This is a genomic window from Helicobacter sp. MIT 05-5293, from assembly GCF_000765665.2.
GTDB lineage: Bacteria > Campylobacterota > Campylobacteria > Campylobacterales > Helicobacteraceae > Helicobacter_C.
In genome coordinates, this window is record NZ_JROZ02000001.1 from 691,791 (window position 1) to 749,461 (window position 57,671).

The window sequence follows — 57,671 nt, forward strand, 5'->3', positions numbered from 1 at the left end:
GACAAAATGTTGATTCTTTCAGCTTTTATTGCATTGATTGTTTTAGAGAGAGCTTCGCCTTGGGCGGTGTTTTTGATTCTAAGTCGAGAATTTTTTATTACAGGCTTACGCGTAATGGTTGCAGGAAGCGGCACAAGTGTAGCAGCAAGCAAGACAGGTAAATATAAAACAGGTATGCAGATTGCAGCCATTGCTTTTTTGCTTGCGGATTTTTTTCCCGGTGGGACGATTTTGCTTTGGCTTGCAGTGATACTGACATTGTATTCAGGGGCGGATTATACTTTTAAATATTATAAGAGCTTGAATCAATGATTCTTATCGCACTTCTCGTTTTGTCTTTTCTCGTTTTCTTTCATGAATTAGGGCATTATGTGGTCGCAAGAATGTGTGGAGTGCGTGTGGAAGTCTTTAGCATCGGTTTTGGTAAAAAACTCATCACTAAACGCATTGGACAAACGCAATACGCCCTTTCATTGATCCCCTTAGGTGGGTATGTCAAGCTCAAAGGGCAAGACGACACGCAACCCTTAGAATCTTTGAAGCCTTCTTTAGAATCCGATTCTTATCGTTCTAAGACGCCAATGCAGCGCATCGCAATTCTGTTGGCAGGTCCTGCATTTAATTTGATTTTAGCTTTTATGCTTTATGTGGCAGTAGGGATTGGAGGGAAGCCAAGCTTATTGCCGATAGTGGGAGAGGTCAAGCCCGGAATGCCTGCATTTGAAGCGGGTATTAAGCCCAATGATCGCATTGTCTCAATCAATGGAGCAAAGATTCGGACTTGGGAAGAGCTTGATTCAGCAATTGTCAATGCCAAAGATACATTGAAGATAGAGATTGAGAGAGACACACAGAATCTTGGAATGCAAAATCTTGAGGTTAGCTTGACGCCTATTATTTCTCAAGCGCAAAATGTTTTTGGTGAGCCTATTTATCGGAATCTGATTGGTATCACAAGTCAAAGAGCCGTAGGAATTGTGCATTATCAAGGATTGGAAAGTTTGTCATTTGGTCTTAATGAGACACTTAAGGCAAGCACATTAATCGCACAAGGGATTATCAAGCTTATCAGCGGAGCAGTGCCAAGCAGTGAAGTGGGCGGAGTAGTCAGCATCGTTTCTATCATTGGTAAGGCTTCACAAGAAGGTTGGGTAAGGTTTTTTATTTTCGTAGCGTTGATTTCTGTGAATCTAGGGATTCTCAATCTTTTACCCATACCTGCTTTGGACGGCGGACATATTTTGTTTAATTGCTATGAAATGATTGCTAAAAAGCCACCAAATGAGCAAATTGCGTATTATTTGACATTTGTAGGTTGGGGCATTTTATTGTTTTTGATGTTACTAGGATTATATAACGATATTGCGCGTATTGCTCAATAGATATAAGGAGAAAAAATGAGATTTGCACAGAATCTGGAGAGAATACTTCGACGAATCGAGCGGGCAAGGTTGGCTTACGATGCTCATCAAATCATCTCTCTCGTGGCAGTGAGTAAGTATCAAAAAGTTCAAGATATTTTAGATCTCTATGAGTGCGGACAGAGGGCGTTTGGTGAAAATAAAGTGCAGGATTTGCGTGATAAAAGTGTGCAATGTGCGCAAGTGCCTATTGAGTGGCATTTTATCGGCAAACTTCAAGAAAACAAAATTAATGCAATGCTATCTTGCGCCCCCGCATTGGTGCATAGCATAGATTCTCTCAAACTTGCCGAAGCGATCCAAAAGCGGCTAGGGGAGCAGACTTTAAGGGCTTTGCTGCAAGTGAATGCTTCAAGAGAAGAGAGCAAAAATGGTGTGAGTGTAGAATCTGCAAAAGAAGTGTATGAGCAGATTCTTAAATCTTGCCCTAATATCGCTTTAGAGGGCATTATGACGATTGGGGCAAATACAGAGGACAGAAAACTTGTCGAGCAAAGTTTCAAGGATACGCGTGATGTCTTTGAAAGCGTGCGTGCAATGGGTGCAAAAACGCTTTCTATGGGAATGAGCGGGGATTTTGAAATCGCAATCGCTTATGGAGCAAATCTCGTGCGCATTGGCACAAGCCTTTTTGAATGATAAATTTTACATTACAACATAAAGGAGGGAACAATGATAAAAAAAATTATCTTGGTATTATGTTTGACCACAGCGACACTTTATGGGAAAAATTCTTTGATTACGCATTTAATGCAAAATATGGAATATGCGATGAATCTTATGGAAAGGGGGTATTTATATAATAATATTCAATGGATTAATGATGGGCTTAAGGAGTTTAAAACGCTTAATATGGAACTCAAAAAAATTGATCCGCATACTTACTTGAGTGTATCGCAAAGACGAGATATTAATGTCGTTAGTGGTATTGTAAGCCGGAATCAAGATAATATTGAGGTGATGGAGTATTTTTTAAAGCAAAAAGATTTTATTAAGAGTGCTGATGCTTATGGGAGGATTCTCGCAGGTTGCGTGAGCTGCCATGCTATTTCACGAAATTGGTAAAGAAAATATAATTATTTAAGGAGTATGAATGTCATTATTTTTAACGATAAGAAATATAGGATTAGGAATTTGTTTGGGTTTAGCTTTTGTGGCGTGTGGAGATTCTAAAGATTCAGAATCTACGGCAATAGAAATAGAAAAATTAGAAAAACAAGCTCCTCAAGCGAGAGATTCTCATTATGTGCGTGAATTATTGGGTATAGAAAAAGAGACTTCCATATTTTATTTGCTCAAGGGCAAAGTAGGCGGTAAGGAGCAGATTGGCTATTTGTTAATCGAAGAGCATAAGCCCATTGCAGGGATAGAATCTGATACTGAAGAGATTGTGATTGATAGTGATGATGGGGAAGATTCACAGCCTTTGCCTTTGTATGTTTATATTGTTTTGCCTAATGTGTGGAATGAGGAGCTGGATCATTATGAATTTTTATCTATACCTATAGATTCGCAAAAACTTTTTATCACCAAAGATGAAAAAGGACGCTTAAAGATTAGCGGTGAGTGGAAAAGTGAGCTAGGTTCGGAGTTTAATAATAAGGATTGGGAGCAAAAAAGTCGTATGAAAGGGAAAACTTTCATTTTCACACAAGATGATACGATGCCTTTGCGTGAAGTGAGCTTTGTCAATGTGAAAGAAACGCAATCACTCGAAAATCCCACTCAAGAGGATTTACCTATCTCTTTTAACTCTTCTTATACAAGACCTATTATTTTAGCTTCTAAGAATCCTATGCTTGATTCTAAGGTTTTGGAAAAGCTCAATGAGCAATTTGCGGAGGGTGCGAAAGACACATCAGAATTAGCAAATAAACTTGCCCTTTTGACACAAAAAGACTTTAAAAAATTTCAAGCAGAAAAATATATTGTTGATACCGAATATGTGAACAGTTATGGCGTAGAATTTATAGATTCTCGTATTTTGTCTTTGCAGGTTTTTAATTATATCTATGGAGGCGGTGCGCATGGGGTGTATAGCACAGAAATGGAAAGTTATTCTTTGGAGACGGGAGAGCGATTGTCTAATGATATTGGGGATTTATTGCGTTTAGATGGGACAAATAAAGACGCATTATTACAGATTCTCACACAAAAGCTTGAAACGCCATTTTACAAAGAGTTACTCTTTGATGAAGTTCTACCGCTTAAGGCATTGCCGCATAACTTTTTTATCACTTCACAAGGGATACATTTTTTGTGGCGTTTGTATGAAATTGCCCCTTATGTCGCAGGAGAAATTGATGTTATGGTGGGGTTTGAAGAATTGAAACCCTTTGTTAATCCCAATTCACCTTATGCGTATTTGTTTGGATTATAGAATCTTATGGATTTAAAGATTCTCTTTAGCCCGAGTGAAGGGAAGATTTACCCCTTGTATCAAGAAAAAGACAACTCTTCACTTTTTGATTTGTCTTTTGTCTCTGATAAGGCATTAAAGGCGTATATGACAATGCTTCAGAATGCAAGTGAAGAGAAAATCTGTGCTGTTTTGGGAAGTAAGAAAATTGACTTAGAAGAACTCTCATTGCTTCAGAATCTTTACAACGCACCAAGGATAGAATCTATCCGACTTTATAATGGCGTGGCTTATAAGGCTTTGGGTTTTGAAGAACTAGATTCTAAAACAAAAGACTATTTGTATAAACATGTGTATATTTTTAGCAATCTTTTTGGTGTGCTTAGAGCTAAAGAGTGTGTTCCTTATTATAATGTGCATCAAGGAAAAGGTTTTGGGGATTTTGGATTAAAAAAGATTTATCAAGACACTAAGGTGTTGCTTGATAAGGAATTTTCGCAAGGCATGGTGCTAGATTTGCGTGCTGAAGCTTATATAAAAGCTTATCCGATATGTGAGAAATCCGCTTCAGATTATTATCAGATTGTTTTTTTGAAAAATGGTAAAAAAGTAAGCCATTATGCAAAATGGTATCGTGGCGTCTATTTACGCACACTTGCCATTCATCACATCAGTAATCTCGGGGAGCTTTTGGCTTTAGATATACCGCATTTAAGCTATCGTGGTGAAAAAATCACTCAAAATGCTACAATCTTAACTTATGATGTGCAAGAATAAAGTGATGATTCGTTTTTATAAAAAGAAATGAGATACAATCAATAAATTCTATTGAGAAAAGGTGCGATAATGATCAAAATTACAGAAAATAGTTTGCGTGATGGACATCAATCACTTTTAGCGACAAGAATGCGCACAAGTGATATGCTTGAGGCTGCAAAAATATTCGAAGAAATTGGGTTTCATAGTGTAGAGGTTTGGGGAGGCGCGACTTATGACACTTGTTTGCGTTATCTCAAAGAAGATCCTTTTGAACGCTTATCGGAATTGAAGAAGATTTTTGTGAAAACACCTTTGCAAATGCTTTTACGCGGACAGAATCTCATCGGTTATCGTCATTATGCTGATGATGTAGTGGAGACTTTTATTAGGCTTTCAAGTGAAGCAGGTATGGATATTTTCAGAATCTTTGATGCGTTTAATGATGCACGCAATCTCAAAAAATCTATAGAATCTGTAAAGAAGTATGGCAAACACGCGCAAGGAGCGATTTGTTATACAACTTCGCCCGTGCATACAACAAAAGTTTTTGTGAGTTATGCAAAAGAGCTTGTGAGTATGGGTTGTGATTCTATTGCGATTAAAGATATGGCAGGATTGATTACGCCTTTTGCAGCTTATGAATTGGTCAAAGCACTTAAAGAAGAGTTAGGTGTGTATTTGTGTTTGCACACACATTCTACTGCTGGTTTTGCCTTTGGTTCTCATCTTAAGGCAGTTGAGGCAGGTGTTGATGTGCTTGATTTGGCAAATTCGGCTTTAAGTGAAGGCACGAGCCACCCTTGCGCACAATCAATGGTCGCTACCTTGAAAGATACACAATGGGATACAGGTTTGGATTTGGCAAAAATGGAAGCAGCAGCCGAGATTTTGCGTAAAAATAGACGCAAATATAAGAAATTTGAATCTTCATATAATCAAATCGATACACGCGTGCTTGTCAGTCAGATTCCCGGTGGTATGATTTCTAATATGGCAAATCAACTAAGAGAGCAAAATGCACTTGATCGAATGGACGATGTGATGAAAGAGATTCCTCATGTGCGGGCAGATTTTGGATATGTGCCTTTGGTTACGCCTTCAAGTCAGATTGTGGGCACTCAAGCAGTGCTTAATGTGCTTATGGGTGAGCGATACAAAACTATCACGACAGAAACACGCAATGTGATGAGAGGGCTTTATGGTAAGACACCTGCACCAACAAGTGCAGAACTCAAAAAGAAGGTCTTAGCACAAGGAGAAAAGGTGATTGATGTTCGTCCTGCGGATTTGCTTGAGCCTGAAATGCCTCGTGCAAGAGAAGAGAGTAAAGCATTTGCACGAAGTGAGCAAGATGTCGTTTCGTATGCAATGTTTGGTGCAATTGCGCAAACTTTTTTAGAAGAACGCAATGCAAATGCGCTTAAACCCGAATCTTTGGAAGTCTTTGAGGATAAAAATGATGCAAAATTGCCCAAAGAGTTTGAAATCGTTGTCAATGGGGAACATTATCAAATCAAAGTTGAGGGAAGTGGAGAGAAAACAGACGATGTGCGTCCTTTCTTTATACGCATTGATGGGGAGTTAAAGGAGGTTTTTGTCGAGGCGACAGATCAGACATCAGAAAATAAGCCTATCAAAGAGCATAAAACAGGTTCTTTGCCTCAAGCAACAGCTCCCGGACACGCTACATCACCTATGCCGGGCACATTGACAAAAATCAAAGTCAAAGTAGGTGATAAAGTCAAACGAGGCAATACTCTTGCGATTGTCGAAGCAATGAAAATGGAGAATGAAGTGCTTGCACCAATGGACGGAGTGATTAAAGAAATTTATGCCACACAGGGAATGCAAATCGGCAGTGATGTCGCTATTATGCTTTTGGTCGGTCAGTGATTTATTTAGATAATGCTGCGACTAGTTTTCCTAAACCACAATGTGTGGTTGATGCGGTAAGCAATTTTTTAACACATATCGGTGCGACACCGGGTCGGAGTGCGCATAGTTTGTCAATCCAGTCAGGGCGTTTGCTTTATGAAACGCGCTTGGCTTTGGCAAATTTCATCAAACAAGAAGACGAGAGACGCATTATTTTTACTTCTAATGCTACAAGTGCTATTAATGCGGTGCTTTATGGACTTTTAAAACCTAATGACAAAGTGATTACCACAGCTTTAGAGCATAATAGCGTGATTCGCCCTTTGCATACATTAAGCCAACGCAGGAATATTCGTATCCATATTATAGAATCTTCTCCTTTTTGTGAGATTGATTTGGATTCTCTCGAACAAGAATTAAAAGATGCAAGGGTATTAGTCTGCACTTATGCTAATAATGTTACAGGTGCGGTGCTTCCCATAAAAACCTTGCGTGAGCTGACGCATCAATATGGCGTGTTGATGGTGCTTGATGCCTCACAAGCCATAGGGAGTTTAGAAGTTTTAGCAGCTCAAGCGGATATTATTTGTGCTTCTTGTCATAAGGGATTATATGCTCCTAGTAGTTTAGGATTTATCAGTTTGAATCCTGCGTTTGATGAAGAGATGCTTGATCATTTTATGCAAGGGGGTAGTGGCTCAAGAAGTGAAAATATCGAACACCCCATTGAATTGCCTGATAAATATGAATGTGGCACACCAAATATGTGTGCTATTGCCGGGCTTTATGCTGGGATTGAATGGCTTAATCAACAAGGTTTAGAGAAGATTCACACCTCTCAAATGGCACTTTGGAATCAGCTTTATCAGGGAATTTTCTCTCTTGAAAATATAAAGATATATGATGTTTGCGCATCTCATTTAGCCACACTCGCTTTTAATATTGAAGGATTCTCACCTTCAGAAGTGGGACTGCGACTTGATCAGGAATTTGGCATACTCACACGCGTAGGGTTACATTGCTCACCTTTAACCCATAAAAGTATCGGAAGTTTTGCATTAGGAGGGAGTGTGAGAATCAGTATAGGAGCATTTAATACTGCTGAAGAAATCGACAAAGCCATTGAGGCGATTGCTCATATTGCTCATTGTTTGCGGAGGTAATCTTGCAAGGCATAAGCCTCATCAATGTTGTTTTCACGCATTTGTTTGATAGCCTCTAAAGCGACTTGTGCTGCGGATAAAGTCGTAAAGTATGGAATAGCATTTTTGATAATCTGTGTCCGTATCAAAAGCGTGTCTTCTTTGTTGGAAGAATGATCACTTGTGTTGATAGCAAGATCAATTTGAGCATTTGTCATTAAGTCAATGATATTAGGTCGTCCTTCACTGACTTTCAAAATATGTTTTGCAGGGATTTGATGTTCATTTAAGATATGATATGTCCCTTCAGTCGCACATACAACAAAGCCAAGCTCGGTTAGTTTTTTACCCAATTCAATGCCCAATTTTTTGTCTTGATCTGCTAGAGAGAGAAAAATTTGCCCAACTTTCGGCAAGGCATTTTTACAAGCTAATTGACTTTTGCCAAAAGCAATCCCAAAGCTTTTGCCAATACCCATAACTTCACCGGTGCTTTTCATTTCTGGTCCTAATGATAAGTCTGCTCCGGGTAATTTATTGAAAGGAAAAACAGATTCTTTAATGCTGCAATAATGTGTATTTTTAGGCTCATAAATGATGTGTGATGTTTGATCAATCAAGAAGCTTTTGTGTTTGCGAATCATATTGTATTTATCATAAAAAGCTAACGCTTCTTCTAAGACACCTTGAGATTTGTCTGTTGAGAGTGTGGAATGATTAGATTCTTGGTTTGTTTTTTGCTCAATAGAATGATGCCACATAACCCTTGTAGCCACTTTTGCTAGAGGAATCCCTGTGGCTTTGCTTACAAAAGGCACGGTGCGTGAAGCGCGCGGATTGACTTCAATCAAATAAAGCTTGTTTTCAGAAATTGCATATTGCACATTCATAAGCCCTATGACACCAAGTTTTAGAGCAATTTTTGCCGTTGTGTCAATAATCTCATTGAGCATCTCTTGAGAGACATTCACTGCAGGAAGTGAGCTTGCACTATCCCCACTATGAATCCCAGCTTCTTCGATATGCTCCATAATCCCGCCGATATAGACATCTTTGCCATCACTCACGCAATCTACATCAAATTCTGTCGCCTGCTCTAAAAACTTATCAATGAGCACAGGCGCACTATCACTTACAGCGATGACTTCGTCCATATAGGCTTTAAGATCATTATCACCATATACGATTCTCATCGCACGTCCGCCTAAGACATAGCTTGGACGCACAAGCACCGGAAAACCGATTCTGTTGGCAATCGCAAAGGCCTGCTCTTTTTCAAAAGCAATACCATTTTGAGGCTGATTCAAACCTAATTCATTGACAAATTGAGCGAATTTTTCTCTATCTTCAGCAATATCAATGGCTTTCACGGAAGTGCCAATAATCTTACCATTGATTTTGTTTAAAGAATGTGCGAGTTTAAGTGGTGTTTGCCCCCCAAAATGCACGATAATACCATTTGGCTTTTCACGCTCAATTACGGAGCGCACATGTTCAAAGTCAATGGGTTCAAAATACAGCACATCACTTGTGTCATAATCAGTGCTAACGGTTTCGGGATTGCAGTTATACATAATACTTTGCACACCTAAATCCTTAAGTGCAAAACTCGCATGCACACAGCAATAATCAAACTCAATCCCTTGCCCGATACGATTAGGTCCTCCACCGATGATTAAAACCTTGTTTTGAGAATCTTGATTTTGTAAAGGCGTTGCCAAGGATTGATAATTGCCAATGGTTGAGTAAAGATAGCTCGTGAGACTAGGGAATTCTGCTGCACAAGTATCGACTTCGCGATATTCAAGTTTGATAGCATGATTCATACGCGCTTGATAGATTTCACTCTCGCTCATCTCGAGATTCTCATTACTTTTGAGTAGATAAGCAATCATCTTATCGCTAAAACCATAGCTTTTGATTCTGCGCATAAGGTCGGGGTTACTCAAAATTTCAGTTGTAATGTCTTTTTCTGCTGCGATGATTTCATAGATTTCATTTAAAAACCACCGATCAATCTTGCTTAACTCATGCACTTCATTAATACTCATTCCTTGTCTAAAGCCCTCTGCGACATAGAGTAGGCGGTTAGCATTTGGACGGCGGATTTCTTTTTTGATTAAATCCAAATCTTGTGAAATTTTATTGAATCCAAAGATTCCTATTTCAAGACTACACATTGCTTTTTGCAAAGATTCTTTAAATATCCCGCCAATCGCCATTACTTCACCGATAGACTTCATGCCTGTGGTGAGTGTAGAATCTGCCTTAGGGAATTTCTCAAAAGTAAAGCGTGGAATCTTGGTAACGATATAATCAATGCTAGGTTCAAAGCTTGCCGGTGTGCCGGTGATGTCATTTTTAATCTCATCAAGGCTAAAGCCCACAGCAAGCATTGTCGCGACTTTGGCAATCGGGTAACCCGTGGCTTTGCTCGCAAGTGCCGAACTTCGCGAAACGCGCGGGTTCATCTCAATCACGGTCATTCTGCCATTTTGGGGGTTAATCGCAAATTGCACATTGCTTCCGCCCGTATCTACGCCAATTTCGCGTAAGATTTTAAAGCTTGCATCGCGCATTCTTTGGTATTCTTTATCTGTAAGGGTGAGTGCAGGGGCAATCGTGATAGAATCTCCTGTATGCACACCCATTGGGTCGAGATTCTCAATGCTACAAACGATAATGCAATTATCGTGTTTGTCGCGGATTACCTCCATTTCGTATTCTTTCCAGCCGAGCAATGATTCTTCAATCAGAATCTCATTAATCGGACTGACTTCCAAGCCATTTTTTGCCACAGCCTTAAACTCATCAATATTATAAGCTACACCGCTACCACCTCCTGCTAGTGTGTAGCTCGCACGAATAATAAGAGGGAATCCGATTTCTTTTGCTGCTTTGAGGGCTTCATCTTCGGTGTAGGCGTAACGCGATTTGGGTAAATCCATACCGATTTTGAGCATCGCTTCTTTAAAAGCCTGCCTGTCTTCGCCTTTTTTGATTGCCTCCGGATTTGCGCCGAGAAATTTTACACCCTCAAGCATACCTTTTTCGTGCATTGCCATTGCGACATTGAGCGCGGTTTGTCCGCCCATTGTGGGCAAAATAGCATCGATTTTTTCTTTTTTAATGATGTTAGCAATGACTTCTTCAGTGATTGGCTCAATATAGGTGCGGTCAGCAAAATCCGGGTCTGTCATAATTGTAGCAGGATTGGAATTAATAAGGACAACTTTATAGCCTAAAGATTTGAGTGTTTTGACTGCCTGTGTGCCTGAATAGTCAAACTCGCAAGCTTGCCCGATGACAATAGGACCAGAGCCGATGAGGAGAATTGTATGAATGTCAGTGCGTTTGGGCATAGTGTGTCCTTATGTTGATTGAATTTTAGGTGGGATTGTATCTAAAATGTGCTTAAAGCTGGTTTGAAAATTTTGTTCCAAACAATGTTTCAAGTAGTTTCTAAAAACACATAGAATCTACACTTTGGTTAAAATTTTATGATGCTTTCAATCATTATTTTTTATACTCCAAACTTTAAAGGTTGCAATTAGGAGCAAAAAATAATGAGAGATTCTACCTCAAATACTGACAAGAACCCATCGCTTGAAAATACAGGCTTTGATATTATCATTGGTAATCCTCCCTACATTTCATCAGAAAATATGCCTAAAGTCATTAAGGATAATCGCCATTTGTTCCAAACAGCCCATAAAAAGACAGATATTTATGTGTTTTTCTATGAGCTTGCCTTTAAGATTCTAAAAAATAAGGGCGTGGTGGGCTATATCACTTCTAATAAATTCCTCTCTCAAGAGTATGGCTTGAAGCTAAGAGAGTTATTTTTGCAAAACAAACTTTGCAAACTGATTAACTTTAATATCAATGTCTTCAAAAGCGCAAATGTCGATACTTGCATAGCTCTTGCCTCTAAAGATTATGTGTCAAATAATTTGATTAAAAGCAAAAATATAGAGCATAAGTGGGATTATATGGGCTTTGAAGCAATAGACTTTAAGCCTATTAATCAAGAGAGTTTTAAATCCTTAGCGTTATGTAATTTTCGCCTCACACTCACGCAAGAAAAATATCGCCTTTTAGAATCTATCAAGGTGCAATCCTACAAACTAGAGCAAATCGCGTTTGTAAGCTATGGCGTGCGCCCTTGTGGCAATGCAAAGCACCCCTATTTAAAGAAAAAAGATTTGATACATCAATCCCCCATAGGGAATGCCAAGCCCTACATAGAGGCGAAATCCGACTTTATCAAACCCTATAAGATTCACACGCATCATTATCTTGACTACCAAAAAGATAGAATCTACAACGCAATGTTTGAAGAGCTTTTCACCCCTGCAAAACTCATGTGTGGGCGGACTTTAAGCAATACTGATTTCATTAATTTTGTCTATGATGATAAGGGAAGATTCTGTAATGATTCTATGTGCTGCATTGTCCTTTGGAAAGATTTAGTCAATGCCACGCACACCAGCCCTAAAAAGTTGATAAGTGATAGCAAAATCGCCTTATCTAAGCGGTATGATTTGAAGTTTTTGCAAGGTGTGCTAAACTCCAAACTCATTGCATTTTATGTCAAAGAGCTTTTGCATGATGGATTGCATTTCTATCCCGAACATCAAAAGTCGCTTCCAATCCCCAAAATCACAGAATCTAATCAAAGCATCGCAGATTCTATTATCGCTTTAGTCGATGAGATTTTAGCCAAAGAAATGAGCCAAGAATTGCAATCTCGCATTGATTCTTTGGTGTATGAGTTGTATCATTTAAGTGAAGAAGAGGTTAGGATTATAGAATCTGCAAAATAATGCCTTTCTTTGATCCCTAAATATTCTATTTTAGGGATTTGCTTACAGAATAGAAAATTTCTCAATCATAGTATTTTGTCATAATGTTGTCAAAAGGCTTTGGTATAACTTCATTATCGTATTGCAAAGGAGAGAGAATGGGTTATGACAAAAATACAAGAAAAAATGTCAAAAGATTAAAAAAAAGAGGACGATTCATAGAAACAGAAATAGAAGAGACTTTGCAAGATTTTTTGCCATTTAAGCCTATCATCAATGATGTAGAGCATAATAAAAAAGTTTTTGGATTAGCTTTATATGAGCTACTCCCTTATAAGGCGGATATATGCGTCATTGTGAAATTATTTAGGAAGCATTTCAGTAAAAAACTAGATGATAATGATGATGTGCGTGAGTATTTATCCCTTGTGTTGCCTTTGCTTAAACAACATTTTAGCAAGCTAAAGATTCCAAGTTTTTTAAACAAAAACTTTAAGCTTTTGCGGGAGTATTTTGGACTTAGTGAGCTTGAGACGCAGGCTTTAATGTTTTTTAGTGTTGTTGAAGATAATTCCTTACTTGATAAAAAATGCACATATAATGAAGTGTTGTCATTTTTATCGTCATTTTTTTGCACTAAAAGAAGCGAGATGAGACGCATTCTTTCACCTCAAGGCAAACTCCGCTCTTTTGGGTTTTTGGAATCAAATAGTCGGTTTCAATTTGAGCCTACAAGCTTTGCTGACGATATATTATCTGAACCTTTGAGTAAAAAGGAGATAGTCTCAAGGATTGCGAGAATCTGTCCTAAAAGCAAGCTTGAGTATGGGGATTTTGCCTATATGAAAAAGGATTTGGATATGCTTTTAAATTATTGTAAAAATAGCACAAATCCTAGTATTTTCCTCTATGGCAAACCGGGTGTTGGCAAAAATGAAATCACTGCCCTTTTAGCAAAAGAGTTAAATAAAGAGCTATGGGAGATTACAGATATTGATGAAAATGGAGAATCTAAAAGGGATAAAGAAGAGCGGTTTTTTATCGCACAAAAGCTTTTAGATGCCCAAAAGCATATGGTTTTACTTGATGAATGTGAGGATATTTTTTCAAGGTATAATGATTTTTTGGTTCGTGCTTCATTAAAGAAAAATTACATCAATAAGCTTTTAGAATCTGTGAAAATCCCTAGTATTTTTCTTAGCAATAGTGCTGATATTGACCCGGCATTTTTGCGGCGATTTGATATTGTGCTAGAAATAACAGCCCCGCCAAAAGATAAAAAGAAAGCCATTGTAGAAAAAAGCCTTAAGGCAAAAAGAATAAGCCTTGATTCACACATCATTACACAAATCTCTGAATCAAGCCTTTCTCAAGGTGTGTTACTCAATGCTTGTAAGGTAGCAAAGACTTTGGCACAGCATTCTACACACAGGGCAAAAGAGCGGAAAGCAACCATTACAGAGAGCTTTGTCCAAGTGCTTAATGAGCATCTAAAGCTTAGCGGGGCAAAGGCTATCACTCTCACAAAAGAGCAACCCTTGCCTTATGATATGAGTTTGATCAATGCAAGTATGGATATGAAAGTCTTGTGTGAGCAGATAAAAAATATATCAAAGAGTGAGAGCGGACATAAGCAAAGTGTGAGAATCTTAGCCTATGGTATGGCTGGGAGTGGAAAAAGTGAATTTGCCAAAGCCCTAGCAAAAGAGCTAGATAAACCAATTATCCTTAAAAGAGGGAGTGATTTGCTCTCTATGTATGTAGGTGGCACGGAGAAAAACATCGCAAAAGCCTTTATGGAGGCAAGTAAGCAAGAAGCGATATTGGTGTTTGATGAAGTGGATAGTTTTTTGCAAGATCGAAGCGGGGCTTATATGAGTTGGGAAGTAACGCAAGTAAATGAAATGCTCACACAAATGGAGAGTTTTAATGGTATTTTATCGCTACGACAAACTTTATGGATAATTTAGATAGTGCAAGCATTCGGAGATTTGATATGAAAATAGCGTTTAAGCCTCTTGATTTTGCTAGGCTTTGTAAAGCATTTAAGCTCTATGCGGAGCATTTGGGTATTGGCGATTATGCGGAGTTTTTAGAATCCACGCAGGGCAAAGGGGCATTAGCATCGCTAGATAATATTTGCTTTGGGGATTTTGCTCTTATCGCAAGAAGTGCGCGATTTGAATCTATGCAATTTTCACAAAACCTCTATGAAAAACTTAAGGCAGAATCTAAGCTTAAAGATTCCCTTAAGGGCGATAAACGCGTAGGGTTTTAGGGTGTTGCGTTTTTTTTTTTTTTGATACGATGTTGTGTTAATTTTATTTAAGGAGGAGCTATGGAAGAAGTGAAAGAAGAGAAATATAATGTTTTCTTCAAAAAAGCAAAGGATTTTAAGCAAAAAGCAGAGATTCACAAAAGACGCGGGAATAATGACTTTAATCCTTACCTTGAGATGCGGAGTGCAAGGAATGAAGTCAAGCTCCATAGTGCGCTGCTTTGTGGGTTTTTAAATCCGCATAATAATCACTATCAAGGCGATGTATTTTTAGAGAGCTTTTTAGAAGCCATTGATAAGTGTTCAGAATCTAAGGCATCAAAAGATGAGGGATTAAAAGAGTGGTTTGGCAATACGAGCCATGCAGATGTGTATAGCGAGTATAATCATATTGATATATACATCACTAATGGGCAAAGGCATATTATCGTGGAAAATAAGATTTGGGCTGGGGATCAAGAGAAACAAATCCAGCGATATATTGAGACAATCGCTCAAGATGACAATGGTGAGAATGTGTCGTATGAGGATATTGCAGTGCTGTATCTCGCCCCGCAGCCAAATAAAAACAATAAAAGAATGCCCTCACAAGATAGTCTTGGTGAATGGAAAATACAAGGAGACTACCTTGAAAGAGATGGAGACAAAGTGCGATTTCACGCAGTCTCATATAATAAAGAGATACTTAAATGGATAGACTTAGCCAAGCAAAAAGTGGGTTGCATTACAAACCTTAATACTGCACTTGCATTTTATAAAGATGTCGTGCAAATTATCACAAATACAAAGGAGAATACTACGATGAGTTTAGCAAAATTTTTGACAAAAGATACAAACAATATGAAATATCAGTTGGAAATAGTGTGGGATATTTTTGGCATGAAAGAGGAGATTTGCAAAGAATATTCCAAAGCAATTATGAAAAAATATAGTGATGAGATAGAGGCAAAGGGCTTTGAAATCATTGAGGGTGTAGAGGACGTTGATAGCCGTGGAGTTGTTTGGCTGTATCCCTATGTGATTAAGCCTAAAGATTGCGGGGAGTATTATTTTGTTTTTTGTATCGAATACACCAAAAAGAATGAGAATAATGGATATGGTGTGCGACTTACTGGGAATTATCCAAATTCCAGTAAATCCCCTGAAGAAAATAAGAAAATTCGAGAGAAAATTGAAGAATATCTAGGTATTAGTTTTAAACATCAGTGGTGGTATAGACCTAGTCGCGATAGTAATTCTATGCAAGGAGCAGAATCTGCCTTGGAAGCTTTTTTAAATGATAGCAAGATTAAAGAGTTTAATGATAAACTTAAAAATTATAAAGCAAAGTAATATCTTTAGTATATGTCAGGCTAGATAGTCTGACATAAAAGTATGGAGACACGATGGATAAACATCAATTAAGTAAGGTTTTAGAGATATTGCCCGATGATTTTGCTTTTAGGGCTGTGATTGATGAGGGTTGGGAAGCAAGTCAAGAAGATTTGCTAGGATCTCAATCCTTAGAGGGTAGCGAAGAAGAAAATGCAGCACTTATAAAGGAATTTATAGAGACTTCGTGGCTGGGAGATTGGGAGCATCACTATGATATAAAATCTAAACAATGGATAGATTATAAAGATTATTGGACAAATCGTATATTAGAGACATTAGAATCTAAAAGAATCTTTATGACTAGAGCAGAGTTCTTCTTTATTAAAAATGAGATAGGGAGAGTTTTTATTAATCCTGGTTTACAAATCTTTTATTTTTATAATGATTTACAAGATTTTTATAAAAATAATATAGATGAGTTTATAATTTATTATAAAAAGATATATAAAAAGGGACAGCGATGAATGACACAAAACGCGTGATGATTTTTAGCGGAGCAGGGCTTAGCGCAGAGAGTGGATTACGCACATTTCGCGATAGTGATGGCTTGTGGGAAGAATTTGATGTGATGCAAGTATGCAGTGTTAAAGGCTTTGCAAAGGATAGAAAAAAGGTGCTAGATTTCTTTGATAAAAGGCGCATTCAGTTAGGCGAAGTCTCTCCAAATGCCGCACACCGAATGATAGCAGACTTAAAAGAGCACTATCCAAAGGAAGTGATAGTCATCACGCAAAATGTAGATGATTTGCTAGAACGCGCTGGGTGCAAAGATGTCATTCATTTGCATGGATTTTTGCCTGAAGTGTATTGTGAATCTTGCAAGGAAGTATCAAATATTGGCTATAAGGCTATGCCAAAACTTACTTGTCAAAAGTGCGGGAAAAAATCTTTGCGTCATAATATTGTGATGTTTGGTGAATACGCACCTTATTATGCCACGCTCGATAATGAATTAGAAAAGCTTAAAGTTGCAAATGGGCTTTTTGTGTGTATTGGCACAAGCGGGGAGGTGTTAAATGTCGCTCAATTCACCCGATATGCGGGTAAATCTGTGCTAAATAATCTAGAATCTAGCTGGTTTGATGAATATTTTGATGTGTGTTTTATAGAATCTGCTGTCAATGCTGCTCCCAAAATCAGAAAGCTTGTAGAAGAGTTCATACAAGCTTAAGTTAAGATTCTAAAAGCTTGAGATAATCTCTTACATTTTTAAGGATAAACTCTTTTAATTCCTGTGGCTCAAGCACAACGACACTAGGAATCCACATCAGCACAAGCGGAGCGATTTCCCTAAAGTCGGTAATGTAAAGCGTAATATCTAAGCTTTTATCGCTATGCTCGATTAAATGTTGATTGGGGGAGATTTTCTTGCGTTTAAAGTATTTTGCTACTTTAGAATCTACCCATAATCGCACCATAAATGGTTTGCGATTTGGCACAAACCACGCATTAAGCGCATTATCTAGTCGCCCTAAAGCCTCTTCATCTATACTTTCTCCTTGTCTTATTGTATGCACATTGCTTATATTATTAAGATAAAATTTTTTAATACTGCTAGATTCTAATCCTAGCATATACCATTCACCGCTAAAATTGAGTATCTTTAGGGGTAGCACTTCTCGCTCTGTATAGCCAGAATCTTTTTTAAACTTAAAACCAATGATAATATGCTCTTTAATCGCCTTTTGAAGCAATAAGATAGAATCCAAACTAAGCGTAATCTCCTCTAAATGTGAGCGGGTGAAAAATATATCTGATGCTTGATGCGCGGGGGAAGATTCTAAAGAATTGAGGATTGAAAGCATTTGCGTTTTTATCTCCCCACTCATACTTTGTGCAAAGTTTTTTAAAAGCATCAAGGCAATGGGAGAGGCTTGGGGTTGTTGAGAAACCTTATTGTCATAAAAATAAATCTTATCTCTGTGGTATTGATACGCATCGCCCATCATCTCTACATCTCGGCGCAGTGTCCTTGTGCTGACATTAAACTCTTCTGCAAGTGCTTTAGCACAAATCACGCTATTATTGGCAGGGTCATAAAGCAAAGTCATTATTCTTTGCATTCGTGCGAGTTTTTGCTCGTATTCGTGTCGTGCCATATTCTCCCTTTGTGGAATTTATAATAATGTAAGACTTATCAAAGCAAAAATACGTGCTAGATGAAAATTTAGAATCTAGAAAATAATTGTTTTGTTGTTATGGACAAAGATTCTATCTTCCAATGCAAGGTGCAATGCGCGTGAAAGCACGATTTTTTCAATATCTCTCCCAGCTTTTTGCATATCTTGCCATGAGTAGCTGTGATTGATATGAATCACATCTTGAGTGATAATGGGTCCCTCATCGAGATTCTCATTGACAAAATGTGCCGTTGCACCTATGAGCTTTACACCGCGCTCATAGGCTTGTTTATAGGGATTTGCTCCAATAAATGCAGGGAGAAAGCTATGATGAATATTAATGATTTTATTTTCAAAATGTTTGACAAAGGAGCTTGTGAGAATCCGCATATATTTTGCAAGGACGAGATACGCGCTTTCAAAGTCTTTTAGCACTGCTAGAATCTCGTTCTCGTGAGTATTTCTGTCTTTGTTAGCTGTGGGAATATGAAAAAATGGAATATCAAATTTTTGAGCAAGAGGTTTAAGAATCTCATAATCACTGATAATGGCTTGAATATAGGCGTTTAGCTCTCCACTATCATGACGCAAAAGCAAATCACCTACGCAGTGATTTTCTTTTGTGCAAAGAATCACAATAGGCTTTTTTGCCATAGGCTGGATTTTTAAAGAGCTATTAGGGGGCAAGATTTGTTTTAGTCGCTTTGTGAGTATCTCTTTATCGACATCGCCTACTACTTTGGTGCGCATAAAAAAATGTTTGTTTTCTTTATCGACATATTCATCGTTGCGTTCGATATTTAATCCGAGATCATAAATAACCGATGAAATGTGATAAATCAAGCCTTTTTGGTCAGGTGAGCTGATTAAAATAATATAAGACATATTCATTGCATTATAGCTTTTAATGATGGCATAGTAAGAGAGAGAATCTTTGAGCTTGCAGAATCAAAGAATTTGTCCATATAATTTTCGAAACGATCTTTTTTGAGCCAAATTGGATTCTCGACTTTGCTTAATTCTAAAAGTTTTGAGATAGCTTCTGATTTGGAAGATATACCATCAATCAGCCCGAGATTGAGCGCATTATGAGCAGTGAAGATTTTACCTTCAGCAAAGTCTTCATAGTTTTTGCTGACTAATTGTTTTTTTCTCACACTTAAGACTTCTTGCCAAAACATTTTATACTGCTCTTGAATCAGTTGCTCAAGGTATTGATATTCTTCTTCTGTCCATTCTCTCGTGCTTGTGCCTACTTCTTTAAATCTCCCAGCCTTTAATCCTTGTTCTTTGATACCGATTTTATCCATTAGCGATTGGATATTATAACTGCTAAAAATCACCCCAATCGACCCAATAAGCGCACCTCTATTTGCATATATTTCATTCGCATACATTCCCGCATAATAACTCCCGCTTGCCATTGAACCTTGCACATAGGCAACGACAGGTATTTCTGCCGAAAGATTTTTTATCATATCAGCGACTTGTAAGCTTGCACTAACGCTTCCACCGGGAGAATCAATAATCAATAAAACACCTTTGATACTTTTATTTTTCTTGATTCTCGCGATTTGCGCTTCAAAACTCTCACTTTCAAAAATAGGTGTTGTGAGATAAAGCTTAGCAAGATTAGGGGGATTTATTATGTCTTCATCGTCACTAGGAGCGAAGAGTAAAACGAGAATCAAAATAAAGACTAAACTCTTGAAATATTTTGTAATAAAATCAAGAGGCGCAGTGATGATTTTCCCTAAAAGTTTCATTAATATCAATCCTTAATTTAAAATTATTTTTGCACTATGGCGATACATTCGATCTCTACAAGAGCATTTTTGGGGAGAGTTTTGACGGCAATTGTGCTTCTAGCAGGTTTATGAGGGTCAAAATATTGCGCATAAATACGATTAAGAGATTCAAAATCTTCCATATTTTGAAGAAACACAGTTGTTTTGATGACATTTTGCAACGAACTGCCAGCAGATTCTAAAATCGCCTTAAGATTCTCTAATACTTGAGTCGTTTGTGCCACAATATCACCATTTATAAAATCACCTTGTGGAGTGAGGGCTATTTGCCCTGAAGTATAAATGATGCCATTATGGATTTGTGCTTGGGAGTATGGTCCGATCGCTTGAGGGGCTGCTTGAGTGCAAATCGTTTGCATTACTATCCTTTTTGATAAAAATTAAGGTATAATTTTAACATTAAAGTCTAAATCATAGAGGGACATCGACAATGAAAAAGCAATGCCTATTGATGATTTTTATAGGAGTAATGACCTTACGGGCAGATAATATGATTACAGATTTTGAGACGATTGCTCGCATTGAGCTTAATCTTAAACCTAATCAAACTTTAATGATTGATCATAAAAGAGGCGTATTGCTAGGGATTATGGAAATTTCAGAATCAGGTAAAATCAAGCGTTTGCCTATACCACAGGAATTGATTGGGAAAAGTGAATCTGATGTGATGGGTGGTGGAAGTCAATCAAATTATGAAAAGAGCACGAGCAGTTTTGGTGGCTCTTCTACGACTATTTACCACAAAAAAGAACCACTTAAGGAAACATCTAAAAACACACCTAAAGCCCCAACCCAAGTCAGCCCTTCCGAAGAAAAAATAAAAATGAGTGGGAAACCACAAACGCCAAAAACCAATGAAAAAGGTGTTGAAGACACAAAGCAAGGTGTGAAAAAGCGAGAAGGTGAGCGTGAGTGGGACAAAAGTAAGATTATTTATGAGCAAAAAAATGAAACATTGGAAATTTTGCGTTAGATTTGTAAATTAAGGTATTATTTTTGCTTGAAAATGTCGATATAAATATAGTGAAGTTTGTTTTGATATTTTGAGATGAAGGAAGGTTTATGAGAGTTACATTTGGCACAAAATATAACCAAATGCATTACTATCAAGGAACGATGCAGAGTAAGCTGATGGATATGAACACTAAAATCGCATCAGGCTTGAAGATTCAATATGGTTATCAAGACAGCAGTGTATTTAATCAGAATCTTAAACTTGAATATGAAAAAATCAATCTTGATCAAGGGATTGATGTGAGTAATGACGCTTATACTTCCACATTAAATACCGATAAAGCTTTGGCAGATCTTTCGCTAACAGCAGAGCAGTTTAATACTAAATTACTTCAAGCAGCTAATGATATTCATTCGCCAACATCACGCGAAGCAATTGCACGGGATTTAGAAAAGCTCAAAGAACATATGATTAATATCGCTAATACTTCTATTGGTGGAGAGTTTCTTTTTGCGGGAAGTAATGTAAAGATTCGTCCTTTTGAGCCAGATGGCACTTATAAGGGCAATAATGAGACTTTAGAAGCACTTGTGAGCAATAATAACCTTATCCCTTATAATGTTACAGGTCAAGAACTCTTTTTTGGGCGAGATTCTGATCATCATAAAAGCATCACGACAAATATCCGTAAGTTTAATCAAACAAAGCTTAACAATGACATTATGGATAGAATCAGGAGAGGTGATATTCCCGAAGAAGTCTATATTAAGGCAACCGATACTTTGCGTGATTTATTAGGTGATGATGATAGTGATACTTCTAATAACGGCAAAGAATATTTTTATTTGCGCGGTGTGCGCCCTGATGGCACTTCTTTTAAGAGTAAATTTGAGTTTGATGTGGGTTATAAAAATGAAAAAAATGCTACAAAAGTGCAAGATTTGCTCGACAAAATCGGCAAAGAATTTGGTAATACAAGTAAAAACAAACTTGTCGATGTGAGTTTAAATTTTTGGGGTCAGATTGAGATTCGGAATCTTCAGCCCGGTAATGCTAATTTAGATTTCAATCTTATTTCTAGTGATACAGATGTTGAGAATATTGATGATTTACCTGCACTTGGAGCAAGAGTAACAAGCTTTCAAAAAAGCACTTTTATGGGAGAATTTTCACAAAGCAATCTTAAGGCAATCCAAGACCCCTATGACCATCGGAATCTTGTTTTCCCTTCTACGCTTTTGACAAAAGATAATTTTCCTGCGACTTTGCTTACAAAGATGAAAGATGTATTGGCAGAAGATGTCCAAACGCTTGTCATTGCAGGAACGCGTCCTAATAATGATGATGGCACGATTAATGAAGAGCCTATTGAAGCTTTAAGTATTGATGTTGATGATGATTTAGAAGTGCAAGATGTGCTTGCGATGATCAAGCAACATTTTGGAGGTCGTATTGAGGGTGAAATCATACGAGGTGAGCTTGTATTGAAAGATATGAATGTTACACACAAAGATCGTGATATGATGAATCCACCTTATAATGGAGAAAGTGGTTTTAGCCTTTCTTTGACGACACTTGATGGTAATGGATTAGAGACAAAAGGTATAAGAAGTGATTATAAAACAGAATACGATCGCGTGAGTTTTGAGAATCAAGGCTCAAAGCTTATTTCTAATGTTTCGCAGATTCTCGCTAATGGAATGGGCTATGCAAATGACGAAACAAAGCTTTCAGAAGTGGCAGGTGGCAGCATAGATGGGCAGGTTTATAACCTAAATCTTAATGACCACAACGGGATTCCATTGAATGCTCGTATTGAGTTTAGTAATCATAAAGGATCATTTTTAGTGCTTCCTAATGCGGATTTTGACCCGACTGACGCAGATTCTCAAGCGGAATTTTTTATACCGCTTTATAATCCACACGATGAACCTCCAGCAGTTACGATAACAAAAGCAGATGATGTGTCTTATCGGCAATTGCTTGATGTAATCAATATCGCACTCAATTATAGTAATCAAGCAATGGACGCTTATAAAGGTGTCCAAGTCCAAGATGAGCCTACTCAAGCGGGTAAGAATGCTTTTGAAGGGTTGATTAGACAGACTGAAGGCAAGGTGAGTGCGTATTTAACCAAAGATGGTCGGATTGAGATTCACGATGAAATGCGTTCAGTTTCACGAATGAAATTTATGCTCTATGATGCCTCAACGAATGACTTTAGCGAACAGGCTATTCGTGATTATCGCTCTTCTTTGACTTTCAATGCAAATAATGCCTTAGTCATTGATCAGCCAGATATTGATTTTTTCAATACGATTGATGATATTATTGGGGCAGTGCGGAGCGGAGTATATCGTCCAGATGCCTTTGGTGAAGAATATACAAGCGAAATGCGTAACAAAGGGATTCAAAATGGCTTAGAGGTTTTTAGGCATTTGAGTGATCATATCGAAAAGATTATCGCTCTTAATGGTTCTCACAGCCGAAGTTTTGAAAATACCATACGAAGGAATGAAGTTTTGCGAGTGCAGATAGAATCTATTAAAAGTGATGTGATTGGGACGGATATTGCTGAAACTTACAATCACTTCTCCAATCTCACAACAAATTACAATGCTGTTTTGGCTTCGACAAGTCGAATCAATCAGATGTCTTTGGTGAATTACTTATGAATTGTATCCCTATATTATGCTATACGCATATCCGCAATATGCAAGATTCTTATAGTGTCGATGTGGAGATGTTTGAGAGACATATTAAGTATTTACAAAAGAAACAATATACTTTTTTGCATCTTGATGATATTTTGGCGTTTAAAAAAGATCCCAAATCATTGCCCAAACGATGTGTTTTATTGACTTTTGATGGAGCATGGCGTGATATTTATGAAAATGCTTATCCTATTATGAAACATTATTGGATTAAGGGTGGTTTATTTCTCGTTACAGAATGGCTTGATGAAGCCTCTAAGGGATCTGCAGATTATGTGCCTACGCCTCATTCACAATGTAAAAATACCATTTTAAGAAATGCTCGTGAGGTGGTGTGTAATTGGGAAGAAGTAAAAAAAATGCAAGATATTTTTAGTATTGGTTCAATGACGCATACTTATCAATTTTCTAATATTGTTTCACTACCATGGCATGAGGATCTTGAGCTTTCAAAGAAAATCATCAAAGAAAAATTAGGCATAGAAACAAAGCATCTTGCTTGGCCTGATGGTAGCTATAATCTCGGTTTGTTGCGCACAGCAAAAACCATTGGTTATGAAGTATTTTATACAATGGAGCAAGGAATCAATAGAATAGAAAGTGATAACGATGCTTTGAAACGTTGTAGTGTCAAAAATAGTCTGTTTTGGTTGAAAAAGGCAATGTTTGCGACTTCAAGTGCAAGAAGTTTCAAAATTGGAAAAATATTTTTATAAATATGCTATAATTCAAGCTAAATTTAAGTTAATTTGAGAGGAATATATAATGAGAGTTTTGATTGTTGAAGATGATTCTGTGTTATGCAAGAATCTATCCGAGGTGCTTAATGAGCATAGTTATCAAACTGATATAGCGGAGAATCTAAAAGATGGTGAATACTATATCAGTATTCGCAACTATGATTTAGTTTTGGCAGATTGGGATTTACCTGATGGTTGTGGGCTTGATATTATTGCTCAAGTGAAGGAAAAGTCTCCTCGCACTCCCATGATTATTCTTTCTTCAAAAGATACGCCTGAAAATGAGATTTGTGCATTTAAAAATGGTGCAGATGATTTTATCAAAAAACCTTTTGATTTTAATGTCCTTCTGACCAGAATCCAAGCGCGTTTGCGATTTTGGGGAACAAGTATGATTGAAATTGAAGATTTGGTGATTAATCCCGATGAAGAAAAGATTACTTATAAAGGGCAAGAAATTGAAGTTAAAGGTAAGCCTTTTGAAGTGCTTACACATCTTGCGCGTCATCGCGACCAGATTGTATCCAAAGAACAATTGCTTGATGCGATTTGGGAAGAACCCGAGCTCGTAACCCCTAATGTTATTGAAGTAGCTATTAATCAGATTCGGCAAAAAATGGATAAGCCTTTGAATATCAGCACGATTGAAACCGTGCGTCGCAGAGGTTATCGCTTTTGTTATCCTAAAAAGCCTAGTGAAAGTTAAGCTAGTTATAGAATCTGATTTAATTGTGTTAAATTATTCTTAAGCCCTCTCAATATATAATACCGATGCTTCCTTGCAGACTTATGCAATAGATTATTAAGGCAACGCTTCAGGGTGGGAACACAGCAGAGCACCTTAAAAATTTATGTGCCATAAGCACCTGCACGGGAGTTTTTCTTTTTCTCCTCTGTCTTTTATTCGGTTTTTATCCTCAAGTTTGTTTGATTAAGCTATACTACCATTTCTATGTAAAATTTGGATTCAAAATAAAATAAGGATATTGTATGTGGATTACAAGGCAACTCACACCTAATTTTCGTCAGGAATACACAATTGATCACAAAATACTTGATTCTCGAAGTTCACATATACTCGAAATTTTTAAAAGTAACGACTTTGATGAAGTAGCAATGTTTGACGAAAAGCATTTAATGCTTAAAAAATATCTTTTTATGGAAGCTGAATTATTGGCTCATATCCCTCTAAACACAATTTCTAAACCCAAAAATGTTCTGCTTTTTGATAGTTTTAATCTTGAGATTGCTTATGAATGTATGAAACATCAGGTTGCAGTGGATTGTGTGCAAAATGACCGCAAGACTCTTGATTCTCTGATGAGTTTTTTGCCTCACTTTCAAGAAGTGCTCACCTACAGAAATTTTTCTCTTTATCAGCAAGTGATTGATCTTGATATTAAAAAATATGATGTGATTATCACAGATTCATTACTTCCTTTACATCAAATTGATGCCTTGTCGCGTATGTTAAGTGATGAGGGTGTTTTGATTATGAGAAATCATCACCCATTACTCGAAGAAAAGGCTTTTGTTGATTGTGTGGGGGAATGTGCAAATTTTTTTAAAATCGTGATGCCTTTTTTTCTTAATCTTAGTATTTTAAGTGATAAGAGTTATCTTTTTGCCTCCAAGCGGTTGCACCCATGCGCAGATATGATTTTGCAAAAAATTGATTTGCTTTCTGATGTGTATTATTATAATGCCAAGATTCACGAAAGTGCCTTTGTATTGCCTACTTTTTTAGCACAAAAACTCAAAAATATCGCTAAATTTTAAAATGTCTTCACATACTTTAAACTATGCGATTGCACTAACTGGGTGCATAGGGAGCGGTAAAAGCACGGTTGTTAGCCTTTTGACGCTTTATGGATATGATTGCGTGTGTGCGGATAAAATCGCTCATAGCGTGCTGGTAGCACAAAAGTCAAGTGTAGTAGAAGTATTTGGGGAAGCGATTCTCAATACACAAGGTGAAATTGAGCGTAAAAAGCTTGGAAAAATTGTATTTGCTAATGCTCAAAAGCGTGAAATGTTGGAGTCGATTTTACATTCTCATATTCGTGATGAGATTATCAGACAAGCTATGGAGCTAGAAAAAAAGCAAGCATGGTATTTTCTTGATATACCTTTATTTTTTGAAGTAGGCGGTAAAGATGTTTATCCTACTAAACGCAGTGTGGTAATTTATACGCCTTTAGAAGAATCTTTACGGCGCATTATGCAAAGAGATCAGTTGAGTATGGCTGAAGCCCAAGCGCGCCTAAATGCACAAATGCCTATTATGCAAAAATGTGCGCTGGCTGATGATGTGATTGATAATTCTCAAGATATAAAATCACTTCAAAGACAAGTAGAATCTTATATCCAATCTCTTCCAAAATTTCATTAAAGGACAATCCCATGCGTTTTGTTAAATACAGCAGTAATGGCAATGATTTTTTAATTTTTACTTCTTGTATTCGTGATGATGGCTCACGAGCAAGATTGGCTCAAAAAGTATGCGACCGTCATCATGGGATTGGCGCAGATGGAATGGTTGTCCTTTTACCCTTTGCTACATCAGAATACGAATATGAATGGGAATTCTATAATGCTGATGGTTCAAGGGCAAGTATGTGTGGCAATGCAAGTCGAAGTATTGGGCATTATGCTTATATTGAGGGTATTGCGGGATTTAAACATCGTTTCTTGAGCAAGGAAAGAATTATCGATATTGAGATTGATGCACAGCAAACGCACAAAGTGCGGAGTAATTTGGGAATCTGTGAAATCAAAAAAGAACAGATTAATGAAGCAAATCCTTATGGAGTTAAAGAATTTGTCTTGGTCAATACAGGTGTGCCTCATTTGGTGGGATTTGTCCCGCAGATTCATAATCTCCCCATATCAAAAGATGAGATTCTTAAAGATTTGCGTTATCGCTATGATGCGAATGTGAATCTTGCCTATATTCATTCTCCCGATAAGATTTCTTATTTGACTTATGAACGTGGTGTGGAAGATATTACACTTGCTTGTGGGACAGGGTCTGCAGCAGTGTTTGCAATGGCTTTAAGGTATCAGTTATGCAACGCAAAAGCGACACTCATTCCTCCAAGTAAAGAAGAGTTAGAGCTTTCTATGGACACACATTCACATATTTTTCTTAAAGGTGAAGTGCAACGCATTGCTTTATGTGAATGGATTGCTTCTTAAATTTTGTTCTCATTGCCTGCTATGGCAATTCTTTATAATATTCTTTGCTTTGGGCTTTAGGGATTGTTTTGGTTGTGGGAAGTGCTAGAATCTGATAGGTTTTTGTGTATTGGAGATAGTGAAGTGAGATTTTATCACCAATTCTGACCTCTTTGCTTGATTTTGCTTTGATACCATTGACGCTTACTACACCATTATCACACATATCTTGAGCAATTGAGCGTCTTTTGAGGATATTGACACTGCTTAAAAATTTATCGACACGCATTAACGTCTCCTTTGGATTCTGTGATGATTGATTGCGTAAATGCGAGAAGGAGCGTTTTCTGTGAATCCTCGAGAATCGACAACAATCACATCGGCTTGTGCTTTTGCCCATTCTGCATCAAACGCATTTTTTGTGAGGTTAGCCGAAGTCGAATACATCATTTGATGGTGTTTGAGAAACGACAGATGCCATTTGTCATTAACAAGACGGATTGCCTTTCCATTGGGATAAATAAAAGTCGCATTTTTTGCTTTACGAATGCGGTTTTTATGCCTTTGCGGGATACGCAAAAGATTTTTTAAAGTTTTTAGAGAATCCACCTCCAAAAGCACTTTTTGATGTGCGGGACGGAGCTTGATATGATTAAGTCGTGTAGGGCAATGCGATAAGAATCCCGCAGTCGTATCACATTGTGCAAGAAAAACATCAGAATCTCTCACGCCTACTCCTTGTTTAAAAATGAACCTTGATTTTATCGCAAAATCTTTCATCATACACTGAATCTATTGAAGAAAGAATTATCTTAAAGGATTCTATCACGATGCCTTATCGGCAAAAAATAAAAAAATTGAAGGAAAAAATGATATTTTGGAATGTATATTGCTTATTAATTTGCGATGAATATCTTTGATTTTATCAGAAAGGATGTAATATGTTAAGGTCTTTATGGTCAGGTGTTAGCGGAATGCAGGCTCATCAAATTGCTTTAGATGTAGAAAGTAATAATATTGCCAATGTCAATACGGTGGGTTTTAAGTATTCTCGAGCTTCATTTGTGGATATGCTCTCTCAAATCAAACTCATCGCGACTTCACCTTACAAGAATGGCTTGGGAGGTCAGAACGATTTTTCAGTAGGTTTGGGTGTGGGCATTGATGCGACAACAAAAGTGTTTTCACAAGGTAATACGCAAAATACCGATGTGAAAACTGATATTGCTATTGAAGGTGATGGATTCTTTATCATTTCTCCCGATAGAGGGACGACACACAATTATACGCGTAATGGGGAATTTCTTTTTGACGCTAATGGGAATCTTGTAACAACAGGTGGGTATGTCGTGCAAGGTTGGGTGCGCCCGCCGTTGGAAGCAGCAGAATCTGGCACTATGAGTGATTTTGACTTTTTTAGAGTGGATAATACCGGACCTGTGCGAAATATCCAAATCGACCCGGGTATGGTGATGCCAGCGAGAGCGACAAAAACGATTACTTTGCGTGCTAATTTGAATGCAGGACGGCACATTGATCAGATGCAAGATGTTGCCGCACTAGATTCTACTGCAAGGACTGCCGCTGATGGTGTTTCTCCGGTGTATGATTCTCGAGGAGTGCTTACACAAGTTGGTGAGGATTTGGGTGTTTTGTTTAACGATGATGGTGATGCGTTCGCACTTAATGAGAATCAAGGGATTTGGATGAGTTACAAAACCGCAATGATTCGCCATGAGACAGTTACCACGAGTGATGTAAGCACAATCGGTATTAATGGTGAAAAGATAACCTTTGCAAATAACTCTGCCATTACGGGTGTAAGCTCTATTACTGCTGCACAAAATGCGATTAACTCTTTGAGAGATAAAACAGGTGTGAGTGCTTATGTCGATGCGGGACAATTAAGAATTGAGAATCGCAACCAAATGGACGGAAATGAAAAAGTTAAAAATGTGCGTATTACAGCTGATGGAACAGGTGTTTTCCAAAACTTTGTCAAAGGTGAAGAAGATATTACAGCCTTTAGGTATCGTTATACAAAATCTGAAGATGCAGATTCTACAACAGGACAATTCAGAACGACAGAAGACTTAAGAGCATTGATTCAATACGATGCAAATATGATAAAGAATCCCGAGAAGACCTATCAAGAAAGCACAGCGAGTGTAGGCGTAACGCTCAATCGTTGGGGTATGTTTGAAATCGTCAATCATGATGATGCCGATGAAGAGCAACGCAACCTTAGCCTTTTTGTTACAAGCCATTTTTCAGATAATGTAACCAATAATGTTCTTTTCAAAGAAACAATGAAAGCTTTAAATACCGCGTCTTTGATTGAAGGTGGCGCATCAGTGAGCACAGGTAAAATTACAAAAGCGACACATGCTACGAGCGTGGATATTGTCGATAGTTTGGGTAGTAAGCACAATATTCGTTTTGAGTTTTGGAAGACAGGCGATGCGGTATGGAGTTTTAGGGCAGTTGTCCCCGAGCCTGCGCAATTTGTCGGTGGGTCTGCGACTAAGCCGAATGTCTTTGAGGGAGGAAGAGCGACATTTAATAGCGATGGCTCACTTTCTGGTATGAATCCACCCGTTTTACAATTTGACCCGAAAAATGGTTCAAAAGGTCCTCAACGATTAGAGCTTAAGTTTGGTGCAAATGAGAGTTTTGGTGGGCTAACGAGTGTGGATAAGATCTCTGAAACCTATTCAATCAATCAAAATGGCTATCAAGCAGGGGACTTGATGGATATTCGTTTTGACTCCAATGGTTCTTTGCTCGGTGCATTCAGTAATGGACGTAGTATTGCGTTAGCCCAAGTGGCACTTGCAAACTTTGCAAATAATACAGGTTTGCAAGCTGAAGGGGGGAATGTTTATTCACAAACAGGAAACTCCGGTGAGCCAATGGTAGGTGCAGCAAACACAGGACGACGAGGGGGCGTTTCAGGGTCAAAGCTTGAGATGAGTAATGTGGATTTGAGCCGAAGCCTTACACAATTGATTGTAGTGCAAAGAGGTTTCCAAGCTAACTCAAAAGCCGTTACGACAAGTGATCAGATTCTTAATACCTTACTCAACCTCAAACAATAATCCTTACAAGTAAGAGAAAGCTAGATTAGGCTTTCTCTTTGCAGCAAGAGGGGTTGTTGCTACCAAGAATACCCCGCCAAATCATCAAAGCACTAAGACTTACAAGTAAAATCTTAAAAGCATACTCACTTTGTTTGTGCATAGAATCAAATTCAGGTGTGCCTAGATTCCCAGCAGATTGCGCGTCCATAATAAAAGGCGTATAATAAAGCGTAAAAAGAAAAATCATAATAACGCTAATTCCTCCTAAGACAAACCACAAACGGCGTTGATTGCTATGGGCAAAGCGTTTGCTGACAGCAAGAGAAATCACTTCATAAATAATAATCACCACAGCAAGGACATTAAAAAATGTGTTGCATTTGAGGAAAATATTACCCATAATAAGCCCACTATCAGCGATGCTAAAATCCGGGATAAAGCTTGAAGCTTTAAAGACTACCGGCGCAGCAAACATTCCACAAGCAACAATGCAGCCTACACCTATGCCAAGTAACCACAGATACACAGAATCTAGCACACGAAATGTTTTGTAAAAATTCATAAAAACTCCTTTAATAATTTTCATTATTATATTTGATGAATGTAAATTTTTACTTCTTTCTTTTATCTTATACAAATTGCATTTTAAGAATCTAATGGGTTGTTTGCAGGGAAAATTAAATACTTTTTAAAGTAAATAAATTATAATTGATAGGCAATAAAATGAGCTTCTTCACTGAATCTTATCAAATTTAAAGGAATGACAATGTTTAAAAAAGCGTGGAAAAAGTTTTTAACAAGGCGATTTAATGAAAGTGCCAATCAATCAGATATGATGAATAAAATCAATGAAATGAGTGCAAGTGTCAGTGGTAATATGCAAGAGATTTTAGCGTGTCAGATTCTGTATTATTCAAATAAAGACAAGGTTTTTGCTTTTAATCACTTTTTTGACAGAGACCAGCCTTTGTATTATGGGAGAAAATATAAACAATGCGGCGAAATAAAGTTTTATCTTCCTTATGCGCTAAGTGATTGGATACAGGCAATTATTTTACGCACGAAAGATTTTTATGGGATTGAAGGACTAGAAAAAGTCGATAAATATATTCCTAAAAATGCTCAAATCCTTGATATTGGTGCAAATATCGGTAATCACAGCATTTATTGGGCGATGGTAAAAGGAGTGGCTAGAATCTATGCGTTTGAGCCTATCAAGGAGACTTATGAAATGTTGTGCAAAAATATCACTTTGAATAATCTCCAAGAAAAGATTCAGACTTTTAACTTCGCATTGGGTGCAAAACAATCGCAAGGAAGCATCAAAGAGTTTCATATAGACAATGCCGGGGGGACAAGTATTCAAAATGATGAAGCAGGTGAGATTGTTATCCAAAGTCTTGATGACTTGGAAAAAAGGGGCGTCTTCACTCAAAAAATTGATTTTGTAAAAATTGATGTAGAATGCTTTGAAGATGAAGTATTACGGGGGGGGGGGGTGCTTCTTTGCCCAACACAAACCCATTATAATGATAGAAATTTTCCCGCAAGTATATCCCAAAGTGCTTGAGATTCTAGAATCTCTAGGGTATGGTTTGCGTGAGAAGCTTAATAATGAAAATTTTGTTTTTACATATCAAGAGAAGTAGTATACAAAAGGCTTTCAGAGAGAATCTAGCAGATTCAAATGATGAGTGATAGTCTTATATTTACGCGACTATGCTGAAAGATCAAATAGCGATAAATTTTAGAGAAAGAAACGGGTTGCGTATGAAGTAGCCTATTATAAAGAGTAATGAGGATAATGTCAAAAGAGATAGATTTAGGTGATTATGATATAGGTATTATCGGTTTAGGCGTGGCTGGGAGTAATTTGGCACGATTGCTTTTACCGCATCTTAAGGTTATTGCGCTTGATAAGAAAGATGCTAAAGGGGATTGCTTTGATGAGAGTTTTCACAAACCTTGCGGTGGATTACTCTCACAAGGTGCGCAAAAATGTTTTGCTAATCAAGGGCTTTCTCTGCCTTTAGAGATTCTTAGTTCGCCTCAAATCTTTGCGATTAATACAATTGATATACCCTCCAAAATCGGCTCTTATATCCAAAAATGCTATGTCAATATGGAGCGACATCGTTTTGATTTATGGCTCAAATCCCTTATCCCACCGCATATTGAAGTGTGGCACAATGCGTTTTTTAAGGGTTTAGAATCTCTCCCTAATACTCACGCTAAAGACACGGGCAAACCCAGTTATCGTGGGAGATTCTATGTGCAGGGTCAGTATTATACTTTTAATGCGCGTTACATCATTGGAGCAGACGGCGCGACAAGCTATTTGCGGAGATTCTTATACCCTCACCTTAAGACACAAACGCTTGTGTGTATTCAAGAATGGTTTAAAGAATCTAACCCTCCGATGCTTGCTTGTTATTTTGATGAAAAAATCACACCGAGCTATAGTTGGAGTATGTCTAAAGAGGGATATTTTATCTTTGGCGGCGCGTATTTGCATCATCATTGTTCTTCGCATTTTAAACAGCAAAAAAAAGATTTAGCAAGTATAGGCTTTGTCTTTGGAGAGAAGCTTAAGCGTGAAAGTTGCTTGGTGCTTTATCCTACGCGCTTGAAGGATTTTGTGTGTGGGAGGGATCATATTTTTTTAGTGGGTGAAGCGGCGGGTTTTGTCAATGCTAGCACACTTGAAGGCATTAGCGGGGCGATGAGTAGCTCAAGAATCTTAAGTGAGATTCTTAATCGTGATGATAGTGATGCGCATCGCTCTTATGTCAGAGCCACGAGAATCTTAGTTTTTAAAACGCTTTTTAGAGCTTATGTGCGTTATCCTTTTATGTTTGTGCCTTTTATCAGACGCTTGGTTCTTAAATTTGGCATTCTCCGTGTGAGAAAGGGAATGCACAAAGGGCAGATTCAGTAGTTGTATTATGCGATTAATTTAAACAATGTAAAATTTAAGTCGATTATCTTGCAATTTATACTTTTTAGGAAGATGAATGCGTAAAAAGTGGGGTTGGGTTTTTTATCTTTTAATGTCATTAGGCATTTTTGAGCTTAGAGCGGGAGAAAGCGGGTTATTTCTCGGAGGCAGTCTTTCGCTTGAAAATGCTCATTATGACGGGCTTTTTATCACGCAATCCGCAGGTCCTATGAGATACTATCCGCACAGCAATGACAGCAAAAATCATATTGGCTTTGCTTTACGCGGGGGGTATCAATTTTTTACTTCTGATGCGCGTCTTGGAGCGAGAATCTATTTTGATTACCAATCAGGCAGCGCGACTTACAAAGACGAGATGCAAAAAGAATATCTTATGGATACCCATTATATGGGCTTTAATGCAGATTTGCTTTTTGAGATTCTTCAAGTCAATCATACGACTTTAGGAGTTTTTGCAGGCGGAGGGTATTCGCTTTTAACGCATCAATTTAAAGATGGTTACTATACTATACATTCTGATAATCATGAGGGAGCAAAGATTAAGGGCAGCGGTTGGAATTATCAAGCTGGAATCTCTTTGACTATTAAGAGCAAACATCGGATTGAGTGGGAAATGAGATATTATCAACCTACTTTAAGATATGAATCAGCAATTGTGAGCGGGTATGTAACGGGTGCTAATCCCTCTATGTGGGCTGACGAATCGATTTCTTTGCGTATCAGCGATATGATTGTGTATCGTTTAAATTATGTGTATGTGTTTTAGGGGCTAAAATGCGAAGTGTGAAAGTGATTTGTGCTGTTGTTTTAACACTAAGCAGTGTGTGGGCGAACGATAAAACGAGTGCTTTTTTCTCTATCGGGGCAGGATTTGTGCCAAAGATTGAAACAAATCTTAAAAATGAGAATCTCTCCTCTGCATTATACACGCTTCATCTCAAGTATGGGGCGAAATATTATTTTAATAATTCATTTGGGCTATCAATGTATATTCCCTTAGAGGGAGGTTATAGTCGTTTTGATGAGCAAGATTCTATCAATCAAGCCTCTTTCTTTTCTGGCGGTGTCGGGGGTGATGTCTTATTGGATATTGGCTCAAACAGAGGGCTAGGGGTTTTTTTGGGAGGGGAGTTACAATACTCGTATTATTGGCTTCCTAATCCTTCTTTAGCCCATAGTCATAAAGGTTTGCAAAGTAATGTCCATTTAGGCTTGGCAGTAAATATTCATTCCAAATTTTCTGTGCGTGCAGGTGTCAAAAAATATCTCACTCGCCCTATACAAGATTATCAGCCATTAAGCACGACAAATGGCTATGGCGTTTTTGTGGAGTTACTTTTTAGAATTGACAATAGTTCGATCACGCATCAAGCTCAATCATTGCAAGAGGAAAGACGCAAAAAAGCCGAAGAAAGAGCAGCACAAATGGCACAAAATCCTACAATGGATACAGGCTCGAGAATCTTTTGGGGTGGAGGCTTTGGATATGGCGTGGGGAGATCTTATCATCATTATACACCTTCCTATCGCCCATCTCCTACGCCAAATCTCAAAAGCACACCTTTACATTTTCGGTAATGAATCTGACTTTGAGCATTCCTTTAGAGGTTCAAGAAATCTTACAAACCTTAGAATCTGCAGGATTCAAGGCTTATGTCGTGGGAGGTTGTGTGCGTGATGCGCTTTTGTGTCAAATCACGCGTAATCCTTATATACCTAAAGATTGGGATATTACCACTTCTGCGACACCTGATGAGGTGATGCGTGTTTTTGCGGATTCTAAAGTTTTGCCCACCGGCTTAAAACACGGCACCGTGAGTCTTATAAAAAAATCCGTCCCTTATGAGATTACTACTTTTCGTATTGATGGTGATTATCTCAATGCACGCTCTCCAGAATCTGTGCATTTTAGCACTTCCTTAGAAGAAGACTTGAAGCGAAGAGATTTTACGATAAATGCCTTAGCGTATCATTACCATGAGGGGCTTGTGGATAGATTCTGTGGTTTGGACGATTTGCAAAATGGCGTGATTCGGTGTGTGGGGAATGCAAACGAGCGATTATGTGAAGATGCTTTGAGAATCTTGCGTGCCTTAAGATTTGCTTCTCTCTTAGGATTCACAATTGAGCAATCCACTAAAGATGCGATGTTTGCGCACAGACAAAGACTGACAAAAATCTCCCAAGAGCGCATCAGGGTCGAGCTTACAAAGCTCCTTTGTGGTAAAAATGTCAAATCAGTGCTTGAAGAATATGCGGAGATTATCGCGGTGTGTATCCCAGAGATTTTCCCGATGATAGGATTTCGACAGCATCACCCTTATCATCATCTTGATGTGTGGGGGCATACGATTTTAGCGATTGATCGTGCGTGTGAAGATTCTATCATTCGTTGGACGATGTTGCTACATGATATAGGAAAGCCTCACACTTTTACGCAAAAAGAAGGTGTGGGGCATTTTTATGGACACGCGCAAAAAAGTGCCTTGATTGCAGAGAAGATTTTAGATCGTTTGCGTTGGGATAAGAAAACAAAATGCGTGATTCTTACACTTATCACTCATCACGATATAGTGCTAGAATCTAGCCCAAAAAGTGTAAGGCGTTTGCTTAGTAAGCTTGATAATGAGCTTTTTGAATTGCTTTTAGAGGTGAAAAAGGCAGATATTTTAGCGCAAAATCCCTCTTTGATAAGTGAAAGGCTTAAGAATCTCGCCGAGATTCGAGAGATTAAAGCGCAAGTGCTTGATTCTCAAATGGCTTTTTGCTTGAAAGATTTAGCGGTAAATGGGCGAGATTTGCAGCATATTGGTATCACAGAGGGCAAGGAAATAGGCAAGATTCTATCTACTTTGCTTACGCTTGTGATTGAAGAGAAGATAGAAAATACCCAAGCGTCTTTGTTGCGTGAAGCCCGCACACTTTATCATTCAGCACACAAATAATGGGCAATACCCTTAAAAGCGCGTGATTAATCCTTGATAAGCTGCATAAATTCTGTGCGTGTTCGTGAATCTTTCTTGAAAAGTCCTCTTAAAGCTGAAGTGATGATGCTTGATTGCCTTTGCTTCCCACGCATCTCAAGGCATAAATGACGCGCTTCACAAACGACCATAACACCTTTAGGCATCAGCTCATTGAGCAGACAATCTGCAATTTGTGCGGTGAGATTCTCTTGAATCTGCAAACGATGCGTGAAAATCTCTGCCACTCGCGCTAATCCACTAATCCCCGCAATTTTCTTATCTGGAAGATAGCCAATAGAAATATGCCCAAAAAAGGGCAAAAGATGATGTTCGCACATCGAATAAAAGGGCATTTTCTTTAGCACGATCATTTCATCACACGCACCTTGTGTAAAGACACTCCCTAAAACCTCTGTAGGGCTTTGTGCATAGCCATCAAGCAAGTTTTGATAACTTTGTGAGATTCTCTGTGCGGTGTGCTTTAAGCCCTCTCGTGTCTCGTCCTCGCCGATTTGTTTGCACAATGCCTTAAAAAATTGCTCTGCATAATCTTCTAACATTTTTCTTCCTTTATTGTTCTAATAGTGCCTTGATGCGGTTTTGGATACTAGGGTGCGTGCTTAGAATCTCGCTTTTGTCAAACAAATACGCATTGGCGCGTGTGGGGTTGGATTCTTGGTAGGAGTTTTGCTCATAGTCTTGTGAAATCTTTTGCAATGCTTTAATCATCGGTGTGCTATCATTCATCAAATACGCCGCTCCAGAATCCGCCATATACTCACGACTGCGACTGATGAAAAGCGAAAGCACCGCCGTGAAAAGAGGCAAGACAAATTGCAAAATGAGAAGTATCGTTCGCGCATTTTTTGCACCTTGTGAATTTGCTGAAGAGCTAAAGGCAAAAAGATTCACAGCTAAAAGCATAATGTTACTAAGAATCCCCACGCACATTGTCAGTCTCACATCGCCGTGTCGGATATGGCTTAGTTCATGTGCAATGACAGCCTTTAACTCTTGCGCATCAAGATGTTCTAATAAGGTTGAAGTAATGGCAATCATAGAATTTTTAGCATTCCAACCGCTTGCAAAAGCGTTCATATAGGGAGCTTCAAACACATAAAGCTTAGGGATAAAGTCTAACCCTGCACTTTGGACAAGCTCTTGTAAAGCACGATAAGCGTTAGATTCTTTATGAGAAAGCGGGGCGTTGGGGTCAATGAGCTTATAGACATTGCCGCTAAGCATAATGCGCGAAGCGTTTGCCACAGAAAAGAGAATCACCCCTAGTGAGACAATCCCCATAATCATCGTAATCAGCGGAAATTCTTGTAATGTCAGTAGCATTATGATGCCCTCATCAAGTGAGGGGAGGTTGAGGCGGATAATATCGGCTAGAAAACCAATACATATAAAAATAATCAAATAAACGCCTAAAGCCATATAAGTTTTCATACGATTTGCTTGGATAAGCTTATCAAATGGCGATTTTGTCATAGAATTTTCCTTGTTTTTAATTGCGACAAAATTATGGCAGATTTTTGCTAATTTTGATAAAATCACCGCTTGGAGATTCTGTAATCACGCAAGTTTATCGTAAGACTAAGCTTGTAGTGAATTTTGTAGTGAATTTATAGAAGTCGCACAGCCACAATGTGCAAATGATAATACAATGACAAAAAAGGCAAATTTAATGGACACTTCATCTCATCAAATCACTTTTGAATCGCATTTAAAGCTTATCTATGAAATGGCAAAAGAATCTATCAAGACGACCAATGAGTTTTTTAGAGTGTTAGAAAACGATGATGCTTCTTTGCAGATTCACTATACGACATTAGAACATCTTGCCCAAAAGCTAGAGATTCCCACGAGTAAGGCAAACCTTATGGCTTTGGCGCAACGCATTGTGAATCTGCGTGAAGATAGTATCTTGCAAGTGCTTGAGGATTCAGAAAAATACCATTCTTTGGCTCAAGATTCTCAAAAACAAGCTAAAGAATGGCTCAAAAGTTGCCAATATCAATTGCTTGAGTTTGTGAGAGATTATTATAATCAAGCACATCAAGCAATCCTTGATAGAATCTCGCAAGAGCAGCTTTTGAGCGCATTTTATCGGGAGATTCTCTTTGGTGTGCATCGTATCGGTCAAGCAATGAATGAGTTTTTTAAAGTATGGAATCAGACATTGATTGATGAGATTAATACCGCATTTAGCGAAAAATACGACTTTTCTCAAGCCCTGCATCTTTTACAACCGACACTCGATAAAGATTCTCAAGGCGAATATGTCGGTCGGAGTTATTCTATCCCGATTTTGGTTGATAAGTCTTCACAGCAAGAAATCTATGCGTCTTTGCCTTACAAAAAAGCATTTCCTTTGCAGGTCGCATCTATCACGAAAGCGATTGATCAGACTGTAGAATCTCTAGCATCTTTAGAAGATTCTATCTATCATAAGAAAGAAGCCTATATCGCTTATTTTGTCGCGCTTAAAAGAGCATGGAATGAGGAAGATTCTACACAGCTTATCACACAATGGCAAAGCGTAGATATGGCGTGGATGGATATAGATACACCTTTGCAAATCGCTCACCCTTTAGAATATTATGAAGATATTTATCGCCATAGTGTCGCTCCCGAGTGGGATTTACGCCTTAGCAAGTCGCAAAAGGCACATCAAAACACCGCTTTACAAGTGCAAAAGATGTTTGAGAAGATTGCTTCACAAATTCATTGTGATGAGGATTTGAAACATTTTGTCCTTGCTTCACTTTCACAAACCACACTTTATAATGCCCTGCCTTTGTTGTTTTATGGTGCGGAGTTGAATGGACTTTTCTCCGCGCAAGTCGTGCCTAATGACGAATGGGTGTCTTCACAAAAGGGTAAAAAAATCTTTGCCTTTCCCGATAGGATTCTGATGCAAAATAGGGCAAAACCCAAAATGAAGCTCCAATATGAAATCTTTGATAGGGATTTTTTGGAAAAAGCACGAGGGGTGATGTTTGATAATGAGGATTTATGGTATCAAATCTATGACATCAGCACGAATGGGCATGAGTTTGGGCATATTTTATGGGTCGATGAACACACAGAATCTGTGATGAATATTGACGGAGAGTTTAAAAATATCGAGGAATTTAAAGCCACTTGTGGCGGACTAATGGCGTATTTTATCACTCTCACACCTCAAGACTTACACGCATCTAATGCCTTGCTTGATGCGCTTCTTAGTGATCATATCCGCCGAGCTGTGGGCTTAATGGCGTGGCGGACAAGCACAGAAGTGCGTCCGTATTATTGTGAGGGGCTGTTGCATCTAAGCGGTATGTTTGAGAGCGGTGTATTGAGCTTTGATGCGCATCAGTCGCCTAAACTTCAGATTCACACACGACATTACAAAGAATTGCTTGCATGGTATCAAGAAGCCTATCTCTCTTTAAGTCAGCATTATGTGGATAAACGCCCATCGAAAATATGGTTAGAATCTTATGTGATTAATGATAAAGGTTTGCACAAGGCGAAAAATCCAGCAGTCGATGCGTTTGTAGAATATTATTGGGAGCGGTATAAGCTTATCGGACAGGAGATTTTATAGGATTTAGCACTATTTATAAGGAATTGCTAGATTCTACTACCACAGGGGAAACTCACCTTGATGCTCGATAATCGGGCATAAGCCTTAAGCTAATAAGACTTGACTATAATTATACAAAGTAGTATAATCGCAACCAAGATGAGTTTTAGTGGTTTCATCTTAAGCTCCTTTTGGGGCATAGATTTGCCACAGGGTGCGACCTGTGGCAGACACCCTGCGTTATTATACTCTAAAATCTCCTTTGATTGGCATTAAAACTTTTTTAAGATTCTTTGATTTTAACTTGCAATTTCATAGATATAAAACAAAACAATGTAAGCATTATGTAAGAAAACGCTTGATAGGAAGTGAAGTCAAGACTACACCCACCCTCAAGCTAAGAGGTAGGTGTATGGATTAATCTTAGTAATACTTGACTATTAAAAGACATAATAGTAAAATAACTACCAAGATTTTGGTGTAAATCTTACTCATGTAACCTCCTTTATGTTTAAAGTAGGCTACTTCTAGGGAGGCTACTCACTCCCTAGAGCAACCTCTGCATCATTTTAATACAAATTCCCATAAGTTATGATAGATTTGACCAATACGAAACTTTATCTAAGATTCTTAATAATTTTTAGTTTGTAGTATAAGTATGAATAAGCATAAATGCCTAAGTAAGGAGGAGAGCAAGACTTATCCGCTCCCTTAGGTAAAAGCGGACAATGGTTTGACCTTAGCTGCACTTGACTACGATGAGACAAAGTAGTATAATAACGACTAAGATTTTCTTTCGAATCTTGCTCATAGCAACCTCCTTTTCGTAAAAAGTAGGTTGCAAACTAGGAGGCTGCTTCCTCCTAGTCGCAACCTCAAAAGCATTATAGTGTAGATCCCCATAAATGCGATAAATTTGTATTGTTACTTTAGGTATCATCTTGGGATTGTGTATCTAATATCCCTTATATAAGGTGTTTTAAGTGATTTTTATGATTTCTTTCTCGCTAAAAGCGTGAATTTTCCTCAAAAATGAGAGATGATTTACTGAAGATTGTCAAATATATCCTTGACTTAAAATAAATTTGTAGCTACAATCAAAGCCTATATTTAATTTTTGGAGGTTTTCCTAATGAAAAAAGTTTTAATCAGTAGTGCTTTAGCAGCATCTTTGGCAATCCCAAGCTTGGCTTTTGAAATCTATAGTGATGATGACACAAAAGTCAATCTTTATGGCTCTATCCGTGGCTATATGGGTGGTAGCTATACAGGAAATGGCTCGGCGACTGATGGTCGTGGTGGTTATTTGATCGGTATCCAAAATAACTCACACTTTGGTGCGAGATTTTCACATGGGAATTTCAAAGCAAATGTTGAGTTTGGAGCTTCTGAACCCGGTGTTGATGGAACAACTAATGGCGCACCTTTAAGAAAGTTTTGGGGTTCTTATACCACAGGTGCGGGAGAAATCCTTTTTGGCAAGACAGATGCACCAACCACAGATATTGGCTTTATCTCTAACTGGCTCAATAACGACAACGGCGCACAAGGCTTTGGTGGGGTTAATACAGGGAATCGTAAAATCCAGCTCCAATACAACCTCGCAGGCTTGAGTGTCGCTTTAGTTGAGGATTATGTAGCACTAGGACGAACTACAGCACTTGATGAATTCCCTCGTATTTCGCTTGCTTATACAATCAAAGGTGATAAGGGAGCTCCTTTCTTTAAAGTCGCCTACAACTATAAAAAATACACAACTTCAGGTTCAATGGGTTCTGTAAATATGAATAAAGGTGATGTTGCTTGGGATCTTTGGGCAGCGATCAGACCGACTTTTGGTAACGCATACCTTTCAGTGCTAGCGAGCTATGGTGTCGATGCGCATCTCTATGGTGAGCAAACTACAAACTTAAATAGAGGTGATTATTTAAATACTCCAATACTTGCAACAGCGAAAGATGTCAAAAGAACAGGTGCGAATGTCGAGCTTGGCTTTAACCTCGGACAAAAACTTGCTCTAACACTTGGTGGTGGTTATCAAAAGACTTTCGGTAAAGGTGTAGGTGGCACAGTGAGTGGTGTCAATGCTTATATCAACCTCCCTTATAAAGTGAGCGGTAACTTTACTTTCGTGCCTCAAGTTGCTTATTATAATGCTAATGGAACTGCAACGGTTTTAGGAGGAGCTGACAAAATCTCTAGCGTTATTGCTGCAGCACGATTTAAATGGGATTTCTAATCCTTTAAACCTCCTTGTAAAAGGCATTCCTTACTTGAGGAATGCCCCTCTTTAAATAGTCTTTCTCTTTTTATTTTTAATTTTATTTTCTATCAAAATCTAAGCCAAAGTATCATTATTTTTCTTTGAAATATATTTAGGTGCTTTAAGAAAACTATTGTTTTTTTTGTTTTACAATTTCGCTTTTATCCTAAAATCCTAAAAAAGAGTTTTTATGCAAAATATCCGAAATATCGCCGTTATTGCTCATGTCGATCATGGCAAAACCACTTTAGTTGATGGGCTTTTAAGTCAATCTGGCATTTTCAATGAAAGGGATCAGATTGATGAGCGCGTCATGGATTCTAATGATTTGGAAAGAGAGAGGGGCATCACAATCCTTTCTAAAAATACTGCAATCAATTACAAAGGCACGAAGATCAATATCATTGACACACCCGGACACGCTGATTTTGGCGGTGAAGTCGAACGAGTGCTAAAAATGGTCGATGGTGTGCTTTTGCTTGTCGATGCGCAAGAGGGCGTAATGCCTCAAACAAAATTTGTCGTCAAAAAGGCTCTAAGCTTTGGAATCCGCCCCATTGTGGTTGTCAATAAGATTGATAAACCCGCTGCAGAGCCAGACCGCGTAGTCGATGAAGTGTTTGATTTGTTTGTCGCAATGGAAGCGAATGATTTTCAGCTTGATTTTCCTGTGATTTATGCTGCTGCGCGTGATGGCTATGCGATTAAGAATCTTGAAGATGAGAAAAAGAATCTTGAGCCGCTTTTTGATGCGATTTTAGAATATGTGCCTATGCCAAGCGGAAGCAGTGATAATGCACTGCAAATGCAGATTTTTACACTTGACTATGATAACTATGTGGGGAAAATCGGTATCGCGCGGGTGTTTAATGGTGTCGTTACGAAGGGTGCAAATGTGATGCTTGCCAAAGGTGATGGTGAAAAAGAAGTGGGCAGAATTACCAAGCTCATAGGCTTTATGGGTCTGGCACGCACAGAGATAGAATCTGCACAAGCGGGTGATATTGTCGCCATAGCGGGATTTAATGCGATTGATGTCGGGGATTCTATTGTCGATCCTAATAATCCGATGCCGCTTGATCCGATGCACCTTGAAGAGCCTACAATGAGCGTGTATTTTGCGGTCAATGATAGTCCTTTGGCGGGATTAGAGGGCAAACATGTAACGGCTAATAAGCTTAAAGACAGACTTTTAAAAGAAATGCAGACAAACATTGCGATGCGATGCGTTGAAATGGGCGAGGGTAAGTTCCGCGTTTCGGGACGCGGTGAATTGCAAATCACAATCTTAGCTGAAAATTTGCGCCGTGAAGGGTTTGAGTTTAGTATCTCGCGCCCGGAGGTGATTATCAAAGAAGAAGACGGCGTCAAGAAAGAACCTTTTGAACACTTAGTCATTGATACACCTCAAGATTTTAGCGGAAGTATTATTGAGCGATTAGGGCGTAGAAAGGCAGAGATGAAAGCAATGAATCCTATGGGCGATGGCTACACACGCTTAGAGTTTGAAATCCCTGCGCGTGGGCTTATCGGCTATCGGAGTGAGTTTTTGACGGATACAAAAGGTGAGGGTGTAATGAATCATAGCTTTTTGGAATTCCGTGCTTTTAGTGGCAGTGTAGAATCTCGCAAAAATGGCGCGTTAGTAAGTATGGAAAATGGCGAAGCGAGTGCGTTTGCGTTATTTAATATCCAAGAGAGAGGCGTGCTTTTTGTCAATCCGCAAACGAAAGTTTATATAGGTATGGTGATAGGCGAACACAGCCGCGATAATGACCTTGATGTCAATCCTATCAAAACAAAACATTTGACAAATATGCGTGCGAGTGGGAGTGATGATGCGATAAAGCTTGTCCCACCGCGTGAGCTGACATTGGAGCGGGCGTTAGAGTGGATTGAAGATGATGAGATTCTCGAAATCACACCTCTAAATCTCCGAATCCGTAAAAAAATCCTTGAACCCAATATGCGCAAAAGAGCAAAGGGGAAATAATCCCTGCGCTTTTTGTGCCTTTTGGATTTTTAGTTTGCTTGAATAAAGGCTTTGGCAAGGTAAAGCTTTTCTTCAGGTGAAGACTTGAATACTATTTGTGTGAGGTGCTTATTATGAATCGTTTTTTAGAATCTATCTATTTCCGACATGCTTGCAAATTGTTTGATGAAAGTAAAAAAATCCCTAAAGAGATATTTGATGAGATTCTCGAAGTGGGAAGAATGAGCCCTAGTTCCTTTGGTATGGAGCCTACGCGAATGATAGTAGTTAGAAGTCAAGAGGCTAAAGAGGCATTGCAACCTTTATGTTGGGATCAGCCTCAAATCACTACGGCAAGTGAGGTAATCGTATTTAAGAATCTGCAAGGAGATTTGATACCTCCGAGCGAATACGCTAAGCAAAATAGTTTTCGGCGTAAAATGGATTTGAGCGGTTATGAGATTTTTTCAGAGCGATTAGGTGGTTATCTTAATGAGCGTGGATTCATTGATAAAGATATTACACATTGGAGTGCGCTTCAAGCGTATATTATGGCTACTTATATGGTGGCTTATGCGAGTTATTTAAAGATTGATACATGTTATATTGAAGGCTTTGATAAAAAGGCGGTAGAAAAACATTTTGGACTTGATCCTTTTAAAGAACAAGTGGCTTTGATCGTGTGTTTCGGGTATCGTGGCAAGGCTCAACAGCCTCGCTATCGCTTGAGTATTGATGAATTGGTTACTTACAAATAAGGGGGTATTAAGATGCTAGATACACTCACAGTTACAAAACGCAACGGACGCATAGAACCTTTAGAGATTAGCAAGATTCAAAAGCATACTGCTTCAGCAGTGAAAGGATTAGAAGGCGTGAATCAAAGCGAATTAGAGCTTGATGCGAAGATTCACTTTAAAGACAGAATCTCCACAGAAGAGATACAGCAGATGCTGATTAAAACGGCTGTGGATAAAATCGATGTCGATGCGCCTAATTGGACTTTTGTAGCGGCAAGATTATTTTTGTATGATTTGTATCATAAGGTTACAGGCTGGATAGGGTATAAGCATCTTAGGGATTATTTTGTGCAGGGCGAGGAAGAGGGCAAACTGATAAAGGGTCTCAAAGAAAAATATGATTTGGATCTTTTGAATAGCCATATTGATGACAAACGCGATTTGCAGTTTAATTATTTAGGTATCAAAACGCTTTATGATCGCTATTTGCTTAAAAATCATCGTAATGAGCCAATCGAGCTGCCTCAACATATGTTTATGGCGATTGCTATGTTTTTGGCACAAAATGAAGAAAATCGCAATGAATGGGCGATTAAATTTTATGATATGATTTCTCAATTTGAAGTGATATGCGCGACACCTACACTTGCTAATGCGCGGACAACAAGACATCAGCTAAGCTCGTGTTTCGTGGGAAGCACGCCGGATAATATCGAGGGAATTTTTGACGCCTATAAGGAAATGGCATTGCTTTCTAAGTATGGCGGAGGTATTGGCTGGGATTTTAGTCGTGTGAGAGGTTTGGGAAGTTTTATTGATGGACATAAAAGTGCTGCTGGAGGTGTAGTGCCTTTTCTTAAGATTGCTAATGATGTGGCGATTGCAGTTGATCAATTAGGCACGAGAAAAGGGGCGATTGCGACTTATTTAGAAATATGGCATAATGATATTAATGATTTTATTGATTTGCGCAAAAATAGCGGTGAAGAAAGACGGCGTGCGCATGATTTATTCCCGGCAGTATGGATTTGTGATTTGTTTATGAAGCGCGTAGAGGAAGAAGGATTTTGGACACTTTTTGATCCTTATGAGTGTCCCGAGCTTACCGAGCTTTATGGTGAGGCATTTGAGGCAAAGTATTTGGAATATGAGGCATCAGATTCTGTATTAAAATCTCGTGTGTATGCAAAAGATTTGTGGAAAAAGATCTTGACAAATTATTTTGAAACAGGCTTACCTTTCTTATGCTTCAAGGATAATGCAAATCGTGTGAATCCTAATGCTCATGCAGGTGTGATACGAAGCTCAAATCTTTGCACAGAGATTTTTCAAAACACACAGCCTAATCACTATATCGTTGAAGTGGAATATGACGATGGGAGCAAGGATTTTTATGAGGAAAAACAAGAAGTTACTCTTGATAATGGTATTGTAAAAAAAGCAAATAAAATCACAAGTATTGATAGTATTGGTGGTAAAAAAGTCTTTAATGCTTCTCGTGTCGCTCAAGACGGGCAAACAGCAGTGTGTAATTTGGCAAGTGTGAATCTTTCAAAGATCCATACCAAAGAGGATATTGAGCGTGTCATTCCTATTGCTATTAGAATGCTTGATAATGTGATTGATTTGAATTTTTATCCGAATAAGAAAGTCAAAACAACCAATATGACTAATCGCGCAATTGGATTAGGCGTAATGGGTGAGGCTCAAATGCTTGCAAGCTCACAAATTATGTGGGGAAGTAATGAGCATTTAATGAAGATTGATGAGATTATGGAGTTTATTTCTTACAATGCAATCAAATCAAGTGCGGAATTGGCGCGAGAAAAGGGTCGTTATCCGCAATTTGAGGGAAGCAGTTGGAGTAAGGGAATTTTCCCTATTGATATGGCAAATAAAGAAGCCTTAAAGCTTGTTGATCGTGGTGGATTATTTTCTCAACAATGCGATTGGGAAGGATTAAGGCATTTTGTCAAACAATATGGTATGCGCAATGGTTACTTGATGGCGATTGCTCCTACAAGCTCTATCTCTATCCTTGTAGGGACGACACAGACAATCGAGCCTGTGTATCGTAAAAAATGGTATGAAGAGAATCTAAGTGGCTTGATTCCAACTATCGTGCCTAACTTGAATCTGGAGACTTGGAATTATTACATTTCAGCATATGATATTGAACAAGAGGCTATTGTCAAGGCTGCTGCTGTGCGTCAAAAATGGATTGATCAAGGGCAAAGCACAAATATTTTTATCCGTTTGGATAAGGCAAGTGGCAAGGTGCTTAATGATATTTATATGCTTGCATGGAAGTTAGGACTAAAAAGCACTTATTATTTGCGTTCGCAAAGCCCTGAAGCAAAAGAGCAAATCGTGGATAGATCTATAGAGTGCGTGAATTGTCAGTAAGTTTTTGATTATTATTACACTATAAGCCTTTAGCGTGCTTTAGGCGTTTGGAGATTCTTATAAACCTTTGGTTTGAAAAAGGCAGTGTTTGTCAAGATTCTTAAAATTTATGTTAAAATGTTTTTCTTAGAATTGGCACAAGGAGGATTAATGGCATTACAAGAAGAGCTGAAATCACAAGGGGATTTTTTATTCCGTTATCGTAGTTATTTACCCTTATGTATTGTGCCTTTTTTTATTCTTGTGATATGCACTTCTCAAACATTTTTGTTAGATGAATACGGAGAATATAATACTGCTTTAATTGTAGTGGCTATTATCGTGGGATTTGTAGGGCAAGGTATCAGAATCTGGGTAGCTGGCTATGCTCCTAAGGATACTTCAGGACGCAACACAAAGGAGCAAAAAGCAAGCGTGCTTAATCATACGGGGATTTATTCAATCGTCCGCAATCCTTTGTATTTAGGTAATTTTCTCATGATGCTTTCTCCTGTGATTCTATTAGGGAATTGGCTTTTTATCGTTGTGTTTTCTTTGGCTTTTTGGCTTTATTATGAGCGCATTATTTTTGCTGAAGAAAGCTTTTTGACAAAGAAATTTGGAGAAAGTTATACGCAATGGACGCTTTCCACACCACCTTTTGTCCCTAAGTTGAAAGGTTATATTCCTAGTGATATGGATTTTTCATTTCGTTCTATGCTCAAGCGAGAGTATAATTCATTCTTTGGGCTTACGACTTCGCTTTTTATCGCACATTTGATTATTGTTGCGATTGTGTGTTATCAAGAAGAGAATTGGGAGCTTGTCTATCCCAATGAAATTTTGAGCGTTTTATTTGGGCTTTCAGCAGTTTTTTATCTTGTCGTGCGATTGTTGGTTAAAACGACAAAGATTTTTAATGTCTCTGGGCGGTAGTATCTAAAAATAAAAATCTAAGATTTAAAGAAGTCCTAAGCTTCTCGCTTTCTTTCTTAGATTCTTCTCTTATCTAGCAAATAAATCAAATGGCACTTTGGCGACACTTTTTTTGACAAGATGAGCAGAGGGGGTAGGTCGATTAGGCGTAAGTTCTAAACCTCCTGCATGGACATCATCAGGGAAGAAAATCGCTAAATCTCCCGCATTCATTAGAATCTGTGTGCGCAATGGTGTCCCTAAAGATTCACTGATAGGGTGCTTTGTGTTATTTGCGAATCTGTTTTGGCTATCGGAGGGGATAGCATTCTCATAAATGACTAAATCGCGATTTTCATCATAGGGTGTGTGGATTGTGAAGTCTGATCTATCACCAAGTAGCATATATTCATAGCCTTGCACAATGAGCTGAAAATCGACATATCGCCGATGTGTCTCAAAAAAAGCTTTTTGTGGTGCTTTAAGCGTGTAGCTTTGTTCAATAGCTCTAATGCCTAAGTCTTGGGGATATACGACTTCGATTGGGGAATCTAGCTTAATGATACGCTGATGTATAGGGCTTTGGGGTTTAAGCGCGTCTAAAAGATAGGTATGAAGCGTGTTTAAAAATGAATGTTGAGCGAAGAATGATTCGAGCGAGGAAAGTTTGCCGATAATTGCCATTTTTACTCCTTTGGATTTGAAAGATAAAAGCTTTGCAAGAGATTTCTAAAGATTTGATAGAGATTCTCTACATCTTGACATGATACGCGTTCGTTGATAGCGTGGATTCTATCATTTGGGACACCTAATTCAACGACTTCTACGCCAAATGCTGCAAAAAATCGCGCATCACTTGTCCCACCACTTGTGCTCAAGGTCGGTGTAAAAGTATAAAGATGAGAGATTACTTGAGATAGGTGCGTGATTAGCTTTGAATCCCTAGAAGTGATAAAGGGTAGGGAGCTTGTTTTAAGCTCTAAATCATAGGATATATTGCCCAGCACTTCTTGCACATAGGAGCGTATAGAATCTTCACTGCTTGCAGGTGAAAATCGGACATTAAACATTATTTTTAGCTCATTGGGTGTTACATTGACGACTTCCATACCGCCGCGAATATCAGTGATGATGAGTTTGCTTGGAGTGAAATTTTCATCGCCATTATCGAGATTAATCCCTGCCAAATCACCGAGCTTGTGTCCTAGAATCTCCACAGGATTAAGGCATTTTTCAGGATAGGCGACATGCCCTTGCTTGCCTTTAATCCGTAAAATTCCATTTAAAGAGCCTCTTCGACCGATTTTGAGTGTATCGCCACTTTTTTCTGTGGCTGTAGGTTCTGCGACAATGCAAAAATGTGGCAAGATTCCCAAAGTTTTGAGCTGATCAAGCATCACTTTTGTGCCATAAGTCCCTTCACCTTCTTCATCGCTTGTGAGCAAGATGGATAAGGCAAAGGGCATAGGAGAGGAAGAGAGTGAATCTTGAAGTAAAAAATCTTTAATCGCACACATAAACGCGCTCACACCGCTTTTCATATCTTGTGTCCCACGCCCATACATAATGCCTTCTTTGACTTGACCACTAAAGGGATCATTATCCCAACCTTCACCCGCTGGGACGACATCAATATGTCCTGCAAAACACAAATGCATTAAGCCCTCTAAGTTTTTGCTGTGCAAGGTTTGATTTTCTGTTTGATTTTCTATTGTGATATGTCGAGGAAGCGCAATCCAAAAGAGGTTTTTTACTCCTTGATTTTCTTGTTCGATAATATGTGTCGTGTAGTGTTGATTTAAGGGTGAGAGAAAATCTTTTAAAAGCGTATAGATTCCGCATTCTTGAGGTGTGATACTCGGATAAGTGATGAGTTTAGAAAGTAAAGAAATGGTTTCTGACATATTTAAACCTTATTGGGATTAAAATAAAATTTTAGCATATTTTATCATTTAATAAAATCCCTTATTCATTTTTTAGCGAAGTTTGGGGTTGTGAAATGCTGCTGTTATCCTCATTGATGTCTTCTTGAGATTCTTGAGGTTTGTTTTTGGGCTTTTCAAAGGTGATTCTTGCACCTAAAGATTTATAATAGCGTCCCACACGCCCAATAAAGTTGGGTAAAAAATTTAAATCAGGCGTATAAATATTATCAGCAATATAAGAAGATTTGATAAGCAATAACACACTTTTGCTTTCGCCTAATTCTAATATATCATAAAGCTCACACATAAAAGCGATTTGTATGCCTTTGGGAGCAGGAGGGAAGTCTGAATGGAGAATCTCTAAATCAATCTCAAATTCACTTGCTTCGCTTGTGTTGTAAGCGAGTTCTTGCGCACTAGAATCAAGATCTTGTAAATGAGCTAAATCGCACATACTGATTGTAGCGCGTTGAGAATCTATCAGATTCCGATAGGTGTCTTTTTGCGAACCATCACTCTTTTGCATAATGCAAAGTGAGAGAATCGGGGGATTTGCGCTTAGAGGGGCAAAAAAACTAAAAGGGGCGAGATTGACATTGCCATTAGGAAATAATGTGCTGACCCATGCAATAGGGCGAGGAGTGATTGCGTTACTTAGAATCTTATAGGTTTGCAACGGAGTTGAAGCACTGAAATCAATGAGCATTTTCAAGACCTTTGTTGTAAAAATCATTAGGTGATGAGTGTCTAGCGATTAAAGATTCATCGGGTGGGAGTGTGGCTATTTTCTCTGCTTGAATCTCTTCTGTATATCTTGATGAAAAGGTGTGAGTTGGGAAAATATCGAGTAAAAGTTGTGCTTGTGTGATGACTTCTTCAGGTGTGATTTGTTTCATACATTGATGATGTTTGAGTGGGCATTCTCGTTTTTTACAAGGTGAGCAAGGTAAAGATTTTGAAATCAAAGTAGCGTATTTTCCTACACGATAAGGTGCAGTCTCTCCAATATCTGTGGGACCAAAAATCGCTACAATTGGCACTTTCAAGGCGGTAGCAATGTGCATAGGACCGCTATCATTTGTAATAAATACATTCATCATAGCAATATAATCGATTAGTTCGCTAAGTGTGGTTTTATTTGTCAAATCTTTGAAGTATTTTGCAGATTCTTTATTTAGCTCAAGAGATTGCACGATTTGAGCATTTGCAGAAGATTCTATGCTTGAGCCAAAGAGATAAACTTCATTGCCTTGCGCTAAAAAATGCTTAATAACTGCTATAAAGTGTGATTGCTCCCAACGCTTAGCACTGCCAAAGGCTGCTCCGGGATTAATGCCAATGCGTTTGGGGCTGTGGCTCAAATCTGTTTTGTCGTGTGAGCATACAGAATCTAAAGGTTTGGCTATAAGTTTTAGGGGCATTGTGGAAAGAGCATAGGCAAGATCATCGCTTGTAAAAGATGTTTGCTTTGCTAAATCTGGACGCAAAAGGCGTAACTTTGCTAATGCAAAATCTTGAGTAGCTTGCAGTGCGATGATAAGCTTAATATAGAGAATCACTTGATGATATTTTGGCGTGTGTTTAGAATCTGATGAAGGGGGAGATTTGTGTAAAGGTAAAGCGTTGCTTAACAGAAAAGAACGAAAGTTTTTTGCATAACCAATACGAGTGGGGGATTTGCTCCAAAACAAAAACAAAGCAGCAAAAAAAGAATTATTAAAACTGATAGCAATGTCATGTTTGCCAACTTTTTTTGCAAAGGTGTAAGTAGCATAGAATCGACAATGCGATTTTTTTGTCTCATCAATATAGATGTGCTTGATTCTGGGATCACGCTCATAAATCCCACAGCTTGCTTTTGTGCCTACGATACTAAAATTTGCTTGAGGGTAAATGATCTTAAGCCATTCAAATGCTGCAGATGCCATCACACTATCTCCTAGCCAATTTGGCAAACGCAAGAGAATCGTTTTAATAGAGGAATGCGAAGTGTCAGATAAGTTTTGATTATGGCTCATCATATTCCTTGTTAGAGATTCTGTGATTGCTATTATTGTATAATGAATATGTAAAAATCGATTATTCTAGGGATAAAAAGCTTAAAAAATCACTTAAAAAGTGCAAAAATAAAGCATTTTTAGGGTAGAATTTCCATAATTTATTATTATTTTGCATTTAAATTTAATGTTTTTATCATAAGGAGCGTATTGATGTTGGTTACTCCCCGCACATTGAGTGGTTTTAAAGATCGACTTCCTAGAGAAGCTATTGCTAAAACTCATCTTTTGAATAAAATCAGTCATGTTTTTATGGATTTTGGATTTGTTCCTATTGAGACGCCGCATATGGAATATGCTGATGTGCTGATTAAACAAGGGAGTGATGAAATACAAAAAGAACTTTATCGTTTCAAGGATCATGGTGGGCGAGATGTGGCGTTGCGTTTTGATCTTACCGTGCCTTTGGCGAGATTCATTTCACAGTACAAAAGTAAAGTGGAATTGCCCTTTAAACGTTATGCGATTGGGAATGTGTTTCGTGGTGAAAGGGCGCAAAGAGGGAGATATAGAGAATTTACACAATGCGATTTTGACTTTATTGGGAGTGATAGTATCTCATGTGATGCGGAGATTCTGCAAGTCATTTATGCCTCATTGGTAGGGCTTGGGATTGATGAATTTACAATTTGGCTTAATCACAGACAGATTCTCAATGGTATTTGTCAGCATTTTGGCATCAATGATTCAAAAGATATTACTTCAACATTGCGTATTATTGATAAGCTTGATAAAATTGGGCAAGAGGGTGTATTGCAAGAGCTTCAACAAGAGCTGGGATTAAGCTCTGAGCTAGCGCGTAATTTGCTTGCAAGCACTTCAATCAAGCAGCAAAGCGATAGCGAGACATTTTTCAAAGAAATCGCTTATATGGAAGAATGGAATGAATCTATTAAAAAAGGTATCGAAGATTTAAAGGCTCTCTATGAGATTCTGTCTTTTTTACAAATGGATCAAGACACTTATCGGATCAATTTTTCTGTCGCAAGAGGGTTGGGGTATTATACAGGGATTGTGTATGAAACCACGCTCAACACTTTGAAAAATATTGGTAGTGTGTGTTCTGGTGGGCGATATGATGATCTCACAAGGACATTTTCCAAAGAAAAGATGAGTGGTGTGGGTGCTTCAATCGGTATTGATAGATTGTTGGCTGCTTTGGAAGAATTGCGTTTGCTTAAATGGAGGGCTTCAACTTCAGCAAGGGCATTAATCGTTTGTATGGATAAAGCATATATGCACTATGCGCATTATCTTGCAGAATCTTTTAGAAGAAGCAAGATTCCTATTGAAGTCTATCCTGAAGTTACCAAACTTAAAAAGTCTTTTGGCTATGCGAATGCTAAGGGTCATGAGTTTGTGATTGTCATTGGAGAGACGGAATACCTTAGTAAAACTCTCACGATTAAAAATATGACTTCAGGAATGCAGATTGATAGCGTGAGTTTCCTCAAAGCTCTCACTTTGATGCAAGAAGAAAAAGAGGAGGAAATTAAAATATGAGAAAAGTAGCCGTTACGCAAAATGAATGGGACTTAGGCGCATTATTCAAAACACAAGAATCTTTAGATCGTTTTATCAGTGCAAACACGCGCCGTGCAAAACATTTTGCAAAGACTTATGAGGGGAAATTGCATACTTTTAAGCCTAAAGATTTTGGTGTGATTTTACGCGAATATGAGGCGATTTTAGAGGGATTTGGACGCGTGATGACTTATGCGTTTTTGCGTTTTGCTAAAGATACTACACAGGGCGATTTTTATGCAAAATACGAGAATCTCACAAATCAATCTCAAAATCTGATTTTATTTTTTGAATTAGAATTTTGCAAATTGAATGAAAAGAAACGCGAAGATATTATAAAAAACGAACCACATTATGAGTTTTATCTCCAAAAGCTTATCGAAAACGATCAATATCAGCTTTCACTTGCTGAAGAAAAGGTTCTTCTCACGACTTCTCTTGTTGGTGTGGGTGCGTTTTCTCGACTTTTTGACGAACATTTGGCTCAAATGCGTTTTAAGGCGGTCAAAGAAGATTCTAAGCATAAAAGTGAGAAAGCAAAATCAAAAGCCTATATCAGCGAAGAGGAGATTCTAAGTCTTTTGCATCATTCTAAACGAAGTGTGAGAAAACAAGCGCAAGAATCTTTCAGTAAGGGATTGAAAAAATCTCGCCATTTATTGGGGTATATTTTAAATATGGTCAGAAAAGATTGTATGATTAATATGAAAATGAGAGGTTATAAAAGCCCAGAATCTTTCCGACACATTCAGAATCAAGCGACACAAAAAAGCGTAGATAAACTCATTGAAGTCGTAAATGAACATTTTGGAATGGTGAGTGAATATTACAATATCAAACGCGATCTTTTGGGTTTAAAGAAGCTTAAAGATTATGATCGTTACGCACCTTTAGACACAAAGCCACAGAATCTTCCTTATAATGAAGCCATCAATATGGTTTTGCAGGCTTTTGGGGATTTTGATCAACGTTTCAAAGATATTGCATTGAAAGGCTTGAGGAAAGGTTGGGTAGATTCTCACCCAGCAGATTATAAGCGTGGCGGTGCTTTCAGTCATGGGAGTGTGCCTAGTGCGCACCCTTATGTGCTACTAAATTATACGCATTCGAGACGCGATGCTTTTACGATTGCTCATGAGTTTGGACACATGATCCATCAAGAGCTTTCTAAAAAACAAGGCTATTTAAATATGGACACACCTTTGACGACAGCTGAAACAGCATCAGTTTTTGCCGAAATGCTTTTATTTGACAAAATGAAAAAGACGCTTGAAAAGGACGAATTGATTGCCTTATATGCAGGGAAACTTGAGGATATTTACTCGACAATGTTTCGTCAAGTCGTGATGACGAATTTTGAACGTAGGATTCATAGCACTGAAGAAGAACTCAAACCCGAAGCCTTTGATCGTATTTGGAAAGAAGAAAATGAACGAATGTTTGGAGATTCTCTGCAATTAACTAAGAATTATGAGGGCTGGTGGTGTTATATCCCTCATTTTATCCATTCGCCTTTTTATTGCTATGCTTATAGTTATGGGCAATTGCTTGTTTTGGCATTATTTGGGTTGTATAAATCCCAAAAAACACAACGAAGCAAACAAAAATTTATCGATACTTATGTTGAGTTTCTTTCTTTGGGTGGCAGTAAAAGCCCCAAAGAGCTTATTCGTAAGTTTGGATTCAATGTCGAGAGTGATAAGTTTTGGTTGATTGGTATCGCAGAAGTGAGAAAAATGCTTGAAGAGTTTAAGGAGATTGTGAATGAGCAAAATTCTTACACATCAAAAACTTAAGGCAATGATGGTTGCCCATGCAAAAGAAACATTGCAGTTTTTAGTGCAAGAGGGTATGAATTTTAGTGTTTTGTGTGAAGTTAATAAAATCAAATTTGCGCCTCCATTGCCTGATTATATCTTTGAAGATTTTGCAGAAATGACTATTTTTATTATGGCGGGATATACTTTTGAAAGTATTGAGTTACACAATGGAACTTTAGACTTTGAAGCAGGTTTTGGGAACGAAAATATTGGGAGTTTTGTAAGTATTCCTTATGATGCAATTGTGCAAATTTTGTTTCAAGATGATGATTTGCTCCAAGAAATCCCTTTATTTACAAATGTTACACAACCTAAACTTTACAGAATCCCCGAAGAAGAGATTCAGAAACTTTATGAAACTGAAAAAAAAGGATTGGAACAATCTTCGCTTGCTTTATCTTCAAATCCTGAAAATCAACGTTTTTTTAAAAAATAATTTACTTTTAAAAGGATTTTTTGATAAAATTGAGCAATTGGATTAATCGCGAGGAGGTATGATGGATCGGCTCACATTAAATGTCTTTCGTTTTACGGCAGGTATAGATTATCTGCCTTATTATCAAAAATTATCTTTTTGCTTTCAAGATTCTCATTGTCTTGAAGATGTGCTTCAGTATATCCAAAAGGAGATTCGAGGTTTTGAATATGAACAAGACCGCCTTACATTGCGTTTGAATGGAATAGTTATTTTTGAGAATCTTCCCGTGATGGATTTGGTGCAGAGATTTGGTAATGAATGGGTTATTGAGCCTGTATCAATATATTATGCTAAAAAAGATTTGATACTTAATAAAAAAGCTATTTGGAAACGTTATGAAACATTTTTTCAAGATGCTGATTTTCTCACAAAATCAGACAAAGAAGCCTTTGAAGACTATATGATGATTAATTTCATTACGCCAATGGACAATGAGCAGTATTATGGCGATGGATTTTTCCTTTATATTAAGTGGCTTTTATCTCGTTATCCGCAAAAATCAGAAGAGTTGCTCGAGATTCTCAAAGATAAAAAAGGTGGAATAATGAACTTTGTCAGTGTAGCAGAGTTTGCTTATCCTAAAGCAGAAAAAATTGATCAAGAAATATGGGATATGATACGAGAACGATTTGAACTCTACAATTAAGGTTTGACAATGAAATATATGATTTATGATGTTTACCATACAGATGAAAAAGCTAAAGCATTGCTTACAAGCTCTTATGAACTTTTTAAGCAACTTAAGTTAGAAGTATTGCCTACACCTCAACCTTTTAAATACTATGGGGGATATTGGGCAAGAATGAGCGAACCAGGTGAGCTTATTTATGCAATGGGATATAATCTCGCATTTGCGGATAGTCAAGAGGCTATTTTGGTATTTTTAGAAGAAGATGCTTATGCAAATGCAGTGTATGCAAAGACTCGCATTGAAGGAGATGTGCAAGTTATGCAGAATCTGCAAACTCATCTCGCACCTTTGGGATTAAAGTATGATAGCAAGGTGCAAATGGCTTATTTACCTGATTTGTTAAATTCACTTGACTTTTTTCATCTTATCACAAGACGTTTTTCTGCATTTTCTTCGGTGATTCTCAAAGGTGGTTATCAAGGGCATTTGCCTAAAACAACCAATCACAGAATCTATGAGGCTATTCAATTGGAATGTATTGATACACCGCTTGCTCATCAATATTATACGCATTTATTGAGTATTAATCCCACAAATGCTCTTTATAATGGTGCAAAACTCTTTTTTGATATGGCTGATTTGGGTGTAGATTTTATTTTGTCTTATTCGCTTTCACAATTTTATATGCTTGATTCAAAAAGAAAGCAAATGTGTAAAGCCTATAATCGTGATGATATTGTTTTGCCTATTTTGTTTTTACCTCAAGTTTTACTTTTGGCTTTTGGAGTGCTGGAGCATCACCAACTTGGTTTTGTATATCATGAAAATAAGATAAGGATTTTTTAATATGCA

The 57,671-nt window shown here is 38.0% G+C and carries 53 protein-coding genes (2 of these 53 cut by a window edge); 39 read left to right on the forward strand and 14 right to left on the reverse strand.

The genetic code is table 11. The annotated features are described in order from the left end of the window. The 8 genes from pgsA to LS68_RS03595 all read left to right on the forward strand — a co-directional run. Positions 1–312 carry the 3' portion of a CDP-diacylglycerol--glycerol-3-phosphate 3-phosphatidyltransferase gene (pgsA, locus tag LS68_RS03560; RefSeq protein ID WP_034372146.1) on the forward strand. Its footprint begins 234 nt before the window's first position, so the window shows 312 of its 546 coding nt (coding positions 235–546); its start codon lies beyond the left edge, outside the window; its stop codon occupies positions 310–312. Further along, entirely contained in the window at positions 309–1,382 is a 1,074-nt protein-coding gene (rseP, locus tag LS68_RS03565) for an RIP metalloprotease RseP (RefSeq protein ID WP_034372149.1), read from the forward strand. Before pgsA ends, rseP begins: the two co-directional genes overlap by 4 nt. Positions 1,383–1,397: 15 nt before the next feature. Continuing rightward, on the forward strand, positions 1,398–2,060 hold the full coding sequence (locus LS68_RS03570; protein ID WP_034372152.1) for a YggS family pyridoxal phosphate-dependent enzyme: 663 nt from the start codon (positions 1,398–1,400) through the stop codon (positions 2,058–2,060). A gap of 33 nt (positions 2,061–2,093) precedes the next feature. Next, positions 2,094–2,486 (forward strand): hypothetical protein, encoded by a 393-nt coding sequence (locus tag LS68_RS03575; protein WP_052100453.1) that lies wholly within the window; start codon positions 2,094–2,096, stop codon positions 2,484–2,486. Between the two features lie 28 nt (positions 2,487–2,514). Beyond that, a complete protein-coding gene (locus LS68_RS03580) occupies positions 2,515–3,801 on the forward strand; it encodes a DUF3298 and DUF4163 domain-containing protein (protein ID WP_034372154.1) in 1,287 nt (428 codons plus the stop codon). Between the two features lie 6 nt (positions 3,802–3,807). Then, complete coding sequence (yaaA, locus tag LS68_RS03585; RefSeq protein WP_034372155.1) at positions 3,808–4,557, forward strand: peroxide stress protein YaaA; 750 nt, start codon at positions 3,808–3,810, stop codon at positions 4,555–4,557. Between the two features lie 69 nt (positions 4,558–4,626). Further along, positions 4,627–6,432 carry a sodium-extruding oxaloacetate decarboxylase subunit alpha gene (oadA, locus tag LS68_RS03590; RefSeq protein WP_034372157.1) on the forward strand — a complete coding sequence of 602 codons (1,806 nt, stop codon included), beginning with the start codon at positions 4,627–4,629 and terminating at the stop codon, positions 6,430–6,432. Continuing rightward, on the forward strand, positions 6,429–7,577 hold the full coding sequence (locus LS68_RS03595; protein ID WP_034372159.1) for an aminotransferase class V-fold PLP-dependent enzyme: 1,149 nt from the start codon (positions 6,429–6,431) through the stop codon (positions 7,575–7,577). The genes oadA and LS68_RS03595 overlap by 4 nt, the downstream gene beginning before the upstream one ends. Here LS68_RS03595 and carB read toward each other — a convergent pair. Continuing rightward, entirely contained in the window at positions 7,559–10,918 is a 3,360-nt protein-coding gene (carB, locus tag LS68_RS03600) for a carbamoyl-phosphate synthase large subunit (RefSeq protein ID WP_138090971.1), read from the reverse strand. The two genes, LS68_RS03595 and carB, sit on opposite strands and share 19 nt — an antisense overlap. Before the next feature lie 204 nt (positions 10,919–11,122). On the opposite strand from carB, the gene LS68_RS03605 reads away from it, so the two are divergent. The 6 genes from LS68_RS03605 to LS68_RS03625 all read left to right on the forward strand — a co-directional run bounded on the left by LS68_RS03605 (position 11,123) and on the right by LS68_RS03625 (position 17,184). Next, positions 11,123–12,382: an Eco57I restriction-modification methylase domain-containing protein gene (locus LS68_RS03605; protein WP_138090974.1), complete on the forward strand. Its 1,260-nt coding sequence runs from the start codon at positions 11,123–11,125 to the stop codon at positions 12,380–12,382. A 137-nt stretch (positions 12,383–12,519) separates the two neighbouring features. Next, positions 12,520–14,331, forward strand: a complete 1,812-nt coding sequence (locus LS68_RS03610) for an ATP-binding protein (protein ID WP_241993663.1) — start codon at positions 12,520–12,522, stop codon at positions 14,329–14,331. A 26-nt stretch (positions 14,332–14,357) separates the two neighbouring features. Beyond that, entirely contained in the window at positions 14,358–14,639 is a 282-nt protein-coding gene (locus LS68_RS09775; RefSeq protein WP_241993664.1) for a hypothetical protein, read from the forward strand. Positions 14,640–14,699: 60 nt separating this feature from the next. Then, the gene (locus LS68_RS03615) at positions 14,700–15,971 is read left to right on the forward strand and encodes a PD-(D/E)XK nuclease family protein (RefSeq protein ID WP_034372139.1); all 1,272 of its coding nucleotides are present in this window, start codon (positions 14,700–14,702) and stop codon (positions 15,969–15,971) included. Positions 15,972–16,060: 89 nt separating this feature from the next. Beyond that, complete coding sequence (locus tag LS68_RS03620; RefSeq protein WP_138090977.1) at positions 16,061–16,477, forward strand: hypothetical protein; 417 nt, start codon at positions 16,061–16,063, stop codon at positions 16,475–16,477. Continuing rightward, positions 16,474–17,184 (forward strand): Sir2 family NAD-dependent protein deacetylase, encoded by a 711-nt coding sequence (locus LS68_RS03625; protein ID WP_034372133.1) that lies wholly within the window; start codon positions 16,474–16,476, stop codon positions 17,182–17,184. Before LS68_RS03620 ends, LS68_RS03625 begins: the two co-directional genes overlap by 4 nt. Position 17,185: 1 nt before the next feature. Here LS68_RS03625 and LS68_RS03630 read toward each other — a convergent pair whose 3' ends face one another. The 4 genes from LS68_RS03630 to LS68_RS03645 form a co-directional block, all read right to left on the reverse strand. Next, positions 17,186–18,112 (reverse strand): WYL domain-containing transcriptional regulator, encoded by a 927-nt coding sequence (locus tag LS68_RS03630; RefSeq protein ID WP_034372130.1) that lies wholly within the window; start codon positions 18,110–18,112, stop codon positions 17,186–17,188. Between the two features lie 75 nt (positions 18,113–18,187). Next, entirely contained in the window at positions 18,188–19,018 is an 831-nt protein-coding gene (gene purU, locus LS68_RS03635) for a formyltetrahydrofolate deformylase (RefSeq protein ID WP_034372127.1), read from the reverse strand. 2 nt (positions 19,019–19,020) lie between these two features. Then, a complete protein-coding gene (gene sppA / locus LS68_RS03640; RefSeq protein WP_034372124.1) occupies positions 19,021–19,899 on the reverse strand; it encodes a signal peptide peptidase SppA in 879 nt (292 codons plus the stop codon). Between the two features lie 23 nt (positions 19,900–19,922). Beyond that, complete coding sequence (locus LS68_RS03645) at positions 19,923–20,300, reverse strand: RidA family protein (protein ID WP_034372121.1); 378 nt, start codon at positions 20,298–20,300, stop codon at positions 19,923–19,925. Positions 20,301–20,371: 71 nt separating this feature from the next. Here LS68_RS03645 and LS68_RS03650 point away from each other — a divergent pair, with 71 nt between their 5' ends. From LS68_RS03650 to dapF, 7 genes are all read left to right on the forward strand, one after another. Next, positions 20,372–20,914: a hypothetical protein gene (locus LS68_RS03650; protein WP_034372119.1), complete on the forward strand. Its 543-nt coding sequence runs from the start codon at positions 20,372–20,374 to the stop codon at positions 20,912–20,914. Between the two features lie 89 nt (positions 20,915–21,003). Next, the gene (gene flgL, locus LS68_RS03655; protein ID WP_034372117.1) at positions 21,004–23,571 is read left to right on the forward strand and encodes a flagellar hook-associated protein FlgL; all 2,568 of its coding nucleotides are present in this window, start codon (positions 21,004–21,006) and stop codon (positions 23,569–23,571) included. Beyond that, positions 23,568–24,326, forward strand: a complete 759-nt coding sequence (locus LS68_RS03660) for a polysaccharide deacetylase family protein (RefSeq protein ID WP_034372115.1) — start codon at positions 23,568–23,570, stop codon at positions 24,324–24,326. Before flgL ends, LS68_RS03660 begins: the two co-directional genes overlap by 4 nt. 49 nt (positions 24,327–24,375) lie before the next feature. Further along, a complete protein-coding gene (gene hsrA / locus LS68_RS03665; RefSeq protein ID WP_034372113.1) occupies positions 24,376–25,056 on the forward strand; it encodes a homeostatic response regulator transcription factor HsrA in 681 nt (226 codons plus the stop codon). Positions 25,057–25,340: 284 nt separating this feature from the next. Further along, a complete protein-coding gene (locus tag LS68_RS03670) occupies positions 25,341–26,129 on the forward strand; it encodes a spermidine synthase (protein ID WP_034372111.1) in 789 nt (262 codons plus the stop codon). 1 nt (position 26,130) lies between these two features. Continuing rightward, the gene (coaE, locus tag LS68_RS03675) at positions 26,131–26,742 is read left to right on the forward strand and encodes a dephospho-CoA kinase (RefSeq protein WP_034372108.1); all 612 of its coding nucleotides are present in this window, start codon (positions 26,131–26,133) and stop codon (positions 26,740–26,742) included. A gap of 11 nt (positions 26,743–26,753) precedes the next feature. Further along, positions 26,754–27,548: a diaminopimelate epimerase gene (gene dapF / locus LS68_RS03680; protein WP_034372105.1), complete on the forward strand. Its 795-nt coding sequence runs from the start codon at positions 26,754–26,756 to the stop codon at positions 27,546–27,548. A 19-nt stretch (positions 27,549–27,567) separates the two neighbouring features. Here the strand turns inward: dapF and LS68_RS03685 are convergent, their stop codons facing one another. Continuing rightward, positions 27,568–27,816 carry an RNA-binding S4 domain-containing protein gene (locus LS68_RS03685; protein WP_034372101.1) on the reverse strand — a complete coding sequence of 83 codons (249 nt, stop codon included), beginning with the start codon at positions 27,814–27,816 and terminating at the stop codon, positions 27,568–27,570. After that, positions 27,816–28,256, reverse strand: a complete 441-nt coding sequence (locus tag LS68_RS03690) for a Sua5 YciO YrdC YwlC family protein (protein WP_034372098.1) — start codon at positions 28,254–28,256, stop codon at positions 27,816–27,818. Before LS68_RS03690 ends, LS68_RS03685 begins: the two co-directional genes overlap by 1 nt. Positions 28,257–28,468: 212 nt before the next feature. Here LS68_RS03690 and flgE point away from each other — a divergent pair, with 212 nt between their 5' ends. Further along, positions 28,469–30,625: a flagellar hook protein FlgE gene (gene flgE, locus LS68_RS03695; RefSeq protein WP_034372095.1), complete on the forward strand. Its 2,157-nt coding sequence runs from the start codon at positions 28,469–28,471 to the stop codon at positions 30,623–30,625. Between the two features lie 25 nt (positions 30,626–30,650). On the opposite strand, the gene LS68_RS03700 is transcribed toward flgE, so the two are convergent. Then, entirely contained in the window at positions 30,651–31,169 is a 519-nt protein-coding gene (locus tag LS68_RS03700; RefSeq protein WP_034372092.1) for a DUF4149 domain-containing protein, read from the reverse strand. 204 nt (positions 31,170–31,373) lie between these two features. On the opposite strand from LS68_RS03700, the gene LS68_RS03705 reads away from it, so the two are divergent. The 5 genes from LS68_RS03705 (at position 31,374) to LS68_RS03725 (ending at position 36,511) form a co-directional block, all read left to right on the forward strand. Continuing rightward, complete coding sequence (locus LS68_RS03705) at positions 31,374–32,177, forward strand: FkbM family methyltransferase (protein ID WP_158621817.1); 804 nt, start codon at positions 31,374–31,376, stop codon at positions 32,175–32,177. 234 nt (positions 32,178–32,411) lie between these two features. After that, positions 32,412–33,545, forward strand: a complete 1,134-nt coding sequence (locus LS68_RS03710; RefSeq protein ID WP_034369135.1) for an FAD-binding protein — start codon at positions 32,412–32,414, stop codon at positions 33,543–33,545. Between the two features lie 76 nt (positions 33,546–33,621). Continuing rightward, on the forward strand, positions 33,622–34,332 hold the full coding sequence (locus LS68_RS03715; protein ID WP_034369132.1) for an outer membrane beta-barrel protein: 711 nt from the start codon (positions 33,622–33,624) through the stop codon (positions 34,330–34,332). Between the two features lie 8 nt (positions 34,333–34,340). After that, positions 34,341–35,144, forward strand: coding sequence for an outer membrane beta-barrel protein (locus LS68_RS03720; protein WP_034369130.1), 804 nt, complete (start codon positions 34,341–34,343; stop codon positions 35,142–35,144). Between the two features lie 11 nt (positions 35,145–35,155). Continuing rightward, complete coding sequence (locus LS68_RS03725; RefSeq protein WP_199741468.1) at positions 35,156–36,511, forward strand: HDIG domain-containing metalloprotein; 1,356 nt, start codon at positions 35,156–35,158, stop codon at positions 36,509–36,511. 26 nt (positions 36,512–36,537) lie between these two features. Here the strand turns inward: LS68_RS03725 and folE are convergent, their stop codons facing one another. Together folE and htpX are read right to left on the reverse strand one after the other, a co-directional pair. Continuing rightward, the gene (gene folE, locus LS68_RS03730) at positions 36,538–37,092 is read right to left on the reverse strand and encodes a GTP cyclohydrolase I FolE (RefSeq protein WP_034369126.1); all 555 of its coding nucleotides are present in this window, start codon (positions 37,090–37,092) and stop codon (positions 36,538–36,540) included. 10 nt (positions 37,093–37,102) lie between these two features. After that, complete coding sequence (htpX, locus tag LS68_RS03735; RefSeq protein WP_138090984.1) at positions 37,103–38,026, reverse strand: zinc metalloprotease HtpX; 924 nt, start codon at positions 38,024–38,026, stop codon at positions 37,103–37,105. Positions 38,027–38,222: 196 nt separating this feature from the next. On the opposite strand from htpX, the gene ciaB reads away from it, so the two are divergent. The 6 genes from ciaB to LS68_RS03765 all read left to right on the forward strand — a co-directional run bounded on the left by ciaB (position 38,223) and on the right by LS68_RS03765 (position 48,405). Beyond that, the gene (gene ciaB / locus LS68_RS03740) at positions 38,223–40,130 is read left to right on the forward strand and encodes an invasion protein CiaB (RefSeq protein ID WP_034370541.1); all 1,908 of its coding nucleotides are present in this window, start codon (positions 38,223–38,225) and stop codon (positions 40,128–40,130) included. A 1,111-nt stretch (positions 40,131–41,241) separates the two neighbouring features. Beyond that, on the forward strand, positions 41,242–42,348 hold the full coding sequence (locus tag LS68_RS03745) for a hypothetical protein (protein ID WP_034370547.1): 1,107 nt from the start codon (positions 41,242–41,244) through the stop codon (positions 42,346–42,348). Between the two features lie 214 nt (positions 42,349–42,562). Next, positions 42,563–44,365 (forward strand): translational GTPase TypA, encoded by a 1,803-nt coding sequence (typA, locus tag LS68_RS03750; RefSeq protein ID WP_034370550.1) that lies wholly within the window; start codon positions 42,563–42,565, stop codon positions 44,363–44,365. 113 nt (positions 44,366–44,478) lie between these two features. Next, positions 44,479–45,102, forward strand: a complete 624-nt coding sequence (locus LS68_RS03755) for an NAD(P)H-dependent oxidoreductase (protein ID WP_034370553.1) — start codon at positions 44,479–44,481, stop codon at positions 45,100–45,102. Positions 45,103–45,114: 12 nt separating this feature from the next. Further along, positions 45,115–47,490 carry a ribonucleoside-diphosphate reductase subunit alpha gene (locus LS68_RS03760; protein WP_034370556.1) on the forward strand — a complete coding sequence of 792 codons (2,376 nt, stop codon included), beginning with the start codon at positions 45,115–45,117 and terminating at the stop codon, positions 47,488–47,490. 150 nt (positions 47,491–47,640) lie between these two features. Next, positions 47,641–48,405 carry an isoprenylcysteine carboxylmethyltransferase family protein gene (locus LS68_RS03765; protein ID WP_034370558.1) on the forward strand — a complete coding sequence of 255 codons (765 nt, stop codon included), beginning with the start codon at positions 47,641–47,643 and terminating at the stop codon, positions 48,403–48,405. 69 nt (positions 48,406–48,474) lie between these two features. Here LS68_RS03765 and LS68_RS03770 read toward each other — a convergent pair whose 3' ends face one another. The 4 genes from LS68_RS03770 to waaF form a co-directional block, all read right to left on the reverse strand. Continuing rightward, the gene (locus tag LS68_RS03770) at positions 48,475–49,068 is read right to left on the reverse strand and encodes a YhcH/YjgK/YiaL family protein (protein ID WP_034370561.1); all 594 of its coding nucleotides are present in this window, start codon (positions 49,066–49,068) and stop codon (positions 48,475–48,477) included. A 2-nt stretch (positions 49,069–49,070) separates the two neighbouring features. Further along, positions 49,071–50,288, reverse strand: coding sequence for a succinyl-diaminopimelate desuccinylase (dapE, locus tag LS68_RS03775; protein WP_034370564.1), 1,218 nt, complete (start codon positions 50,286–50,288; stop codon positions 49,071–49,073). A gap of 61 nt (positions 50,289–50,349) precedes the next feature. Beyond that, positions 50,350–51,015 (reverse strand): flavin reductase family protein, encoded by a 666-nt coding sequence (locus LS68_RS03780; RefSeq protein WP_081950901.1) that lies wholly within the window; start codon positions 51,013–51,015, stop codon positions 50,350–50,352. Beyond that, entirely contained in the window at positions 51,005–52,327 is a 1,323-nt protein-coding gene (gene waaF / locus LS68_RS03785; protein WP_081950902.1) for a lipopolysaccharide heptosyltransferase II, read from the reverse strand. The genes LS68_RS03780 and waaF overlap by 11 nt, the downstream gene beginning before the upstream one ends. Before the next feature lie 195 nt (positions 52,328–52,522). On the opposite strand from waaF, the gene hisS reads away from it, so the two are divergent. The 6 genes from hisS to LS68_RS03815 form a co-directional block, all read left to right on the forward strand. Beyond that, positions 52,523–53,869, forward strand: a complete 1,347-nt coding sequence (gene hisS / locus LS68_RS03790) for a histidine--tRNA ligase (RefSeq protein ID WP_034371238.1) — start codon at positions 52,523–52,525, stop codon at positions 53,867–53,869. Next, entirely contained in the window at positions 53,866–55,686 is a 1,821-nt protein-coding gene (locus LS68_RS03795; protein WP_034370567.1) for a M3 family oligoendopeptidase, read from the forward strand. Before hisS ends, LS68_RS03795 begins: the two co-directional genes overlap by 4 nt. Further along, on the forward strand, positions 55,655–56,146 hold the full coding sequence (locus LS68_RS03800; RefSeq protein ID WP_138090989.1) for a hypothetical protein: 492 nt from the start codon (positions 55,655–55,657) through the stop codon (positions 56,144–56,146). Before LS68_RS03795 ends, LS68_RS03800 begins: the two co-directional genes overlap by 32 nt. A gap of 61 nt (positions 56,147–56,207) precedes the next feature. Next, complete coding sequence (locus LS68_RS03805; RefSeq protein WP_052100217.1) at positions 56,208–56,834, forward strand: DUF5644 domain-containing protein; 627 nt, start codon at positions 56,208–56,210, stop codon at positions 56,832–56,834. A 9-nt stretch (positions 56,835–56,843) separates the two neighbouring features. After that, positions 56,844–57,665, forward strand: a complete 822-nt coding sequence (locus LS68_RS03810; protein WP_034371171.1) for a hypothetical protein — start codon at positions 56,844–56,846, stop codon at positions 57,663–57,665. Position 57,666: 1 nt separating this feature from the next. Continuing rightward, positions 57,667–57,671: the beginning of a hypothetical protein gene (locus LS68_RS03815; RefSeq protein ID WP_034370415.1), read on the forward strand. The gene runs 307 nt beyond the window's last position; the window shows 5 of its 312 coding nt (coding positions 1–5); its start codon is at positions 57,667–57,669; its stop codon lies off the right edge, out of view.

Bases quoted from the DNA above. Each gene is read 5' to 3' on its own strand.
- rseP (WP_034372149.1), top strand. From the start codon at position 309: ATGATTCTTATCGCACTTCTCGTTTTGTCTTTTCTCGTTTTCTTTCAT.
- LS68_RS03570 (WP_034372152.1), top strand. From the start codon at position 1,398: ATGAGATTTGCACAGAATCTGGAGAGAATACTTCGACGAATCGAGCGG.
- LS68_RS03575 (WP_052100453.1), top strand. From the start codon at position 2,094: ATGATAAAAAAAATTATCTTGGTATTATGTTTGACCACAGCGACACTT.
- LS68_RS03580 (WP_034372154.1), top strand. From the start codon at position 2,515: ATGTCATTATTTTTAACGATAAGAAATATAGGATTAGGAATTTGTTTG.
- yaaA (WP_034372155.1), top strand. From the start codon at position 3,808: ATGGATTTAAAGATTCTCTTTAGCCCGAGTGAAGGGAAGATTTACCCC.
- oadA (WP_034372157.1), top strand. From the start codon at position 4,627: ATGATCAAAATTACAGAAAATAGTTTGCGTGATGGACATCAATCACTT.
- carB (WP_138090971.1), bottom strand. From the start codon at position 10,918: ATGCCCAAACGCACTGACATTCATACAATTCTCCTCATCGGCTCTGGT.
- LS68_RS03605 (WP_138090974.1), top strand. From the start codon at position 11,123: ATGAGAGATTCTACCTCAAATACTGACAAGAACCCATCGCTTGAAAAT.
- LS68_RS03610 (WP_241993663.1), top strand. From the start codon at position 12,520: ATGGGTTATGACAAAAATACAAGAAAAAATGTCAAAAGATTAAAAAAA.
- LS68_RS09775 (WP_241993664.1), top strand. From the start codon at position 14,358: ATGAAAATAGCGTTTAAGCCTCTTGATTTTGCTAGGCTTTGTAAAGCA.
- LS68_RS03615 (WP_034372139.1), top strand. From the start codon at position 14,700: ATGGAAGAAGTGAAAGAAGAGAAATATAATGTTTTCTTCAAAAAAGCA.
- LS68_RS03625 (WP_034372133.1), top strand. From the start codon at position 16,474: ATGAATGACACAAAACGCGTGATGATTTTTAGCGGAGCAGGGCTTAGC.
- LS68_RS03630 (WP_034372130.1), bottom strand. From the start codon at position 18,112: ATGGCACGACACGAATACGAGCAAAAACTCGCACGAATGCAAAGAATA.
- purU (WP_034372127.1), bottom strand. From the start codon at position 19,018: ATGTCTTATATTATTTTAATCAGCTCACCTGACCAAAAAGGCTTGATT.
- sppA (WP_034372124.1), bottom strand. From the start codon at position 19,899: ATGAAACTTTTAGGGAAAATCATCACTGCGCCTCTTGATTTTATTACA.
- LS68_RS03645 (WP_034372121.1), bottom strand. From the start codon at position 20,300: ATGCAAACGATTTGCACTCAAGCAGCCCCTCAAGCGATCGGACCATAC.
- LS68_RS03650 (WP_034372119.1), top strand. From the start codon at position 20,372: ATGAAAAAGCAATGCCTATTGATGATTTTTATAGGAGTAATGACCTTA.
- flgL (WP_034372117.1), top strand. From the start codon at position 21,004: ATGAGAGTTACATTTGGCACAAAATATAACCAAATGCATTACTATCAA.
- LS68_RS03660 (WP_034372115.1), top strand. From the start codon at position 23,568: ATGAATTGTATCCCTATATTATGCTATACGCATATCCGCAATATGCAA.
- hsrA (WP_034372113.1), top strand. From the start codon at position 24,376: ATGAGAGTTTTGATTGTTGAAGATGATTCTGTGTTATGCAAGAATCTA.
- LS68_RS03670 (WP_034372111.1), top strand. From the start codon at position 25,341: ATGTGGATTACAAGGCAACTCACACCTAATTTTCGTCAGGAATACACA.
- coaE (WP_034372108.1), top strand. From the start codon at position 26,131: ATGTCTTCACATACTTTAAACTATGCGATTGCACTAACTGGGTGCATA.
- dapF (WP_034372105.1), top strand. From the start codon at position 26,754: ATGCGTTTTGTTAAATACAGCAGTAATGGCAATGATTTTTTAATTTTT.
- LS68_RS03685 (WP_034372101.1), bottom strand. From the start codon at position 27,816: ATGCGTGTCGATAAATTTTTAAGCAGTGTCAATATCCTCAAAAGACGC.
- flgE (WP_034372095.1), top strand. From the start codon at position 28,469: ATGTTAAGGTCTTTATGGTCAGGTGTTAGCGGAATGCAGGCTCATCAA.
- LS68_RS03700 (WP_034372092.1), bottom strand. From the start codon at position 31,169: ATGAATTTTTACAAAACATTTCGTGTGCTAGATTCTGTGTATCTGTGG.
- LS68_RS03705 (WP_158621817.1), top strand. From the start codon at position 31,374: ATGTTTAAAAAAGCGTGGAAAAAGTTTTTAACAAGGCGATTTAATGAA.
- LS68_RS03710 (WP_034369135.1), top strand. From the start codon at position 32,412: ATGTCAAAAGAGATAGATTTAGGTGATTATGATATAGGTATTATCGGT.
- LS68_RS03715 (WP_034369132.1), top strand. From the start codon at position 33,622: ATGCGTAAAAAGTGGGGTTGGGTTTTTTATCTTTTAATGTCATTAGGC.
- LS68_RS03720 (WP_034369130.1), top strand. From the start codon at position 34,341: ATGCGAAGTGTGAAAGTGATTTGTGCTGTTGTTTTAACACTAAGCAGT.
- folE (WP_034369126.1), bottom strand. From the start codon at position 37,092: ATGTTAGAAGATTATGCAGAGCAATTTTTTAAGGCATTGTGCAAACAA.
- htpX (WP_138090984.1), bottom strand. From the start codon at position 38,026: ATGACAAAATCGCCATTTGATAAGCTTATCCAAGCAAATCGTATGAAA.
- ciaB (WP_034370541.1), top strand. From the start codon at position 38,223: ATGGACACTTCATCTCATCAAATCACTTTTGAATCGCATTTAAAGCTT.
- LS68_RS03745 (WP_034370547.1), top strand. From the start codon at position 41,242: ATGAAAAAAGTTTTAATCAGTAGTGCTTTAGCAGCATCTTTGGCAATC.
- typA (WP_034370550.1), top strand. From the start codon at position 42,563: ATGCAAAATATCCGAAATATCGCCGTTATTGCTCATGTCGATCATGGC.
- LS68_RS03755 (WP_034370553.1), top strand. From the start codon at position 44,479: ATGAATCGTTTTTTAGAATCTATCTATTTCCGACATGCTTGCAAATTG.
- LS68_RS03760 (WP_034370556.1), top strand. From the start codon at position 45,115: ATGCTAGATACACTCACAGTTACAAAACGCAACGGACGCATAGAACCT.
- LS68_RS03765 (WP_034370558.1), top strand. From the start codon at position 47,641: ATGGCATTACAAGAAGAGCTGAAATCACAAGGGGATTTTTTATTCCGT.
- LS68_RS03770 (WP_034370561.1), bottom strand. From the start codon at position 49,068: ATGGCAATTATCGGCAAACTTTCCTCGCTCGAATCATTCTTCGCTCAA.
- dapE (WP_034370564.1), bottom strand. From the start codon at position 50,288: ATGTCAGAAACCATTTCTTTACTTTCTAAACTCATCACTTATCCGAGT.
- LS68_RS03780 (WP_081950901.1), bottom strand. From the start codon at position 51,015: ATGCTCATTGATTTCAGTGCTTCAACTCCGTTGCAAACCTATAAGATT.
- waaF (WP_081950902.1), bottom strand. From the start codon at position 52,327: ATGAGCCATAATCAAAACTTATCTGACACTTCGCATTCCTCTATTAAA.
- LS68_RS03795 (WP_034370567.1), top strand. From the start codon at position 53,866: ATGAGAAAAGTAGCCGTTACGCAAAATGAATGGGACTTAGGCGCATTA.
- LS68_RS03800 (WP_138090989.1), top strand. From the start codon at position 55,655: ATGAGCAAAATTCTTACACATCAAAAACTTAAGGCAATGATGGTTGCC.
- LS68_RS03805 (WP_052100217.1), top strand. From the start codon at position 56,208: ATGGATCGGCTCACATTAAATGTCTTTCGTTTTACGGCAGGTATAGAT.
- LS68_RS03810 (WP_034371171.1), top strand. From the start codon at position 56,844: ATGAAATATATGATTTATGATGTTTACCATACAGATGAAAAAGCTAAA.